39 protein-coding genes and 7 pseudogenes (2 of these 46 cut by a window edge) are annotated in these 57,671 nt (G+C 64.1%); 23 read left to right on the top strand and 23 right to left on the bottom strand.

What is annotated here, in order from left to right:
- The 4 genes and pseudogenes from ACZ5KU_RS29200 to betI all read right to left on the bottom strand — a co-directional run.
- A pseudogene (locus tag ACZ5KU_RS29200) lies at positions 1-1,378 on the bottom strand (TldD/PmbA family protein); it reaches 64 nt to the left of the window's first position.
- A gap of 245 nt (positions 1,379-1,623) precedes the next feature.
- Positions 1,624-3,327: a choline dehydrogenase gene (betA, locus tag ACZ5KU_RS29195; protein ID WP_054060908.1), complete on the bottom strand. Its 1,704-nt coding sequence runs from the start codon at positions 3,325-3,327 to the stop codon at positions 1,624-1,626.
- Positions 3,328-3,503: 176 nt separating this feature from the next.
- Entirely contained in the window at positions 3,504-4,973 is a 1,470-nt protein-coding gene (gene betB, locus ACZ5KU_RS29190; protein ID WP_054060907.1) for a betaine-aldehyde dehydrogenase, read from the bottom strand.
- Positions 4,974-5,080: 107 nt separating this feature from the next.
- Positions 5,081-5,674, bottom strand: coding sequence for a transcriptional regulator BetI (betI, locus tag ACZ5KU_RS29185; protein WP_054060906.1), 594 nt, complete (start codon positions 5,672-5,674; stop codon positions 5,081-5,083).
- Between the two features lie 477 nt (positions 5,675-6,151).
- Between betI and ACZ5KU_RS29180 the strand changes: the two genes are divergently transcribed.
- Positions 6,152-8,104, top strand: a complete 1,953-nt coding sequence (locus ACZ5KU_RS29180; protein ID WP_239688118.1) for a BCCT family transporter — start codon at positions 6,152-6,154, stop codon at positions 8,102-8,104.
- A gap of 347 nt (positions 8,105-8,451) precedes the next feature.
- On the opposite strand, the gene choV is transcribed toward ACZ5KU_RS29180, so the two are convergent.
- The 3 genes and pseudogenes from choV to ACZ5KU_RS29165 form a co-directional block, all read right to left on the bottom strand.
- Positions 8,452-9,630, bottom strand: coding sequence for a choline ABC transporter ATP-binding protein (gene choV / locus ACZ5KU_RS29175; RefSeq protein WP_054060904.1), 1,179 nt, complete (start codon positions 9,628-9,630; stop codon positions 8,452-8,454).
- A 25-nt stretch (positions 9,631-9,655) separates the two neighbouring features.
- A pseudogene (gene choW, locus ACZ5KU_RS29170) lies at positions 9,656-10,471 on the bottom strand (choline ABC transporter permease subunit); the annotation flags it as partial.
- Between the two features lie 69 nt (positions 10,472-10,540).
- Positions 10,541-11,488: a choline ABC transporter substrate-binding protein gene (locus ACZ5KU_RS29165; RefSeq protein WP_054060903.1), complete on the bottom strand. Its 948-nt coding sequence runs from the start codon at positions 11,486-11,488 to the stop codon at positions 10,541-10,543.
- A 441-nt stretch (positions 11,489-11,929) separates the two neighbouring features.
- Here ACZ5KU_RS29165 and ACZ5KU_RS29160 point away from each other — a divergent pair, with 441 nt between their 5' ends.
- Positions 11,930-13,306 (top strand): L-serine ammonia-lyase, encoded by a 1,377-nt coding sequence (locus ACZ5KU_RS29160; RefSeq protein ID WP_054063508.1) that lies wholly within the window; start codon positions 11,930-11,932, stop codon positions 13,304-13,306.
- A gap of 552 nt (positions 13,307-13,858) precedes the next feature.
- Positions 13,859-14,962, top strand: coding sequence for a choline metabolism transcriptional regulator GbdR (gene gbdR / locus ACZ5KU_RS29155; RefSeq protein ID WP_017902435.1), 1,104 nt, complete (start codon positions 13,859-13,861; stop codon positions 14,960-14,962).
- Between the two features lie 216 nt (positions 14,963-15,178).
- On the opposite strand, the gene ACZ5KU_RS29150 is transcribed toward gbdR, so the two are convergent.
- From ACZ5KU_RS29150 to ACZ5KU_RS29125, 6 genes and pseudogenes are all read right to left on the bottom strand, one after another.
- The gene (locus tag ACZ5KU_RS29150; protein ID WP_054060901.1) at positions 15,179-15,442 is read right to left on the bottom strand and encodes a hypothetical protein; all 264 of its coding nucleotides are present in this window, start codon (positions 15,440-15,442) and stop codon (positions 15,179-15,181) included.
- 381 nt (positions 15,443-15,823) lie between these two features.
- Complete coding sequence (locus ACZ5KU_RS29145; protein WP_054063507.1) at positions 15,824-16,987, bottom strand: gamma-butyrobetaine dioxygenase; 1,164 nt, start codon at positions 16,985-16,987, stop codon at positions 15,824-15,826.
- A 24-nt stretch (positions 16,988-17,011) separates the two neighbouring features.
- Complete coding sequence (locus tag ACZ5KU_RS29140; protein WP_054063506.1) at positions 17,012-17,488, bottom strand: thioesterase family protein; 477 nt, start codon at positions 17,486-17,488, stop codon at positions 17,012-17,014.
- A 96-nt stretch (positions 17,489-17,584) separates the two neighbouring features.
- Positions 17,585-18,550, bottom strand: a complete 966-nt coding sequence (locus ACZ5KU_RS29135) for an L-carnitine dehydrogenase (RefSeq protein ID WP_054064607.1) — start codon at positions 18,548-18,550, stop codon at positions 17,585-17,587.
- 97 nt (positions 18,551-18,647) lie between these two features.
- Positions 18,648-19,534, bottom strand: a pseudogene (gene cdhC / locus ACZ5KU_RS29130) (3-dehydrocarnitine:acetyl-CoA trimethylamine transferase CdhC).
- Positions 19,535-19,605: 71 nt separating this feature from the next.
- On the bottom strand, positions 19,606-20,550 hold the full coding sequence (locus ACZ5KU_RS29125; RefSeq protein WP_054058515.1) for a choline ABC transporter substrate-binding protein: 945 nt from the start codon (positions 20,548-20,550) through the stop codon (positions 19,606-19,608).
- Positions 20,551-20,744: 194 nt separating this feature from the next.
- Between ACZ5KU_RS29125 and ACZ5KU_RS29120 the strand changes: the two genes are divergently transcribed.
- Positions 20,745-21,689: a GlxA family transcriptional regulator gene (locus ACZ5KU_RS29120; protein WP_054058514.1), complete on the top strand. Its 945-nt coding sequence runs from the start codon at positions 20,745-20,747 to the stop codon at positions 21,687-21,689.
- Positions 21,690-21,728: 39 nt separating this feature from the next.
- Here the strand turns inward: ACZ5KU_RS29120 and ACZ5KU_RS29115 are convergent, their stop codons facing one another.
- The 3 genes from ACZ5KU_RS29115 to ACZ5KU_RS29105 form a co-directional block, all read right to left on the bottom strand.
- Positions 21,729-22,145: a DUF3010 family protein gene (locus tag ACZ5KU_RS29115; RefSeq protein ID WP_054058513.1), complete on the bottom strand. Its 417-nt coding sequence runs from the start codon at positions 22,143-22,145 to the stop codon at positions 21,729-21,731.
- 41 nt (positions 22,146-22,186) lie between these two features.
- On the bottom strand, positions 22,187-22,963 hold the full coding sequence (locus tag ACZ5KU_RS29110; protein WP_464736598.1) for a bestrophin-like domain: 777 nt from the start codon (positions 22,961-22,963) through the stop codon (positions 22,187-22,189).
- A gap of 157 nt (positions 22,964-23,120) precedes the next feature.
- Positions 23,121-23,522 (bottom strand): lysozyme inhibitor LprI family protein, encoded by a 402-nt coding sequence (locus ACZ5KU_RS29105; RefSeq protein WP_054058071.1) that lies wholly within the window; start codon positions 23,520-23,522, stop codon positions 23,121-23,123.
- Positions 23,523-23,767: 245 nt separating this feature from the next.
- Here ACZ5KU_RS29105 and ACZ5KU_RS29100 point away from each other — a divergent pair, with 245 nt between their 5' ends.
- The 6 genes from ACZ5KU_RS29100 to etfB all read left to right on the top strand — a co-directional run bounded on the left by ACZ5KU_RS29100 (position 23,768) and on the right by etfB (position 31,650).
- Entirely contained in the window at positions 23,768-24,745 is a 978-nt protein-coding gene (locus tag ACZ5KU_RS29100) for a dipeptidase (RefSeq protein WP_017903678.1), read from the top strand.
- A gap of 97 nt (positions 24,746-24,842) precedes the next feature.
- Positions 24,843-25,373, top strand: coding sequence for a DUF5943 domain-containing protein (locus ACZ5KU_RS29095; protein ID WP_003228980.1), 531 nt, complete (start codon positions 24,843-24,845; stop codon positions 25,371-25,373).
- 15 nt (positions 25,374-25,388) lie between these two features.
- Positions 25,389-27,449 (top strand): dimethylglycine demethylation protein DgcA, encoded by a 2,061-nt coding sequence (gene dgcA / locus ACZ5KU_RS29090; RefSeq protein ID WP_464736597.1) that lies wholly within the window; start codon positions 25,389-25,391, stop codon positions 27,447-27,449.
- A gap of 251 nt (positions 27,450-27,700) precedes the next feature.
- The gene (gene dgcB, locus ACZ5KU_RS29085) at positions 27,701-29,644 is read left to right on the top strand and encodes a dimethylglycine demethylation protein DgcB (RefSeq protein WP_464736596.1); all 1,944 of its coding nucleotides are present in this window, start codon (positions 27,701-27,703) and stop codon (positions 29,642-29,644) included.
- Positions 29,644-30,864, top strand: a complete 1,221-nt coding sequence (gene etfA / locus ACZ5KU_RS29080) for an electron transfer flavoprotein subunit alpha (RefSeq protein ID WP_273825822.1) — start codon at positions 29,644-29,646, stop codon at positions 30,862-30,864. Before dgcB ends, etfA begins: the two co-directional genes overlap by 1 nt.
- Before the next feature lie 15 nt (positions 30,865-30,879).
- Positions 30,880-31,650, top strand: coding sequence for an electron transfer flavoprotein subunit beta (etfB, locus tag ACZ5KU_RS29075; protein ID WP_464736595.1), 771 nt, complete (start codon positions 30,880-30,882; stop codon positions 31,648-31,650).
- Positions 31,651-31,726: 76 nt separating this feature from the next.
- On the opposite strand, the gene ACZ5KU_RS29070 is transcribed toward etfB, so the two are convergent.
- Complete coding sequence (locus ACZ5KU_RS29070) at positions 31,727-32,209, bottom strand: lytic transglycosylase domain-containing protein (protein WP_464737441.1); 483 nt, start codon at positions 32,207-32,209, stop codon at positions 31,727-31,729.
- 1,320 nt (positions 32,210-33,529) lie between these two features.
- Between ACZ5KU_RS29070 and ACZ5KU_RS29065 the strand changes: the two genes are divergently transcribed.
- The 3 genes and pseudogenes from ACZ5KU_RS29065 (at position 33,530) to ACZ5KU_RS29055 (ending at position 40,259) form a co-directional block, all read left to right on the top strand.
- A complete protein-coding gene (locus tag ACZ5KU_RS29065; protein ID WP_054064612.1) occupies positions 33,530-36,982 on the top strand; it encodes an alpha/beta fold hydrolase in 3,453 nt (1,150 codons plus the stop codon).
- A gap of 152 nt (positions 36,983-37,134) precedes the next feature.
- Positions 37,135-39,005, top strand: a pseudogene (locus tag ACZ5KU_RS29060) (c-type cytochrome).
- A gap of 10 nt (positions 39,006-39,015) precedes the next feature.
- Positions 39,016-40,259 (top strand): annotated as a pseudogene (locus tag ACZ5KU_RS29055) (metallophosphoesterase family protein).
- Positions 40,260-40,549: 290 nt separating this feature from the next.
- On the opposite strand, the gene gbcA reads toward ACZ5KU_RS29055, so the two are convergent.
- A complete protein-coding gene (gene gbcA / locus ACZ5KU_RS29050; RefSeq protein ID WP_054064613.1) occupies positions 40,550-41,845 on the bottom strand; it encodes a glycine-betaine demethylase subunit GbcA in 1,296 nt (431 codons plus the stop codon).
- 310 nt (positions 41,846-42,155) lie between these two features.
- Here gbcA and gbcB point away from each other — a divergent pair, with 310 nt between their 5' ends.
- Positions 42,156-43,256: a glycine-betaine demethylase subunit GbcB gene (gene gbcB / locus ACZ5KU_RS29045; protein WP_054058080.1), complete on the top strand. Its 1,101-nt coding sequence runs from the start codon at positions 42,156-42,158 to the stop codon at positions 43,254-43,256.
- 123 nt (positions 43,257-43,379) lie between these two features.
- Here the strand turns inward: gbcB and ACZ5KU_RS29040 are convergent.
- Both ACZ5KU_RS29040 and ACZ5KU_RS29035 read right to left on the bottom strand, forming a co-directional pair.
- Positions 43,380-43,979, bottom strand: a pseudogene (locus ACZ5KU_RS29040) (methyl-accepting chemotaxis protein); the annotation flags it as partial.
- A gap of 303 nt (positions 43,980-44,282) precedes the next feature.
- A pseudogene (locus ACZ5KU_RS29035) lies at positions 44,283-44,939 on the bottom strand (MCP four helix bundle domain-containing protein); the annotation flags it as partial.
- A gap of 347 nt (positions 44,940-45,286) precedes the next feature.
- On the opposite strand from ACZ5KU_RS29035, the gene ACZ5KU_RS29030 reads away from it, so the two are divergent.
- Positions 45,287-45,517, top strand: coding sequence for a hypothetical protein (locus ACZ5KU_RS29030; protein WP_054058082.1), 231 nt, complete (start codon positions 45,287-45,289; stop codon positions 45,515-45,517).
- Positions 45,514-45,816 (top strand): cell division protein ZapA, encoded by a 303-nt coding sequence (locus ACZ5KU_RS29025; protein WP_054058083.1) that lies wholly within the window; start codon positions 45,514-45,516, stop codon positions 45,814-45,816. The genes ACZ5KU_RS29030 and ACZ5KU_RS29025 overlap by 4 nt, the downstream gene beginning before the upstream one ends.
- Positions 45,817-45,919: 103 nt before the next feature.
- Here the strand turns inward: ACZ5KU_RS29025 and ACZ5KU_RS29020 are convergent, their stop codons facing one another.
- Complete coding sequence (locus ACZ5KU_RS29020) at positions 45,920-46,960, bottom strand: threonine aldolase family protein (RefSeq protein ID WP_054064614.1); 1,041 nt, start codon at positions 46,958-46,960, stop codon at positions 45,920-45,922.
- Positions 46,961-47,405: 445 nt separating this feature from the next.
- Between ACZ5KU_RS29020 and ACZ5KU_RS29015 the strand changes: the two genes are divergently transcribed.
- The 7 genes from ACZ5KU_RS29015 to fdhA all read left to right on the top strand — a co-directional run bounded on the left by ACZ5KU_RS29015 (position 47,406) and on the right by fdhA (position 56,452).
- Positions 47,406-48,659, top strand: coding sequence for a serine hydroxymethyltransferase (locus ACZ5KU_RS29015; RefSeq protein ID WP_054058085.1), 1,254 nt, complete (start codon positions 47,406-47,408; stop codon positions 48,657-48,659).
- A gap of 23 nt (positions 48,660-48,682) precedes the next feature.
- Entirely contained in the window at positions 48,683-49,933 is a 1,251-nt protein-coding gene (locus tag ACZ5KU_RS29010; RefSeq protein ID WP_054058086.1) for a sarcosine oxidase subunit beta, read from the top strand.
- Between the two features lie 14 nt (positions 49,934-49,947).
- The gene (locus ACZ5KU_RS29005; protein ID WP_054058087.1) at positions 49,948-50,280 is read left to right on the top strand and encodes a sarcosine oxidase subunit delta; all 333 of its coding nucleotides are present in this window, start codon (positions 49,948-49,950) and stop codon (positions 50,278-50,280) included.
- Positions 50,277-53,294, top strand: coding sequence for a sarcosine oxidase subunit alpha (locus tag ACZ5KU_RS29000; RefSeq protein WP_054064616.1), 3,018 nt, complete (start codon positions 50,277-50,279; stop codon positions 53,292-53,294). Before ACZ5KU_RS29005 ends, ACZ5KU_RS29000 begins: the two co-directional genes overlap by 4 nt.
- Before the next feature lie 63 nt (positions 53,295-53,357).
- Positions 53,358-53,990 (top strand): sarcosine oxidase subunit gamma, encoded by a 633-nt coding sequence (locus ACZ5KU_RS28995; RefSeq protein ID WP_054064617.1) that lies wholly within the window; start codon positions 53,358-53,360, stop codon positions 53,988-53,990.
- Between the two features lie 246 nt (positions 53,991-54,236).
- Positions 54,237-55,094, top strand: a complete 858-nt coding sequence (gene purU / locus ACZ5KU_RS28990; RefSeq protein ID WP_017903087.1) for a formyltetrahydrofolate deformylase — start codon at positions 54,237-54,239, stop codon at positions 55,092-55,094.
- A gap of 158 nt (positions 55,095-55,252) precedes the next feature.
- Positions 55,253-56,452, top strand: a complete 1,200-nt coding sequence (gene fdhA, locus ACZ5KU_RS28985) for a formaldehyde dehydrogenase, glutathione-independent (RefSeq protein ID WP_054064618.1) — start codon at positions 55,253-55,255, stop codon at positions 56,450-56,452.
- A 57-nt stretch (positions 56,453-56,509) separates the two neighbouring features.
- Here the strand turns inward: fdhA and ACZ5KU_RS28980 are convergent, their stop codons facing one another.
- Together ACZ5KU_RS28980 and ACZ5KU_RS28975 are read right to left on the bottom strand one after the other, a co-directional pair.
- Positions 56,510-56,929, bottom strand: coding sequence for a DUF3757 domain-containing protein (locus ACZ5KU_RS28980; protein WP_054058619.1), 420 nt, complete (start codon positions 56,927-56,929; stop codon positions 56,510-56,512).
- A gap of 324 nt (positions 56,930-57,253) precedes the next feature.
- On the bottom strand, positions 57,254-57,671 hold the 3' portion of the coding sequence (locus ACZ5KU_RS28975; RefSeq protein WP_464736594.1) for a hypothetical protein. 161 nt of this gene lie beyond the right edge of the window; only the last 418 of its 579 coding nucleotides appear in the window; the start codon falls outside the window, past its right edge — the gene reads right to left on this strand; it ends in the stop codon at positions 57,254-57,256.

Raw genomic sequence — 57,671 nt, 5'->3', positions numbered from 1 at the left:
CGGATCACCTGGTTGGGCTCGCCCTTGCCGCAGTTCGGCGTACCGAGGACCTTGAAGGTGCCGGCATCGCCGACCGCGCTGAGGTTGCGCCAGAACTGTGCGGAAATCCCCGGTAGTTGGGGTTCTTGACCACGCCCTTGAGTTCACCGTTCTCGATCAACTGGCCCCATTCGCAGCCGAACTGGAACTTGTTGCGGGCATCGTCGATGGACCACGAACGGTTGGTCGACATCAGGATGCCGTGCTCGATACCGCCGACCAGTTGCTCGAACGAGCGGTCGCCCGGCTCGATGTTGAGGTTCGCCATGCGATCGATCGGTGGCCGGTTCCAGCTGCAGGCGCGGCTGTTGGCGACGCCATCGAGGTTGGCGCGGAACTGCGACAGTGCGCCACCCAGCGGCCGCAGCAGCAGGCCTTCGCGGATCAGGAACTGCTTGCGGGCGGCGCTGCCGTCGTCGTCATGGGCATAGCTGGCCAACTGCTCGGGAATCTCCGGGTCGAAGGTCACGTTGAGCAGGCTGGAACCGTATTGCAGGTGGCCGAAGTCGCTGGCCCGGACGAAGCTGGTGCCGGCGTAGTTGCGCTCGTCGCCGAGGATGCGGTCCAGTTCCAGCGGGTGGCCGATGGACTCGTGGATCTGCAGGATCATCTGGTCCGGGGTCAGCAGCAGGTCACGCGGGCCGGATGGCGTGTTGGGGGCCAGCAGCAGTTGCAGGGCCTGGTCGGCGACCCGTGCGCCGGCGCCGATCAGCCCCGAACGGCCGAGCACCTCGGCGCCACCCTGCTGGCCGAAGTTCTCGCGGCCGAGGGTGCGGGTCTGGCTGTCCATGCCGTCGAAGGCGGTGACGCTCAGACCCGGAAAGACGAAACGCTGGGCCTGGCGCAGTTCGGCGCCGGCGCTGTTGAGGTAGATCTGCTCGACGTGGTTCACGCCGAGGCTGACTTCCCAGTTCACCAGGCGCTCGTCCCGGGGCACGGCCGCGGACTCGGCGGCGAGCAGGTCGTAGCAGTCGCTCAGCGACGGGAACGCCTGGTCGAGCTGCGGCGAACGGTAGTCGCCACGCTCGCTGGATACGGCCTGCTGGCGCAGGTCGAGCAGGGCACGGGCGCCGATCAGCCGCGCCTGGTCCTCGGCCCGTTGCAGCGCGGCCTGCAGGCCCTGGCGGGAGAGATCGTTGGTGGCGGCATAAGCTTCGACACCATTGACCCGTACGGTCAGCATCGCGCCTTCGTCACGGCTCAGGCTGGGGGGCTCCGGAACGTTCTTGCGCACCGACAGGTATTGGCCGGTCTGGCGCACGTAGCGCAGCGAAAAGAATTCGGCCCCGGTGCGCAAGGCGGCGAAGTGCTGCTTGAGCTGGGGGTGGAAATCGAACATGAGGACACCTCCCTGGAAATGTCGGTGAGGGGCGCTTGGCGCCAGTACCGTCATAGTGCGGCGTCAGGCGCGCGCAATCCAGTCGGAGAAACAAAATGTCGGGGAGAGATCTGATGGCAGAGGGCATGATGGTTCCCACGCTCTGGCGTGGGAACCCAGCCCGTGACGCTCTGCGTCACAAGAGCGGATGCCGGGCGTCCAGGGAGGCATTCCCACGCAGAGCGTGGGAATGATCAAGGCGCCACTTACTTCGCGGGATGGCTCACTTCACGCAGCGGCTTGCCACGCACCGGTGCCTCGCCCGCGACGTAATAGGGAGCCGTGCTGCGCGGCAGTGGCTGGCGGCCACGGATCTTGTCGGCGATTTTTTCGGCGATCATGATCGTCGGCGCGTTCAGGTTGCCGGTGGTGATGATCGGCATGATCGACGCGTCGACCACCCGCAGGCCCTGCATGCCATGCACGCGGCCCTGGCCGTCGACCACCGCCATTTCGTCGGTGCCCATCTTGCACGAGCAGGACGGGTGGAACGCGGTCTCGGCGTGTTCGCGGATGAACTTGTCGAGTTCCTCGTCGGTCTGCACCTCGATCCCCGGGCTCAGCTCGCGGCCACGGTAGGCGTCCAGTGCCGGCTGCGCCATGATCTCGCGCGTCAGGCGGATGCCGTCGCGGAATTCCTGCCAGTCCTGCTCGGTGGCCATGTAGTTGAACAGGATGCTCGGGTGCTGGCGCGGGTCCTTGGACTTGAGCTGCACGCGGCCACGGCTCGGCGAACGCATCGAGCCCATGTGCGCCTGGAAGCCGTGTTCCTTCACGCCGTTGCTGCCGTTGTAGTTGATGGCGACCGGCAGGAAGTGGTACTGGATGTTCGGCCATTCGAATTCCGGACGGGTGCGAATGAAACCGCCGGCCTCGAACTGGTTGCTGGCGCCGATGCCGGTGCCATTGAACAGCCACTCGGCACCGATGGCCGGCTGGTTCCACCACAGCAGCGAGGGGTACAGCGACACCGGCTGCGTGCAGGCGTACTGCAGGTACAGCTCGAGGTGGTCCTGCAGGTTCTCGCCGACGCCCGGCAGGTCATGCACCACCGGGATGTCCAGGCTTTCGAGCAGCTTGCGCGGGCCGACGCCGGAACGCTGCAGCAGTTGGGGCGAGGCGATCGCGCCGCTGCAGACAATGACTTCCTTGCGCGCACGGGCTTCGACGCGCTCTTCGGCCGAACCCACCAGGTAACGCACACCGATGGCACGCTTGCCTTCGAACAGCACCTTGTCGGTCAGGGCGTGGGTGACGATGGTCAGGGTCGAACGCTTCTTGGCGATATCCAGGTAGCCGCGGGCGGTGCTGGAGCGACGGCCGTTCGGCGTCACGGTACGGTCCATCGGACCGAAGCCTTCCTGCTGGTAGCCGTTGAGGTCTTCAGTGCGCGGGTAGCCGGCCTGCACGCCGGCCTCGACCATGGCGTGGAACAGCGGATTGTTGCCGGCCTTGGGCGTGGTCACCCGCACCGGGCCTTCGCCGCCGTGGTAGTCGTTGGGGCCGATGTCACGGGTTTCCGCCTTGCGGAAATACGGCAGGCAGTCCAGGTAGCTCCAGTCTTCCAGGCCTGGCAGCTTGGCCCAGCCGTCGTAGTCCATGGCGTTGCCGCGGATGTAGCACATGCCGTTGATCAGCGAGGAACCGCCCAGACCCTTGCCGCGGCCACATTCCATGCGGCGGCCGTCCATGTGCGGCTCCGGGTCGGTCTCGTAGGCCCAGTTGTAGCGCCGGCCCTGCAGCGGGAAGGCCAGGGCGGCGGGCATCTGGGTGCGGAAGTCGAAGCGGTAGTCGGGGCCGCCGGCTTCGAGCAGCAGCACGGTGACGCCTGCGTCTTCGGTCAGGCGGGTGGCCAGGGTGTTACCGGCCGAGCCGGCACCGACGATGATGTAATCGTATTCTTGGGACATGAAATGCACTCCCTCTCTTGAAGTGGGTCGGGGCAGGCCATGGCGAGTGCGTTGCACTCGTTCGCGGGCGAGCCACGCTCCTGCAGGGGGCGTACACATGACAGGAGTACGCCGGGACCCTGTAGGAGCGGGGCTTGCCCGCGAAAACGGCCTCGCGGGCAATACAGGGCTCGGGGTCAGAACACCGAGACGTAGTCGCCCAGTTCGACCTGTACCGATTTGATGCGAGTGAAGTTGTTCAGCGAGCTGATACCGTTCTCACGGCCGACACCCGACTGCTTGTAGCCGCCGACCGGCATCTTCGCGTCGGACTCGCCCCAGGCGTTGATCCAGCAGATGCCGGCTTCGAGCTGGTGGATCACGCGGTGGGCGCGGTTCAGGTCACGGGTTACCAGGCCGGCGGCCAGGCCGAAGTCGGTGTCGTTGGCGCGACGGATCACTTCTTCCTCGGTCTCGTAGGTGAGGATGCTCATCACCGGGCCGAAGATTTCCTCACGGACGATGGTCATGTCGTCGGTGCAGTCGGTGAACACGGTCGGTGCGACATAGGCGCCGTTGGCGAATTCGCCACCCAGGCGCTCGCCGCCGCACAGCAGGCGGGCACCTTCTTCCTTGCCCTTGGCGATGTAGCCCAGCACGCTTTCCATGTGGGCGAAGCTGACCAGCGGACCGAAGTTGGTGTTCTCGTCTTCCGGGTTGCCGACGCGGATGCGCGCCACGCGCTCGACGATCTTGGCTTCGAAGGCGGCTTTCAGGTGGCTCGGCACGAATACGCGGGTGCCGTTGGTGCAGACCTGGCCGGAGCTGTAGAAGTTGGCCATCATCGCGGTGTCGGCGGCGCGATCCAGGTCGGCGTCGTCGAAGATGATCAGTGGCGACTTGCCGCCCAGTTCCATGGTCACGTCCTTGAGCGACGAGCTCGAGGCGCTGGCCATGACCTTCTTGCCGGTGTCGGTGCCGCCGGTGAAGGAGACCTTCTCGATGCGCGGGTGCTCGGTCAGCCAAGTGCCGACTTCACGGCCGCTGCCGGTCAGGACGTTGAACACGCCAGCCGGCAGGCCGGCCTCGGTGTAGATCTCGGCCAGCTTCAGGGTGGTCAGCGAAGTGACTTCGCTCGGCTTGAAGATCATCGCGTTGCCGGCGGCCAGGGCCGGGGCGGATTTCCACAGGGCGATCTGGATCGGGTAGTTCCACGCGCCGATACCGGCGACCACGCCCAGCGGCTCGCGGCGGGTGTAGACGAACGAGGTGGTGCGCAGCGGAATCTGCTCGCCTTCGATCGCCGGCACCAGGCCCGCGTAGTATTCGAGCACGTCGGCACCGGTGACGATGTCGACATAGCGGGTTTCGGAGTAGGCCTTGCCGGTGTCGAGGGTTTCCAGCACGGCCAGTTCGTCGTTGCGCTCACGGAGGATTTCCACGGCGCGACGCAGGATGCGCGAACGCTCCATGGCGGTCATGGCGGCCCAGATCTTCTGGCCCTTCTCGGCGCTGACCACGGCGCGTTCGACGTCGTCCTTGGTCGCACGCTGCACTTTGGCGAGAACTTCACCGTTAGCCGGGTTGATGGCATCGAACGTGGCATCGCTGCCCGCGTCGGTGTAGCCGCCGTCAATGTAGAGTTTTTGCAGTTCGAAACGGGCCATAGTGTCCTCGCAAGTGCATGAGTGGTTGACGTTGACCGTCGTGCGCGCCACAAGATCGTGACAACGCCGGGCGACAGCCGTTCAGGGGCCGAGCGGTTCTCTGTGCTCTAGCGCTCCTGCTTCGCCAGTTGCAAATCCATGTATTCGTAAGCGATCCGTTGCGCCTGCGCGGTGTCGAAAGCGTCTCCCGACAACGCGCCGCGCAACCACAAACCGTCGATCAACGCTGCCAGCCCCCTTGCCGCGCTGCGTGCCGTGGCAACCGGCAGGACGCGGCGGAACTGGTAACACAGGTTGGAGTACAGGCGCAGATCGTTGATCCGCTGCAACCTGTGCAACGACGGGTGGTGCATGCTGGCGGCCCAGAAGGCCAGCCAGGTTTTCATTGCAGGGCCGTTGACCTGGCTGGCGTCGAAGTTGCCTTCGATGATCACCTGCAGATGCGCCCGCGGGCTGCCATCTGCCAGCGCCTGGCGGCGCGTGGCGACACTCTCGCTCAGGACATTCATCAGGTACTGCATCGTGGCAGCGATCAGGCCGTTCTTGTCCTGAAAGTAATGACTGATGATGCCATTCGAGACACCGGCCAGACGGGCAATCAGCGCAATGCTGGCGTCCCCCATTCCGACCTGATCGACCGCCAGCAGGGTGGCTTCGATCAATTGCTGGCGGCGTATGGGTTGCATACCGACCTTGGGCATCGTGCAGCTCTCCTTAGGCCCTCCGGCAGACGTGTCACGGCTACCGGCATGGGGCCAGTCTATTTTGTTTTGATTGAACGTTCAATCAACAAAGAATAAGATCTGCGACAAATCGTCGCTGCCTACAGGTCTTTCCTACGTGCGGTTGACGGAAAAACGACCTCCGAAAAAACGCCGAACCTGCGGGGTAGACACTCTGCGCAGGCCAGGACGGACATTGCGAACAGGCACGAAAGGCACCCGGCAGCACGGTAACGTCTTGCATAAGGTCCTGGCGCACCGGTTCAGGCGCAATCCACGCAAGTTCGAATTTTTTCGGGGTGTCTTTATATCACCCGCCGGTCGGCTGCCACCAAACCGATTGGCCGGGTGCCGTGTTGCCTTGTGTCTTTCTCTCGCACTGCCTGGAGCATCTGTGCAATGAGTTCTGCCTCTCTTATAAAAACTCCCGCCGAAAAGGTGCGGGTCAACGGTTGGGTGTTCTACACCTCGACCGCGTTGATACTGCTGCTGACCGCCATCCTGATCATCGCCCCGCAAGAGGCCGGCAAAATGCTCGGCGTCGCCCAGGCCTGGCTGTCGCGCAGCTTCGGCTGGTACTACATGCTGGTGATCGCCGCCTACCTGGTGTTCGTCATCGGGCTGGCGTTCTCCTCCTACGGCAAGCTGAAACTGGGCTCCAGACAGGACACCCCGGACTTCAGCTACGGCGCCTGGGCAGGCATGCTGTTCTCCTCGGGGATCGGTATCTCGCTGCTGTACTTCGGTGCTTCCGAGCCGCTGGACCACTTCTTCAACCCGCCCGAGGGCACGCCCGGCAGCAACGAGGTCGCACGCCAGGCGCTGCAACTGACGTTCCTGCACTGGGGCCTGCACGGCTGGGCGATCTATGCCCTGGTCGGCCTGGCGGTGGCGTACTTCGCCTACCGGCACAACCAGCCGCTGGCCCTGCGTTCGGCGCTGTACCCGCTGGCGGGCGAGCGCTGGGTCAAGGGCGCGGCCGGGCACGCGGTGGACGGCTTCGGCATGTTCGTCACCCTGCTGGGGCTGGTGACCAACCTGGGCATCGGCGCGATGCAGGTGTCTTCCGGCCTGGAAAACCTCTTCGGCATGCAGCACAGCAACACCAACCTGCTGATCGTGATCATCGTCATGAGCACCGTGGCGACCATCGCCGCCGTGTCGGGTGTGGAAAACGGCATTCGCCGCCTGTCCAACCTGAACATCGTGCTGTTCAGCGGCCTGCTGATCTTCGTGCTGCTGTTCGGCCCGACCCTGCATCTGCTCAACGGCTTCGTGCAGAACATCGGTGACTACCTCAACGGCGTGGTGCTCAAGACCTTCGACCTCTACGTCTACGAAAACAACGCCGAGAAGTCCGACCGCTGGCTGGGCCTGTGGACCCTGTTCTACTGGGCCTGGTGGATCTCCTGGGCACCCTTCGTCGGCATGTTCATCGCGCGTATTTCCCGTGGTCGTACCGTGCGTGAACTGGTGGCGGGCGTGCTGCTGATCCCGCTGGGCTTCACCCTGGCCTGGCTGTCGATCTTCGGCAACTCGGCGCTGGATCTGGTGATGAACCACGGCGCTGCGGAACTGGGCAAGACCGCCCTGGAACAGCCATCGATGGCGATCTACCAGTTGCTGGACTTCTACCCGGCGGCCAAGGTGGTGATCGGTGTGTCGATCTTCGTCGGTTTCGTGCTGTTCCTGACCCCGGCGGACTCCGGTGCGGTGATGATGGCCAACCTGTCGTGCAAGGGCGGCCAGGTCGACGAGGACGCGCCGCACTGGCTGCGGATCTTCTGGTCGGTGGTGATCACCCTGGTGACCGTCGGGCTGTTGTTCGCCGGCAACTTCGAAGCCATGCAGACCATGGTGGTGCTGGCCGGCCTGCCGTTCTCGGTGGTGCTGGTGTTCTTCATGTTCGGCCTGCACAAGGCGATGCGCCAGGACGTGCAGATCGAAGACGAGCAGGCCGAGCTGGCGGCCCGCGGCCGTCGCGGTTTCAGCGAGCGCCTGAGTCAGCTGGACCTGCAGCCGACCCAGGCGATCGTCCAGCGCTACATGGACAAGCAGGTTACACCGGCCCTGGAAGAGGCGGCGGCGCAACTGCGTAACCTGGGCCTGACGGTGCAGACGCAACTGGGCAAGTCCAAGAGCCTGATCGGCCTGCGGGTGGAAATGGAGGAGGGCAATCCCTTCGTCTATGAAGTGAGCCTGGACGGCTACCTGGCGGCACCGAGCGAATCGGCCCAGGCCGAGGGCGGTGAGAGCGAAGTGCGGACCCGTTACTACCGCGCCGAGGTGTACCTGCACAACGGCAGCCAGGAATACGACCTGATGGGCTTCACCCAGGAGCAGATCACCCGTGATGTGCTCGATCAGTTTGAAAGCCATCGGCAGCTCCTGGGCCGGGTCTACAGCTGAAGGTTGGTTGGGCGGTACAGTCGTTGCACCGCCCAACACCGCTCATCATCGGCAGATCACGGCCCTCAGGCCTGATGCCCACGCGCCCCACGGCCTGGCGCCCAACATCTCTGGGCCTGGTACCAGCCCCTCCCTGCCTGACACCAGCCCCCTCTGCCTGGTACCACGTACTGCAGGAGCCGGGCTTGCCCGCGAATGGGTCCTTGAGTCCTGCGTTGCCCTGAAGGTCGCTTTCGCGGGCAAGCCCGGCTACAGTACGTGGGGATTACAGCAGTACGGTGTGGGATCATTTGGGTGCTTCACAAACAGGAACGCCGCGAGAGTCTCGCGGCGTTCCTGCATCTGGCTTAGCCCAGGTTCTTGCCCAGCAACGCGTGATACAGCTCGCTGTCGCCAAGAATCCCCACCACCCTGTTGTTGTCGTGCAGCACCAGCTTGTTGCCGGTCTGGTAACGGATCTGCAGGGCATCGCGCATGCCGATGTTGGAGTCCACCAGGGTCGGGCTGCGACCCAGGGTTTCCACTGCCTGGCCCTGGACCCAGCTCTGCAGGTTCAGGCTGGAACCGTTCTGGCGGGCGCCCTTGACCGTGTTGCCTTCGGCCAGGTCGATCCACGAGTCGCCGCCCGGATCGATGCACACCGAGCCGTTGACGCGCTTGCAGTTGTCCAGGCTGCGCATGAGGCTTCGGCCGCAGAGTACGTTGAGCGGGTTGGTATGGGCGACGAAGGTGCGCACATAGTCGTCCGCCGGATTGAGCACGATGTCCTCGGGCTTGCTGTATTGGATGATCCGGCCGTCCTTCATGATCGCGATACGGCTACCGAGCTTCAGCGCTTCGTCGAGGTCGTGGCTGACGAACACGATGGTTTTCGCCAGCTTGTTCTGCAGGGTCAGCAGTTCGTCCTGCAGGCCCTGGCGAATCAGCGGGTCGAGGGCCGAGAACGGTTCGTCCATCAACAGGATATCGGCGTCCATCGCCAGCGCGCGGGCCAGGCCGACCCGCTGCTGCATGCCGCCGGAGAGTTCATCGGGCTTCTTGTTGCGCCATTGCGCCAGGCCCACCAGTTCGAGCTTCTCGTCCACCAGCTTGCGTCGTTCCTTTTCCGGACGACCCTGCATCTCCAGGCCGAAGCTGATGTTTTCGCGCACCGTCAGCCAGGGCATCAGGGCGAATTTCTGGAACACCATGGCGATGCGCTTGGTGCGCATCATCTTCAGTTCGGCGGGCGTGCAGGAGGCGATATCGATCTGCCGACCTTCATGCTCGACGAACAGTTGGCCGCGGCTGACGGTGTTCAGACCGTTGATGCAGCGCAGCAGGCTGGATTTGCCGGAACCGGAGAGGCCCATCAGCACACAGATCTCGCCCTTCTCGATTTCCAGGCTGGCATTCTCGACGCCGACGATCTGACCGGTCTTCTTGAGGATTTCTTCCCGCTTGAGGCCCTTGTCCAGCAACGCGAGCGCCTCGCGCGGGTTCTTGGAGAAGATAACGTCTACCTTGTCGAAGCGAATGATGCTCATGCGTCCCCTTGACCTGTGCGTCGGGTTGTTTGCAGATACGGTCGAGCATGATTGCCAGCAATACGATCGCCAGGCCGGCTTCGAAGCCCAGGGCGATATCAGCGGTGTTCAGTGCGTTGACCACGGGTTTGCCCAGACCATCGGCACCTACCAGCGCGGCGATCACCACCATCGACAGCGACAGCATGATGCACTGGGTGATGCCGGCGGCGATGCTCGGCATGGCATGGGGCAGTTCAATTCGGGCGAGCAACTGGCGGCGCGAGCAGCCGAAGGCCTTGCCGGCGTCCATCAGTTCCTGCGGTACGTCCTGGATGCCCAGGTAGGTGAGGCGGATCGGCGCGGCGATCGCGAACACCACGGTGGAAATCAGCCCGGGAACCACGCCCAGGCCGAACAGGGTCAGGGTAGGGATCAGGTACACGAAGGTCGGTACCGTCTGCATCAGATCCAGGACCGGACGCATCAAAGTATAGAACACCGGCTTGTGTGCGGCGACGATGCCCAGCGGCACACCGATGACCACGCAGACCAGGGTGGCGAACATCACCTGGGCGAGGGTTTCCATGGTTTCCTGCCAGTACCCCAGGTTGAGGATCAGCAGAAAGGAAGCAACGACGAAGGCGGTCAGGCCCCATTTGCGCTGGATCAGGTGGGCGATCAGCGCGATCAGCGCGATCAGTGCCAGTGGGTTGAACCAGGCCAGCGCGAACGTGACGCCATGGATCATCGTTTCCAGTGTCGAAGCGATCGCATCGAAATAGTTGGCACCGTGTTTGGTCAACCATTCCACGAAGGCGGCGATGTACTGGCCCAGGGGGATTTTCTGTTCAGTCAGCATGGTATCGAACGTCCACATGCAGGGAAATAAATGCCGGTCCGGGCGGGCGACCCCGCCCGGTGTCGGCGGTTATTGCGCGAGCTTGGCTTTCACGGCTTCCAGGCCGGGTTTTCCGTCAATGGTGGTCACGCCAGCCAGCCAGGTATCGAGTACCTGTGGGTTCTTCTGCAGCCAGGCCTTGGCCGCAGCTTCGGGTTTCATCTTGTCGTCGAGGATGTTGCCCATCAGCGAGCTTTCCATGTCGACGGTGAACTCCAGGTTCTTCAGCAACTGGCCGACGTTGCTGCATTCCTGTACGTAGCCCTTGCGGGTGTTGGTCAGGACGGTGGCGGCACCGAAGTCCGGACCGAAATAGTCGTCGCCGCCAGTCAGGTACTGGATCTTGAAGCGCTTGTTCATCGGATGCGGCGCCCAGCCGAGGAAGACCACGGCGGTGTCGCGCTTCTGCGCGCGATCGACCTGCGAGAGCATGCCGGCCTCGCTGGACTCGACCACCTTGAAGCCGGCGTCCTTCAGGCCGAAGGCGTTCTTGTCGATCATGCTCTGGATCAGGCGGTTGCCGTCGTTGCCCGGCTCGATGCCGTAGATCTTGCCGTCCAGTTCCTTCTTGAACTTGGCGATGTCGGCGAAGTCGTGCAGGCCCTTGTCATACAGGGCCTGGGGCACGGCGAGGGTGTACTTGGCGCCCTTGAGGTTGGTGCGCACGGTGTCGACGGTGCCGGCGTCGCGGTAGGCCTTGATGTCGTTTTCCATGGTCGGCATCCAGTTGCCGAGGAACACGTCCATGTTCTTGCCGTCGGCCAGGGACTTGTAGGTCACCGGCACCGAGATCATGGTGGTCTTGGTCTTGTAGCCGAGGGCTTCGAGCACGACGCTGGTGGTGGCGGTGGTGGCGGTGATGTCGGTCCAACCGACATCCGAGAAGTTCACGGTGCTGCATTGTGCCGGTTCTGCGGCCTGGGCCAGCAGGGGGAGACTCAGCATGGCGGCCAACAACAACGAGGGGGAACCTTTCATCGGGGTAGACTCCTATCAGTTTTTTTCTTGGCAGTGTCCAAAGGGACGATTGCGCTTAATTGTTCTGTTGCGGTTGGAGGCGTCGAGGACAGCTCTACCCCCGGTGCCTTGCAATCGAGTCGGGATTGATCATGTACCAGCCTGAAAATGTCGCCTACGGGGTGCGTCGTATCCAGTACAGGGGGGGTCGCATCCAGTGTCGATGAGGTCGCTTACAGACTTTTCGTCGAATTTTTCCGTCTCCTGGACGCAAAAAAACCGCGAAAAAAGCCTGTCGGCGGCGTCTGGCGTTGATGGACAAGATTGCGTCGGTACGAGACGACGAGCACCGATCCAAAAGGCTGATGATGTTTTCATCCCGGCGGATCGCGACTTCAGCGTAGCAGCCCCGCCACCGGGCGCCTGGCCGCCCGGCTCCCGTATCCAGAGGACTTCGCAGTCATGGCAATCAGTGTGTTTGACCTGTTCAAGATCGGCATCGGGCCTTCCAGTTCCCACACCGTGGGGCCCATGCGGGCGGCGGCGTTGTTCGTGCAGGCATTGCGCGGGCGCGACCTGCTGGAGCAGGTCCGGCGGGTCGAGGTGCAGCTCTATGGTTCGCTGTCGGCCACCGGCATCGGTCACGGCAGCGACACTGCGGTGATCATGGGACTGATGGGCGAATGGCCGGACGCGATCGATCCGTCGCAGATCGGCTTGCGCATCGCCACCTTGCGTGAAACCGACACGCTGCTGCTCGACAACCGCCTGCCGGTACCTTTTATCTGGTCGCGGGACATGCGCCTGCTCGACGAGAACCTGCCGTTCCACCCCAACGCCATGACCCTGGTGGTTTTCGGCGAGGATGGCGAGCTGCACCGCGACACCTACTATTCGGTCGGCGGCGGTTTCGTCGTCGACGAGGCGCAGGCCTCCAGCGGCGTGGCGGACATGGACAGCACCGTGCTGCCCTATGACTTCTCCAGTGCGGTGGAACTGCTCGAACTGTGTCGCAAGCACAACCTGCGCGTGGCCGAACTGATGATGGCCAACGAGCGGGTCTGGCGCTCGGAAGACGAGATCCGCAGCGGCCTGATGAAACTCTGGCGGGCGATGCAGGAGTGCGTCGAGCACGGCCTGCAGCACGAGGGCATCCTGCCGGGCGGGCTGAACGTGCGGCGGCGGGCGGCCAAGCTGCACCGCAGCCTGCAGGAGTTGAACAAGCCGAACGTGATCGGCTCGACCCTGAGTGCGATGGAGTGGGTCAACCTGTTCGCCCTGGCCGTCAACGAAGAGAACGCCGCCGGCGGGCGCATGGTCACGGCGCCGACCAACGGCGCGGCGGGGATCATCCCGGCGGTGTTGCACTACTTCATGAAATTCAGCGAGGCGGTGACCGACGCCAATGTCGTCGACTTCTTCCTGGGGGCGGCGGCGGTCGGCATCCTGTGCAAGAAGAATGCTTCGATCTCCGGTGCCGAAGTCGGCTGCCAGGGCGAGGTCGGTTCGGCCTGCGCGATGGCGGCGGCGGGTCTGGCCGAGGTGCTCGGCGCGACCCCGGAGCAATTGTGCAACGCCGCGGAGATCGGCCTGGAGCACAACCTCGGGCTGACGTGCGATCCGGTCGGCGGCCTGGTGCAGGTGCCCTGTATCGAGCGCAACGCGATTGCCGCGGTGAAGGCGATCAACGCCGCGCAGATGGCCCTGCGTGGCGACGGCCAGCATTTCATTTCCCTCGACCGGGTGATCCGCACCATGCGTGATACCGGGGCCGACATGCATGACAAGTACAAGGAGACTTCGCGCGGCGGGTTGGCGGTCAGTGCGGTGGAGTGCTGATCCTTTGGCGCTGTGCCGGTTCGCGGATGAATCCGGCTCCCACAGGTTTGTGGCGTTCATAATGTCTGTGCTCGCCGCCCTCTTGTGGGAGCCGGATTCATCCGCGAAAGCGCCAGTCGACTCTCCAAAGACTGAAACTGTGCACTAATCGCCCACTCCTCGCCGCCCGCGCCACCTTTTGGCGCGTCGCAAACAGATAACTGGGCCGTTGCCGCCCGCCTTGTCGGCAACGCTTCTCAGATACCCTCCAGCGTGCTTGCGGTGACACTCGCGCGCAGCGCTCACTTCGCCCGAAACACAAGTGCTACCGATCTGCTCAAATCCCCGGGGCACGCCGTCTACGCCAGTTTCCCAGGCCATAACCCGTACGTGCGGCAAGGGCTCTACAGACAGGCCGCCATGTCGTTTTCAGGAGTTATTGAATACGCATTCAAGTTTCGGCATGGCAATTGCTCTGTCATCACAAAGCGCCTTTTCCCACAGGGAACAAGAGCCATACAACAAGAGCCTCCGCCTGAGGCCATAACCCGCTTTGTGTGAGGAGATATCGCGATGACGTCGTTCAACTCCGGGGCTCAGCCTCAGAACCGTGCGCCTCAGTCCATCGGCTTCCTGCTGCTGGACAATTTCACGCTCATTTCCCTGGCCTCCGCGGTCGAGCCGCTACGCATGGCCAACCAGTTGTCCGGTCGCGAGCTGTATCGCTGGACTACCCTGAGCGTCGACGGTGGGCAGGTCTGGGCCAGCGACGGCTTGCAGATCACGCCTGACGCGGCCATGCACAAAGCCCCGGCGATGGACACCGTGATCGTCTGCGGCGGCATCGGCATCCAGCGCACGGTGACCCGCGAACACGTCTCCTGGCTGCAGGGCCAGGCGCGCCAGTCCCGCCGCCTGGGTGCGGTGTGCACCGGCAGCTGGGCGCTGGCCTGTGCCGGCCTGCTCGACGGCTTCGATTGCAGCGTGCACTGGGAATGTCTGGCGGCGATGCAGGAGGCCTTCCCGCGGGTGGCCATGAGCACCCGTCTGTTCACCCTTGACCGCAATCGCTTCACCAGCTCCGGTGGCACCGCGCCACTGGACATGATGCTGCACCTGATCAGCCGTGATCACGGTCGCGAACTGTCGGCGGCGATTTCCGAGATGTTCGTCTACGAGCGCATCCGCAACGAGCAGGACCACCAGCGCGTGCCACTCAAGCACATGCTCGGCACCAACCAGCCGAAGCTGCAGGAAATCGTCGCGCTGATGGAAGCCAACCTGGAGGAGCCGATCGACCTCGACGAGCTGGCGGTCTACGTCTCCGTGTCGCGTCGACAACTGGAGCGGCTGTTCCAGAAATACCTGCACTGCTCGCCGTCGCGCTACTACCTCAAGCTGCGGCTGATCCGTGCGCGGCAGTTGCTCAAGCAGACGCCGATGTCGATCATCGAGGTGGCTTCGGTCTGCGGCTTCGTTTCCACGCCGCACTTCTCCAAGTGCTACCGCGAGTACTTCGGCATTCCGCCACGCGATGAGCGCGTCGGCTCCAACACCGCCCAGCAGGTGGCGATGATGCCGATTCCGCAGGCCATGGTCCTGGCGCCGCTGTCCGGGCCGATGTCGGCCCTGAGCCAGGCCCGCAACGAGTCGACCTTCGCCAGTGTGCGTCTCTAGTGGCCTGTGTGGCTAATTCGCACACTCAAGTCCAGGGCCAGGGGTTTGAGTATTCGAATTAACCGTACAGGCCACTAGGCGCGTGATAAGGGACGCTTGCTGAAAGACACCACGCCCCCGGTTTTCCCGAAACCGGGGGCGCTGTCGTCTGGGGCCGCCGTTCCTGCCTGCGCCCACCGACGGTGGGCGGCCATTGCTCTGGGCAACGGCTGGGGATCAGGCGCGTTTTTGCTGCTGGTATTCGGCCAGGGCCGGCAGCAACTGCTTGTCGATGGCCTGGCGCACGGCCGGCAGGATCGTCGCGCTGCTGGTGTACATTTCCTTGACCATCTTGCGTAGCGCGTAGGCGCGGGCATCGTCCAGGCCGCGTACCGCATGTTCGCATGCCTGTTCGGCGGTGGCGCCGGTGGGTACTTGCAGGCCGAGGGACTTGAGCTGGCCCAACAGGTCTTCCTGGTCAATCAGATCTGCGTACATCATGGCGCTTTTCCTATTCAGGGCTGTTCGTGACTCGATTCTGGTAGGGCATGGGAGTGTCGGCAAGGACAGATTGTCGCGATGTCATAGATGCCTATGAACATGTCGTTTTCGGCAAAGTCGGGGCCCGGGTGAAGGCGCAAACTGATTTCCAGCTAGGCCAGTCGACGGTTTGGTCACCTTCTCGACGCCACTGCTGAAGACACTCTCTCACCCCGATCCTGTCACGGCTTGATCGGGGTTTTTTTTGCCTGTCCTGTCATTACGCCGCGTTATCGTTCTTCGCGGGCAAGCCCAGCTCCTACAAGGCCTGTGTCGTACATGAATGCTGTGCACGACACCGCCCCGTAGGAGCCGGGCTTGCCCGCGAATGCGCCAGGCCGGTCAGCGCTGCAGCACCAGGATGCGCGACAGCAGTTCATCCCGGTCGATGTAGCAGCCCTGGAAATGCCGCGCCCCGCTGGCCGGGTCGAAGGCATGGCGTGCGTGCAGCGTGCGGCGGTTGTCGAAGCACCACAGCTCGCCCGGGTTGAGCCGGCGCTGTACCTGGAAGCGTGCTTCGCGGGTCATGGCGATAAAGCGCCGATAGGCCCGGTACAACACCGGCATTTGCGCCATCGGCGCATCGAACGGCCCGCGCAGGAAGTTCGCCATGCGCACCTCGCTGACCTGGCCGAGACCGTCCAGCGCGATCACCGGTGCCAGGCAGCGATAGTCGCTGTGACGGTCCTTGTTGCGAAACTCCACGGGTATCTCGCTCAGTGCCTGGAACGCCGCCGGATCTTCGCGGCGCAACGCTTCGGCAATGGCGAAACCGTCGACGAAGAGGCTCTCGCCGCCCTTGGCCTCGTTGACCAGGCAATGCAGGAACTGCAGCCCCGGTTGCAGCTCGCGGGTCGGCAGGTCGGTGTGCAGCGGCAGGTTGAAGGCGGTGTAGGCGTTGCTGTCGGCATCGGCCTTGGACTGCACGTTGAACAGCACGCCGAAGTTGGTCTGGCGGATGAACGCGATCAGTTTCGCCACCTCCGCCAGCGAGCCGGGTTCGGTGGGCACGCCACGGACCTGGGTCAGGCCGATGTCGCGCAGCGCCAGCAGCCATTGCAGCAGTGCCTGCGGGTCGGCCTTGAGTTCGGCGTAGTCGAATACCGGCAGTTCCAGGCTGCTGTCCCACAGGCGGCTTTTCGGCTTGCCGGCCTGGCGCTCGGCACGTGAGGCGTCATCGTAGGCGTGGGCCCGCAGCCAGCCCGGATCGAAGCGGCTGGCATGGCCGTCCTGCCAGTCGATACACAGGCAGCCGGTGTCGTCGATGCGCGCTGCGGCGGGGGCCAGATCCTCGGGCACGTCGACGATCTCCAGCACCTGCTCGCGGGTCACCGTGTACACGCACTGCGGGCACGGGCAGTTGTCCCGCAGCCATGGGTGATGGAAGGGGCTGACCCGGCCATCGGCCCAGCTCACCCGGACCTGGTCCGCCAGCGTTTGCACGGCGGTCAGGGCACTGATCAGCGGATAACGGCGGTAGTCGGCAAAAGCGGCGGCGGTGTTCACGGCGAGCTCCTTTTCGTTGTGTGGTTATCTCTTGCCAGGCAGTGCGATCACCCGGCCGATGTACTCGGGCATTGGCAGTTCGCTCTGTTCTTCGAGCAGGGCTTGCAGGCGTTCCAGCACGGCTTCGCTGAACGGCGCCGAGCGCGGGCCGGCGAGGTCGACGTGGAGCAGCATCTGTTCGTTGCCGGCCAGTTCCTTGTCGCCGCCCACCAGGTGCAGGCTGTGGTAGAGGTGCAGGCGCTTGGCGTCGTGGGCGATGATCCGGGTGTGCACCTCGACCTGGGCGCCGAGTTTCACCTCGTGCAGGTAGTTCAGGTGCAGTTCCAGGGTGAACAGCGAACTGCCGGTGGCTTCGCGGTTGTCGCTGTCCAGGCCCAGGCGGTCCATCAGGGCATCGGTGGCGTAGCTGAAGATCAGCAGGTAGAAGGCGTCACGCAGGTGGCCGTTGTAGTCGACCCAGTCGGGAATGACGGTGGTGGTGTAGGTGGTGAGGTGGGGCATGTGCAGGCTCCCGAATGTGAATGGATCGCAGTGGGTGTCGTCAGGGCGGGCGCTTTCGCGGGCTCGCCCGCGAAAGCGCCCCCGGCCCCGCTGAACTTACTCGCTGAAGCTCATGCCATGTTTGGCCTTGGTGCTCTTTACCGCATCCAGCACCGCCAGCAGGCAGTCATCGCGATAGCGCTCCAGCGCCGAAATGCTGTGGCGGCCCAACTGCTCGCTGGTGCCCTCGACCACGTCGTCGATCAGCTTGTCGGTCAGTTCCGGCGCCGGCAGGTAGGTCCACGGCAGTTGCAGGGCAGGGCCGAACTGGGCCATGAAGTGGCGCATGCCGGCATCGCCACCGGCCAGGGTGTAGGTCAGGAAGGTGCCCATGAACGACCAGCGCAGCCCGGCGCCGAAGCGGATCGCGTCGTCGATTTCGCCGGTGCTGGCAACGCCGTCGTTGACCAGGTGCAGCGCCTCGCGCCACAGCGCTTCGAGCAGGCGGTCGGCGATGAACCCTGGGACTTCCTTGCGCACGTGCAGCGGGCGCATGCCGAGGGATTCATAGACCTTGATCGCCGCCTGCACGGCTTGCGGCGCGGTCTGCCTGCCGCCGACCACTTCCACCAGCGGCAGCAGGTACACCGGGTTGAACGGGTGGCCGACCACGCAGCGTTCCGGGTGGGTGGCGCCTTCGTAGAACTCGCTGGGCAGCAGACCCGAGGTGCTGGAGCCGATCAGCGCGTTGGGCTTGGCCGCGGCGCTGATCTTGGCGTGCAGCTCGAGTTTCAATTCCAGGCGTTCCGGGGCGCTTTCCTGGATGAAGTCGGCGTCTTTCACGCATTCCTCGATGGTGGCGACGAAGCGCAGGCGGTCCTGGGAGGCACCGGGCGCCAGGCCCTGTTTCTCCAGGGCGCCCCAGGCGTTGGCGATGCGCTTGCGCAGGGCCGCCTCGGCGCCGGGCGCCGGGTCCCAGGCGATCACGTCGAGGCCGTGGGCGAGGGCACGGGCGACCCAACCGCTGCCGATGACACCGCTGCCGAGGGCAGCGAAGGTTTTGATCTCAGTGATAAAGCTCATGACGAATTCCTGCATGGTCGGAGGTGGGTAATGCGGTCCCTTGTAGGAGCGTCGGCCGGCCACTCCTACAGGATTTTTGGTGTTCTTTCGGGGCGGCTCAGCCGCGCTTGGCCAACCCCATCTTCGCGCGGCCCTCGGCCGGGGTCAGGACGCGGGCGCCCAGGCGGCTGAGGATTTCCGTGGCCCGCTCGACCAGTTGGCCGTTGGTCGCCAGCACGCCCTTGTCCAGCCACAGGTTGTCTTCCAGGCCGACCCGCACGTTGCCGCCCAGCAGCACTGCCTGCGCGGCCATCGGCATCTGCATGCGGCCGATGCCGAAGCCGGCCCAGACCACGTCCGGCGGCAGGTTGTCGACCATGGCCTTCATGGTGGTGGTGTCGGCCGGTGCGCCCCATGGGATGCCCAGGCACAGTTGGAACAGCGGGTTGTCCAGCAGGCCTTCCTTCATCATCTGCTTGGCGAACCACAGGTGGCCGGTATCGAAGATCTCCAGCTCGGCCTTCACCCCAGTTCCTGGATACGCTTGGCGCCGGCGCGCAGTTGCGCCGGGGTGGAGACGTAGATGGTGTCGCCGTCGCCGAAGTTGAGGGTGCCGCAGTCCAGGGTGCAGATTTCCGGCAGCAGGGCCTCGACATGCGCCAGGCGGGTCAGCGGGCCGACCAGGTCGGTATTCGGGCCGAACGCCATGGGGTTCTCGCCGGCGCCGATTTCCAGGTCGCCGCCCATGCCGGCGGTGAGGTTGACGATGATGTCGACGTCCGCCTCGCGGATGCGCTCCATCACTTCGCGGTACAGCGCCACGTCGCGGCTGAACTTGCCGGTTTCGGGGTTGCGGACGTGGCAGTGCACCACCGTGGCGCCGGCCTTGGCCGCCTCGACGGCCGCTGCGGCGATCTGCTTGGGCGTGACCGGCACGTGTGGGCTCTTGGCGGTGGTGTCGCCAGCACCGGTGAGTGCGCAGGTGATGATGACGTCGTGGTTCATGGTGCGGGTTCCTTACAGGCGTGGTGGTTCACACCGCAGCCGACAGGGCTGCGGGGATGATGGGCATCGGGTTACTGGCTGGTCAGCTGCAGGTTCCCGGCGGCCGGGCGGCCATCGAAAGTGGTCACCCCCTGCAGCCAGCGGGCCTGGTCCTGCGGGTGGTCCTTGAGCCACTGGCGGGCCGATTCGAGGGCGTCCTTGTGGTCGAGCAGCGGTTGCATCATCCGGCTCTCGTCCTCGGCGCTGAAGGTCAGGTTGGTCAGCAGCCGGTTGATGTTCGGGCACTGCTCGGCGTAGGTCGGCGAGGTCACGGTCCACACCGTCGCCATGCCTTCGTTCGGGCCCAGGGCATCCTCGCTGCCGGTGAGGTAGGTCATCTGCACGTTGACGTTCATCGGGTGCGGCGCCCAGCCGAAGAACACCACGGCCTCCTTGCGCCGCACGGCGCGGTCGACGGCGGCGAGCATGCCGGCCTCGCTGGACTCCACCAGCTGGAACTTGCCGAGGCCGAACTGGTTCTTGGCGATCATTGCCTTGATCTGGGTATTGGCGCCCGAACCGGGTTCGATGCCGTAGATCTTGCCGCCCAGCTCCTTCTCGAATTTGGCGATGTCGGCGAAGGTCTTCAGGCCCTTGTCGGCCAGGTAGGTGGGCACCGCCAGGGTCGCGCGGGCGTCCTTGAGGCTCGGCTCGGCCAGCACCTTGACCTGCCTGGCGTCGACGAACGGGGTGATGGTCTGGGTCATCAGCGGGTTCCAGTAGCCGAGGAACAGGTCCAGGCGCTGGTCGCGGATGCCGGCGAAGATGATCTGCTGGGAGGCGCTGGTCTGCTTGACCTGGTAGCCGAGGCCTTCGAGCAGCACCTGGCTCATGGCGCTGGTGGCGATCACGTCGGTCCAGTTGACCACGCCGAGGCGGACGTTCTGACAGGAGGCCTGGTCGGCGGCCATCACGCTGGCGTTCAGGAGCGCGGCGCCGGTGAGTGCGAGTGCACAGCGGCTGATCAGTCGTTTCATGCGGGTATCCTCGGCAGGTCGTTATTGTCGGTTCCGGCGTCTGATGCGCCGGTGATGCTCAAGTTACGCAGCCTGGGTGATCTGAAAACGCCCTACGGCGACCGACTCTTGCACTGCGGCGACCAGCGCTATTGCTCCTGCCTGCGAACTGGCGTATCACAGCGACAACGCTACCCGTCTTGCGAGTGCGCTCCATGTCCCAGGATCTCTATTTCTTGTTGATGCCAGGTTTTTCGGCGATGGGCTTCATCTCGGCGATCGAACCGCTGCGCGTGGCCAATCGCTTTCGCGGCGAGCTGTATCGCTGGCACGTGCTGAGCGCGGATGGCGGCGCGGTGCTGGCGAGCAACGGCATGTCGGTCAACGCCGACGCGGCACTGGAACCCCTGAAGAAAGGAGCGACCCTGCTGGTGGTCGCCGGCTTCGAGCCGCTGAAATTCGTCACCCCGGCCCTGGAACACTGGTTGCGCCGCCTGGACGGCGAGGGTGTCACCCTCGGCGGCATCGACACCGGCAGCGTGGTGCTGGCCGAGGCCGGCCTGCTTGAGGGCCATCGGGTGACGTTGCACTGGGAGGCACTGGAGGCGTTCAAGGAGTCCTATCCACAGTTGGAAGTGACCCAGGAACTGTTCGAGATCGACCGTCGGCGGATCACCTGTGCCGGCGGTACGGCGTCGATCGACATGATGCTCGACCTGATCGGCCAGGCCCATGGCCCGGAACTGGCGATCCAGGTGTCGGAGCAGTTCGTGCTCGGGCGCATTCGCCCGCGCAAGGACCACCAGCGCATGCAGATCGCCACGCGCTACGGCATCAGCAACAAGAAGCTGGTGCAGGTGGTCGGCGAGATGGAGCAGCACATGGAGCCGCCCCTGAGCACGCTGGAGCTGGCGCAGTCGATCAAGGTGACACGACGCCAGCTGGAGCGGCTGTTCCGCCTCCACCTCAAGGACACCCCGAGCAACTTCTACCTGGGCCTGCGCCTGGAAAAGGCCCGGCAGTTGTTGCGCCAGACCGACATGAGCGTGCTGGAGGTGAGCATCGCCAGTGGCTTCGAGTCGCCGTCGTACTTCACCCGCAGCTACCGGGCCCGGTTTGCCCAGTGCCCGCGCGAGGACCGGCGGGCGCTCAAGGTCTAGCGGCGTGCTGTGGAGCCGGCGGTGCGCCGGTGCCCGGCGCTACTTCTTCAGCAGCGCCGCACAGGCCGCCTTGTAGGCTTCGTGCTGGTACTTGTTCAGCGTGCCCGGCAGATCGAAACCGTGCTTCTTGTGCTGGGCATTGAGTGTCTGCGGCGACAGCAGCGTCACTTCGCAGTGGTCCAGCAGTTGCACGATGCCCTCGATCTTGAAGGTGGTCGGCCCGCCGGCGAACTCGCCTTTCTTGCTGCGTTTCCTGATGGCGATGCGAGTGATGCCATTGGCCTCGACGAACGCCCGCAACTGGCTGGCGAAGGCCCTGACGTTGGCAGCTTCGTCATCATCGTCCAGGGCGATCTTCCTGACGCGGGTGGCAACATGTTCGGGGCTCGTACCCTGCAGGGTGGCGAGGGCGAAGATGGCTTCGCTGCCCTTGATTTCGATACCGCAGATAGTCATTTGAATCCTTAGTAGCCCGTTTGGGGCCTTCCAGGGGGAGGTCAATGCATGCTTCTACGCAAATCCAGCATGATCTTGTCGAAGTCGTCGACCCGGATGATACCCAACCGCGGGAACTCGAAGTCGAGAATCACGTAGAGCACGCAGACCATCACCAGCGCATAGCCGAAGATATGCAACCAGTTGTGCCGGGCGCTGCCGGCCATGCCGTAGCCGATGAACAGGGCGCTGACCTGGGTCAGCGCGATCAGCATCAGGTAGATGATCAGTGGCGGGTGGGTTTCCAGGGCCACGCTGCGGGTGGTGGTGATGTCGATCATCGCGTTCAGCGCCTGCAACAGGCTGACGCCCAGGGTCGGCGTCGGCATCTGTTGCAGGCCGGCGATCGCCTGCTGCCAGATCTCCTGTTGCAAGGCACTGGCCCGGGCATTCTCGCGGCTGGCCAGGTCGATATCGGTGAGGTCCCGATAGTAGGCGATGCGCGCATCCACATAGTCGCGAAAGGCCTGGCGCAGGGCCGGCTGGCTGGCCGGCGGCAGCAGGTCCAGGCGCAGCCAGGCGGTGCCCATGGCATTGGTTTCCTCGACGATCAGCGTGCGCCGGGTGTCCATGCGCGTGGCTGCACCGGAGAAGGTGAAGGCGATCAGCAACGCCAGCAGGCCGAACACCGCGCCCTCGATGGCGCCGACGCCGGTGCGTGCGCCGTCGGGGTCGGCGGCCAGGTGGCGGGCACCGACGCGCCGGCCGACCTCGATGAACAGCACGATGGCAACGAAAATGAGCAGGGCATACAGCGGAATGGCTGAGAGTGAGCGCATACGAAAATCCTCTGATTATCGTGGTCGACTCGCCTGTACAGCCGGTTCAGGGCTTGAGTGGTTGCCTTTCAGTTAAGTTTCGTCGTGGGGCTTGTCAAGGCGCCGGCCGCAAACGGCCAGCCCGGGCCGGGCACCGACCTGTCGATGCCCATGCGCGTCATTCCTGCAGCAGCGATTCGAGAAACTCCGAGCGTTCGTCGCTCTTGCTCGCCAGGCAGTCGTTCAGGTCGATGTTGTACTGCTTGCTGCCGACCTTGGCCGGCAGCGGCGCAATGGCGCAGTCGGCGTCGCGCGACTGGGTCCAGAGCTGCTGGGCCTTTTGCAGCCTGGCGGTGATGTCGGTCTGCTCGGCCTTCTTGCTGGCGTATTGCGACGTCACCCGATCCAGCAGCGCCTGGAAGTTGTCCTTGAGCAACTGATCGGCGGTGTTCTTGTTGTAGGTGGCGCATTCCAGGGTCTGCTGGTCGTCCGCAACCGCATCGCACGGCGAGTTGTCGGTGTCTTCAGCCGCATGCACACCCACGCTGACAAGGGCCAAGGCCAGGAAAATCGATTTCATTACGGCGTCCTGAAGCTGATGGGAGAACGGTAAACGGCAATTCTGTCTCATGCCGAATGCAAAGAATAGTCGTACAACGATAAGTGCTGGAGCCTACTGTCTTGACGCCCTTTGTCGCGGATTGACGCTTTCGGCAATTCCCCTGTCGTTTTTGCACCCGGCTCCGACAGGCCCTGGGCATATGCTGGGTCCAAAGCGCCGGCAGACGATTCGGCGCATGAATTGCCAATAAAGGGGACAGCCTGATGAGCCCAGCCGAGTTACACGCCGACAGCATCGTTATCGACGGGCTGATCATTGCCAAATGGAACCGCGAACTGTTCGAGGACATGCGCAAGGGCGGGCTGACCGCCGCCAACTGCACCGTGTCGGTCTGGGAGGGCTTCCAGGCTACCGTCAACAGCATCGCCGCCAGCCAGAAGCTGATCCGCGAGAACAGCGACCTGGTGATGCCGGTACGGACCACCGCCGACATCCGCAAGGCCAAGGAACTGGGCAAGACCGGCATCCTCTTCGGCTTCCAGAACGCCCATGCGTTCGAAGACCAGATCGGCTACGTGGAGATCTTCAAGCAACTGGGCGTGGGCATCGTGCAGATGTGCTACAACACCCAGAACCTGGTCGGCACCGGCTGCTACGAGCGTGACGGCGGCCTGTCGGGCTTCGGTCGCGAGATCGTCGCCGAGATGAACCGTGTCGGCATCATGTGTGACCTGTCCCACGTCGGTTCCAAGACCAGCGAGGAAGTCATCCTCGAATCGAAGAAGCCGGTGACCTACTCCCACTGCCTGCCTTCGGGCCTGAAAGAGCACCCGCGCAACAAGTCCGATGCGGAACTGAAGTTCATCGCCGACCACGGCGGCTTCGTCGGTGTGACCATGTTCGCGCCGTTCCTGGCCAAGGGCATCGACTCGACCATCGACGACTACGCCGAAGCGATCGAGTACGTGATGAACATCGTCGGCGAAGACGCCATCGGCATCGGTACCGACTTCACCCAGGGCCATGGCCAGGACTTCTTCGAATACCTGACCCACGACAAGGGCTACGCCCGCCGCCTGACCAGCTTCGGCAAGATCATCAACCCGCTGGGCATCCGTACCGTGGGCGAGTTCCCCAACCTCACCGAGACCCTGCTCAAGCGCGGTCACAGCGAGCGCGTGGTGCGCAAGATCATGGGCGAGAACTGGGTCAACGTCCTCAAGGAGGTCTGGGGCGAATAACCCCCGACGACGTCCTTTTTTTGCTGATTTCCCCTGCGCGCCGGTCGCGCAGGGCGTACGCGGCCAGCCGCAAACAATGAATTCTGGAGTGTTTCCCATGGCTAAAATCGCCCCGCAACTGCCCATTGAAGTCGACAGCGAGACCGGTGTCTGGACCTCTGACGCATTGCCGATGCTCTACGTGCCACGCCATTTCTTCGTCAACAACCACATGGGTATCGAAGAAGTGCTGGGCGCCGAAGCCTATGCCGAAATTCTCTACAAGGCCGGCTACAAGTCCGCCTGGCACTGGTGCGAAAAGGAAGCCGAATGCCACGGCCTGGAAGGCGTCGCGGTATTCGAACACTACATGAAGCGCCTGTCGCAGCGCGGCTGGGGCCTGTTCAAGATCCAGGACATCGACCTCGACAAGGGCACCGCCAGCGTCAAGCTCGAGCACTCGGCGTTCGTCTACGTCTACGGCAAGGTCGGGCGCAAGGTCGACTACATGTTCACCGGCTGGTTCGCCGGCGCCATGGACCAGATCCTGGCCGCCCGTGGCAGCAAGATCCGCACCGTGGCCGAGCAGGTCTATGGCGGTTCCGAAGAGGGCCACGATGATGGCCTGTTCACCGTCAAGCCGCTGTAAGTCGAGGATCGCATCATGGCTTTCGAAGCAATGTTCCAGCCGATCCAGATCGGCAAGCTGACCATCCGCAACCGCGTGCTCAGTACCGCCCACGCCGAGGTGTATGCCACCGACGGCGGAATGACCACCGACCGCTATGTGAAGTACTACGAGGAAAAGGCCAAGGGCGGCATCGGCCTGGCGATCTGCGGCGGATCGTCGGTGGTCGCCATCGACAGCCCGCAGCAGTGGTGGAGCTCGGTGAACCTGTCCACCGACCGCATCATCCCGCACTTCCAGAACCTGGCCGACGCCATGCACAAGCATGGCGCCAAGATCATGATCCAGATTACCCACATGGGTCGTCGCTCGCGTTGGGACGGCTACCACTGGCCGACCCTGATGTCGCCCTCGGGCGTACGGGAGCCGGTGCACCGCGCCACCTGCAAGACCATCGAGCCGGAAGAGATCTGGCGGGTGATCGGCAACTATGCGCAGGCGGCCCGCCGTGCGAAGGAAGGCGGCCTGGACGGCGTCGAACTGTCCGCCGTGCACCAGCACATGATCGACCAGTTCTGGAGCCCGCGGGTCAACAAGCGGACCGACGAATGGGGCGGCAGCTTCGAGGGCCGGATGAAGTTCGGCCTGGAAGTGCTCAAGGCCGTGCGCAAGGAAGTCGGTGACGATTTCTGCGTCGGCATGCGTATCTGCGGTGACGAGTTCCACCCGGACGGCCTGTCCCACGAGGACATGAAGCAGATCGCCAAGTACTACGACGACACCGGCATGCTCGATTTCATCGGCGTGGTCGGCTCGGGTTGCGACACCCACAACACCCTGGCCAACGTCATCCCGAACATGAGCTTCCCGCCGGAGCCGTTCCTGCACCTGGCTGCCGGTATCAAGGAAGTGGTCAAGGTTCCGGTGCTGCACGCGCAGAACATCAAGGACCCGAACCAGGCCACCCGTATCCTCGAAGGCGGCTACGTGGACATGGTCGGCATGACCCGCGCGCACATCGCCGACCCGCACCTGATCGTCAAGATCAAGATGGGCCAGGTCGACCAGATCAAGCAGTGCGTCGGTGCCAACTATTGCATCGACCGCCAGTACCAGGGCCTGGATGTCCTGTGCATCCAGAACGCCGCCACCTCCCGTGAATACATGGGCGTGCCGCACATCATCGAGAAATCCACCGGGCCCAAGCGCAAGGTGGTGATCGTCGGTGCCGGCCCGGCCGGCATGGAAGCCGCCCGCGTGGCGGCCGAACGAGGCCACGACGTGACCCTGTTCGAGAAGAAGGACAGCATCGGTGGCCAGATCACCACGGCGGCCAAGGCGCCGCAGCGTGACCAGATCGCCGGTATCACCCGCTGGTTCCAGCTGGAACTGGCCCGGCTGAAGGTCGACCTGCGCCTGGGTACCGCCGCCGACATCGCGACCATCCTCGACCTGCGTCCGGACATCGTCGTGCTGGCCGTCGGCGGGCATCCGAACCTGGAGCAGAACGAACACTGGGGTGCCGCCGAAGGGCTGGTGGTCAGCAGTTGGGACGTGCTCGACGGCAAGGTCGCGCCGGGCAAGAACGTGCTGGTCTACGACACCATCTGCGAATTCACCGGCATGTCGGTGGCCGACTTCCTCGCCGACAAGGGCAGCCAGGTCGAGATCGTCACCGATGACATCAAGCCGGGCGTGGCGATCGGCGGTACGTCGTTCCCGACCTACTACCGCAGCATGTACCCCAAGGAAGTGATCATGACCGGCGACATGATGCTGGAAAAGGTCTACCGCGAGGGCGACAAGCTGGTGGCGGTGCTGGAGAACGAATACACCGGTGCCAAGGAGGAACGGGTGGTCGACCAGGTGGTAGTGGAGAACGGCGTCCGTCCGGACGAAGCGCTCTACTACGGGCTCAAGGACGGTTCGCGCAACAAGGGCCAGATCGACGTCGAGGCGCTCTTCGCGATCCAGCCGCAGCCTTGCCTGAGCCAGTCCGGCGACGGCTACCTGCTGTTCCGTATCGGCGACTGCGTGGCCCAGCGCAACACGCATGCGGCGATCTATGACGCGCTGCGTCTGTGCAAGGATTTTTGACGGCATCACACCATCACCTGTGGTGCGGGGCGGGCTTGATACCGAAAACGCCGCGTAACCTGTAGTAGCAGGGCTTGCCCGCGAATGCGTCCTTGAGGTCGCCAAAAGCTTCGCGGGCAAGCCCTGCTCCTACAGGGATGGTGTTCGGTCCTGACTTAATGGCACCGGGCCCTCCTCGCCACCAGTAGGTGCATGGCTTCACTGGCATGCAATTAACCCTTGCAAGGCCTTAGGTCTTTGGGAGCTTCACCATGTTGAACACCCTTCTTCCCATCCTGCTGTTCGCCGCCCTGGGCCTCGCCGTCCTCGGCGCGCTGCGGCGGGTCGCCATGTGGCGCCGCGGCCGACCGTCGAAGGTCGATCTGATCGGCGGCCTGTTCGCCATGCCCAAGCGCTACATGGTCGATCTGCACCATGTGGTAGCGCGGGACAAATACATCGCCAATACCCACGTCGCGACCGCCGGTGGCGCGGTGGCGTCGATCGTCCTGGCGCTGCTGGTGCACGGTTTCGGCCTGCACAACCGCATTCTCGGCTACGCCTTGCTGCTGATGTCGGCGGTGATGTTCGTCGGGGCGATCTTCGTCTACCGGCGCCGGCGCAACCCGCCGTCGCGGCTGTCGAAAGGCCCGTGGATGCGCCTGCCGAAAAGCCTGCTGGCGTTTTCGGGCTCGTTCTTCCTGGTCACCCTGCCGGTGGCCGGCATCCTGCCGGAAGACTTCGGCGGCTGGGTGCTGGCGCTGATCCTCGGTGTCGGTGTGCTGTGGGGCGTGTCGGAGCTGTTCTTCGGCATGACCTGGGGCGGGCCGATGAAGCACGCTTTCGCCGGTGCCCTGCACCTGGCCTGGCACCGCCGCGCCGAACGCTTCGGCGGCGGCCGCTCCACCGGCCTCAAGCCGCTGGACCTGAATGATCCACAGGCGCCCCTGGGTGTGGAAAAGCCCAAGGACTTCACCTGGAACCAACTGCTGGGCTTCGATGCCTGCGTGCAGTGCGGTAAATGTGAGGCCGCCTGCCCGGCGTTCGCCGCCGGCCAGCCGCTGAACCCGAAAAAACTGATTCAGGACATGGTGGTCGGCCTCGCCGGCGGCACCGATGCCCAGTTCGCCGGCAGCCCGTATCCGGGCAAGCCGATCGGTGAACATGCGGGCAACCCGCACCAGCCGATCGTCAACGGCCTGGTGGATGCCGAGACCCTGTGGTCCTGCACCACCTGCCGTGCCTGTGTCGAGGAGTGCCCGATGATGATCGAGCACGTCGATGCAATCGTCGACATGCGCCGGCACCTGACCCTGGAAAAGGGCGCGACGCCGAACAAGGGCGCCGAGGTCCTGGAAAACCTGATCGCCACCGACAACCCTGGCGGTTTCGCCCCCGGCGGTCGCCTGAACTGGGCGGCCGACCTGAACCTCGCCGTGCTCGGCGAGAAGAAGAGCACCGACGTGCTGTTCTGGGTCGGCGACGGTGCCTTCGACATGCGCAACCAGCGCACCCTGCGTGCCTTCGTCAAGGTGCTGAAGGCGGCCAAGGTCGACTTCGCGGTCCTCGGTCTGGAAGAGCGCGACAGCGGCGACGTGGCCCGTCGCCTGGGCGACGAGGCGACCTTCCAGCTGCTCGCCAAGCGCAATATCCAGACCCTGGCCCAGTACAGCTTCAAGCGCATCGTCACCTGCGACCCGCACAGCTTCCACGTGCTGAAGAACGAGTACGGTGCCTTTGGCGGCAACTACCTGGTGCAGCACCACAGCACCTACATGGCCGAGCTGATCGGGGCCGGTGCCCTGAACATCGGCCAGCACAAGGGCAACAGCGTGACCTATCACGACCCGTGCTACCTGGGCCGCTACAACGGCGAATACGAGGCGCCGCGCGAGGTGCTGCGGGCCCTCGGGATCGAGGTCAGGGAGATGCAGCGTTCCGGTTTCCGTTCCCGCTGCTGCGGCGGCGGTGGCGGTGCGCCGATCACCGACATTCCGGGCAAGCAGCGGATTCCCGACATGCGCATGGAAGATATCCGCGAGACCGGCGCCGAGCTGGTGGCCGTGGGGTGCCCACAATGCACGGCGATGCTCGAAGGGGTGGTCGAACCGCGCCCGATGATCAAGGACCTGGCCGAGCTGGTGGCCGATGCCCTGCTCGAAGAGGCACAGCCGAGCAAGCCGGCGCCCAAGCGTGAACCCGCGGAGGTGCACTGATGAGCGATATTATCCGTCGCGACCCGCGCGCCGAGCGCATCGCCCGCAACCGCCTGCATCCGCTGCATGCGGCGATGCAGCCGGTGCAACACAGCTGGATGGGCCCCAACGGGGTCATCCGCAAGAACCCCCATGGCGTCGGTTTCATCGGCCCCAACGGCATCAAGCGCATCGACCGCAGTGGCGCCCAGCAGGGCGGCACCACCAAGCGTTCGGCCAGCGTCGAGGTGCAACTGCCGCTGCACCAGGTGGCCCAGCCGGCGTTCCACATCTGCGTGGTGCCGGACATGGTCGGCGGCCGCCTGAGCAGCCACGACCGCGACCTGCTCGGCCTGGCCCATCAATTGGCCGGCAAGGACGGTGCGGTGTTGGCCGTGGTCTTCGGCGAACACAAGGAAAGCACCTTCGCGACCGCCGGTGTCGATCGCCTGCTGGTGCTCGAGGGTGACGAGTTCAACGGTTATTCACCGGAGCAACGGGTCCAGGGCCTGCGGGCTGTGGATAACCAGTTCGATCCTCGCCACTGGCTGCTGCCGGACAGCCGCAGCGGTGGTGGCGAACTGGGCCGGCGTTTCGCCGCCAGTCTGGGCGAACGCCCGGCCACACGGGTCTGGCAGGTCAAGGACGGCGAGTGCATCGGCCGCGCCGGTGCCGGCCTGCAGGACCTGGCACGACCGCTGGCCCGGGTGATCCTGGCCGCGGCCGAGTGTGCCGAACCGGTCAGCGAAACCCGTCACGAAGCCTTGCCCGTGGAGTTGTCCACAGGCATCGCCCGCAGCCTGTCGCGCATCGAGGATCTCGGCGCAGTGGCCGTGGACCCGGCGGCGATTCCCATGGCCGAGGCCGAGTTCATTTTCTCCGGCGGCAACGGCGTCCAGGACTGGCCGCTGTTCCACGAGACGGCGGCGGCGCTGGGCGCCACCGAAGGCGCTTCGCGGGTGGCGGTGGACGATGGTTTCATGACCCGCGATCGCCAGGTCGGGGCCAGTGGTACCTGGGTGACCGCGCGGGTCTATGTCGCCGTGGGCATTTCCGGGGCAATCCAGCACCTGCAGGGCATCGGTGCCTGCGACAAGGTGGTGGCTATCAACCTCGATCCGGGCTGCGACATGATCAAGCGCGCCGACCTGTCGGTGATCGGCGACAGCAACGAGATCTGCCGCGCGCTGATCGCCGCGGTGACGGCATATCGCAATGGCGCCAAGCGCGATGCGGCCTAAGGTGGGGGTAAGTTCATGAACACGAATGTCATCAGCCTGGTATCGATTGGCGCCCACCCGACCTCCGGCCGCGCCCGTCGCGCCGAGCAGGATGCCCGGGCGGTGGAGTTGGGCCTGCAACTGGCTGGGGATAACTTGCAGGTGGTGCATGCCGGCGATGTCGCCGAGCCGGCCCTGCGTGCCTACCTGGGCATGGGCCTGTCGGAGATGCGCGTGCTCGAGCAGCCGGCCGGCGCCGATGCGCTGCCGATACTGACCGATTACTTGCGCGACGTCGGTGCCCAGCTGGTGCTCACCGGCAGCCAGGCGGAAACCGGCGAGGGCTCGGGGATGTTGCCGTTCCTGCTGGCGGAAAACCTCGGTTGGCCGCTGGTAGTGGGTTTGGCCGAGGTCGAGTCGATCACGGCTGGCGTGGCCCAGGTACTGCAGGCCTTGCCCCGCGGTCAGCGGCGGCGGCTGAAGGTGCGTTTGCCGTTTCTCGCCACGGTGGATAACGCCGCGCCCAAGCCACGGCAGAGCGCCTATGGCCCGGCGCAGCGCGGGGTGCTGCAGGCCGAGGAAGTGGAGGTGCTGGAGGACGAGTTGTTCACCAGTGCCCAGCTGCAGCCGGCCAAGCCACGGCCCAAGCGGTTGAAGGTGATCAAGGCGAAGAGCGGTGCCGACCGGATGAAGGCAGCCACGGCCAAGGCCAGTGGCGGCGGCGGGCAGGTGCTCAAGGGCGTCAGTGCCGAAGCGGGAGCCGAGGCGATCCTCAAGTTGCTGATCGAGGAAGGCGTAGTGCGCTGACCGCACTCGAGGTCGGCCGCCTGCAGCCGCAGGTGGCGCAACTGGCCATGGCTGAGGACCCGCGCATCGGACTGTCTCATGGCCGGGTTCCGCTGCGCAGGGCGCCGGCCCGACGCCGCTCCAGCAGCTTGGCGTAGTACGCCCACACCTGTTGCGCATACCATTCGCGGCGGGCATCGCGTTCGCTGGCGGTGCCGGCGTTGTAGGCGCCCACCGCCTGCCAGCCGTAGCCCAGTCGCTGGACGAAGCGGGCGAGAATCCAGGCGCCGGCCATCACGCTGGTACAGGGCTCTTCCTGCAGGTTGCGCTCGGCGATGCCGAAGGCGGCGAGGGCCGGCAGGTGGCGGCTGTTGATCTGCATCAGGCCGATGTCCCGGCTGCCATCCCGGTTGTCGTGGCGCGCCCGGGGATTTAGCCCCGACTCGACCTGGGCGATGGCGTAGAGCAGCAGCGGATCGATGCGATAGCGCTCACCGGCGTCCTGGAAGCAGTTGGCCAGGCCACTGCTCACGTTGAACAGGGCCGCCAGGGCGAGCAGAGCGGCGAGTGGCGGGTGCATGCTCAGGCCCTGCGCACGGCTTCGGACGCCATACACGAGGTCCCCACCGGCCCTGCGATCGCGGCCCAGCGCAGAGGTCACCGTCGCCAGGGTTGCCAGCAGCTCGATCAGGGTCAAACCGGCGCCGGGCAGGCGACAGGGCGCTACGGAAAATAGCGCAAGCGGCCACATGGGGATCGCACCATGCCGGATATCCTCGAGTCAATGCATCAAGCCAAGACACCTTTACTGCAAGAACAAGGCGCGCTGTGCCAAGGAGTGTAGCTCAAGGTCCGGTAGCGCCATTCAGACCTCCTTGCAGGAAGATTTGCACAAGTGTCCACAGAGGCTGTTGGCCGATCTGTGGATAACGTGTTCGCGCATCGCTGCAGCCAGCTGAAATCAACGTCTTCAGCCGCTCGTACGAAAAATGACCAGCATAACCAGCGGTTTTCCTTGGCTTTTTCATGTGGATAAGGGGCGCTGGGGGTTGGCGTGAACTTGGGTTTTTTCAACAAAGTCTGTTGGCGCTTTTGTGGATAAGTTGTTCGCTATCTGATGTAGCCCTTGTTTTACAAGGCGTTCACGGGCTTGTTCAAAAAATGATCGATATGGCGATTTTCTTCGGCCCAGACCGCTGGACGCTTTGTTTTTCGTGGTTTTCAGCGGTTTTCCACAATCGCTTGACGCTCTTCGTGAGTTGCGCACAAAGTCTGTTGGCCTTTCTGTGGATAAGATGTTTGCGATCGGCTACAGCCACCGGAATATGAGGCTTACAGGGGTTTGGTCAAAAAACGATCAATGCTCCGTGAAGTCGCCCTTTCCGGATAAGTCACGGATTTCATTCACATTCACCCGCGAGCGGGGCGATGGAAATCGGCAGTTTCCCACATTTGCTGTGGGTCGCTCTGTGGATAAGTTGTTCGCCAAGCGCCGCAGGCCTCGGTTTTCATAGCATTCAACGCTATAGATCAAATTTCATACAGTTCTAAGGGGGTTCGTTGACACCCCTCCGGTGAAAGTCTTCACTAATGGCACAAGGACACAGCCTTACTCGTATCCATTCCAGGTTCAGGGAGAACGCTCGATGGGTCGCCAATCTCACTCCCGCCCGTCGCCGCTCTCCGCCAGCAGCGCCGCGGCCCGCACCAGCGCCCTGATTCCCCGACGTATCCATCGCCACGCGATCAATCAGCGCGCGCGCCTATAGCGTCGCCCCGGCCTGCCGTCATCAGCCGTTCACACGCCGAGCCCGTGTGCGCGTTTGTTCGTTGCATCACCGTCTGTCCCGGTTGCGACCACCGCAGAGTGGCCCGGCCCGGACCCTGAGAGGAAACGACCATGACCCGGATTTCCACACCCATCAGTGCCATCAAGGAGCGTTACGACGTCATTGTGATCGGCTCCGGCTACGGCGGCGGCATCGCCGCGTCGCGCCTGTCCCGCGCCGGCCAGCGCGTGTGCCTGCTTGAGCGGGGGCGGGAAATCCGCCCGGGCGAGTACCCCAACACCATGATCGCGGCGACCGAGGAATTGCAGGTACATGACCCGGACGGGCATATCGGTTCGCGCACCGGGCTGTACGACCTGCATGTCAACGCCCAGCAGAACGTGGTGGTCGGCTGTGGCCTGGGCGGCACGTCGCTGATCAACGCCAACGTGTCCCTGGAACCGGAGCCGGGGGTCTTCGAGGATCCGCGCTGGCCCCAGGCGGTGCGCGAGCACCGCGACACGCTGCTCGCCAAAGGCTATGAGCTGGCGCGCGAGATGCTCAAGCCCAACCCCTATCCGGCCTCCGCCCCGTCCCTGGACAAGCTGGAAGCCAATCGCAAGTCGGCGGACTATCTGCAGGAGAAAACGCATTTCTATACGCCGCCGATCAACGTGACCTTCGACCCGTTGCCCGGCAACCTCAACCACGTCGGTGTCGAGCAACTGCCGTGCAACCACTGTGGCGACTGCGTCTCGGGCTGTAACAACAAGGCCAAGAACACCACCCTGATGAATTACCTGCCGGACGCCTGGAACCATGGCGCGGAGATTTTCTGCCAGGCCGAGGTACGTCACCTGGAGCGCGACGGCGATGGCTGGATCGTGCACTTCCAGTACCTGGACAGCGGTCGCGAGAAATTCTCTGCACCGACCCTGTTCGTCAAGGCCGATATCGTCGTGCTGTCCGCCGGCACCCTGGGCTCCACGGAGATCCTGCTGCGTTCGCGCAACAAGGGCCTGTCGTTGTCCAACCAGCTCGGCGAGAACATGAGCGGCAACGGCGACATCCTCGGGTTCGGCCACAACTGCGGGCAGACCATCAACGGCATCGGCTTCGGCAGCCATTCGGCCAAGGACCTGCAGCCGGTCGGCCCCTGCATCACCTCGATCATCGACATGCGCAACGAGGGCGACTGGCGCAGCCACATGGTGATCGAGGAAGGCTCGATCCCGGGGGCGCTGGGGCGGCCGATGGTGCCGGCGATGGCCGGTTTCGCCGAGCTGATCGGCGAGGCGACCGAGAAGGGTGTCAGCGCCGAACTGCACTACAAGGCCCGCGAGGCCGAGAGTTTCCTGCGTGGCCCGTACCATGGCGCGCTGCACAACATGCAGACCTACCTGATCATGAGCCATGACGACGGCAAGGGGCGCATGGTGCTCGATGACAAGGACCAGTTGCGCATCGACTGGCCGGGTGTCGGCGAGCAGGAGAACTTCAAGCTGGGCAACGAACGCCTGCACCAGTCGACCAAGGCCCTGGGCGGGGTCTGGGTGCCGAACCCGATCTGGACCAAGCTGCTGCGGCACAGCATCGTCTCGGTGCACCCCCTGGGCGGTTGCGTGATGGGCGAGGATGCCGGGCAGGGGGTGGTCAACCACAAGGGCCAGGTGTTCAGCGGCGTCAGTGGCAGCGAGGTGTACCCGGGGTTGTACGTGGCCGACGGCGCGGTGATCCCGACCTCCCTGGCGGTCAATCCGCTGTTGACCATTTCCGCGGTCAGCGAACGCAACATGAGCCTGCTGGCGGCCGACCGCGGCTGGGTCATCGACTACAGCCTGCCCTCGGCTCCGCGCAAGCCGGTGGCGCCGCCGACCCTCGGTGTGCAGTTCACCGAGACCATGAAGGGCTACTTCTCCAGGGATTTCACCCAGCCCCAGGGCACCGACCTCAAGGTTTACGAAGCGGCGGCGAAACGCGGCGAGGCGCAGAACTCGCCCATCGAGTTCACCCTGACCATCACCGCGAACGACCTCGACCGGATGATCAGGGAGCCCCAGCACGCCGCCACCCTGGTCGGTACCCTCGATGCTCCGGCGCTGTCACCGTACCCGCTGACCGCCAGCAACGGTGTGTTCAACCTGTTCGAGCAATATGAGCAGCAGGTCGGCGTACGGCACATGAACTACGACATGAAGCTGACCGCCGAGGACGGCCGCGACTACTACTTCAGTGCCTTCAAGACCGTCCCCGAGGACCATGGCCTGCTCAATATCTGGCCGGACACCAGCACCCTCTACGTCACCCTCTACCAGGGCCCGGACAAGACCGGCGCGGTGATCGGCTCCGGGGTCATGCACATCAAGCCGGCTGACTTCGCCAAGCAGATGACCACCATGAAGGTGCTCAACGCGCGTAACGAGCGCGAACGCATCGAGGCCCTGGCGCGCTTCGGCAAGTTCTTCGCCGGGATTCTCTGGGAAAGCTACGGCGGGGTCTTCGCCGGCGATATCTACTTCAACCCGGATGCGCCACCGCGGCACAAGCGGCCGCTGGATGCGCCGGTGCCCACGGTGCATTTCTTCGAGACCGAGGATCGCGTGCAACTGCGCCTGACCCGCTACCAGGCCGGCAGCAAGGGCCCGGTGATGCTGGTGCACGGCCTCGGCGTGGGTTCGAACATCTTCTCCACCGACACCATCCAGACCAACCTGCTGGAGTACCTGTGCAAGCACGACTATGACGTCTGGCTGCTGGACTTTCGCGTCAGCATCCTGCTGCCGGCGAGCAAGCAGGAATGCAACGGCGACCAGATCGCCCAGTACGACTTCAAGGCCGCCATCGCGCAGATCCGCCAGGCCACCGGCGCGGCGGACGTGCAGTGCGTGGTGCACTGCTACGGCGCCACGACGTTCTTCATGGCGCTGCTGGCGGGGCTGGAACATGTACGTTCGGTGGTCTGCTCGCAGATCGCTGCCGACACGGTGGTGGCCACGGCCACCGGGATCAAGGCCGGCCTGCATCTGCCGGGGGTACTGGATACGGTGGGCATCAAGTCGCTGACCGCCTATGCCGACAGCAAGGAAAGCTGGTTCAACAAGCTCTACGACAAGGCCCTCAACGTCTATGCGCGGATCGAGGCCCAGGGCTACTGCACCAACCCGGTCTGTCACCGGATCACCTTCATGTATGCCTCGCTGTACCGGCACGACACCCTCAACGAGACCCTGCACGACAACCTGCATGAGCTGTTCGGCGAGTCGAACATCGAGACCTTCGAGCACCTGGCGCTGATCTGTCGCAAGGGCCACCTGGTGGACTTCAAGGGCCACGACGTCTACATGCCGCATTTCGACCGCCTGGATCTGCCGATCTGCTTCATCAGCGGTGCGGACAACCAGTGCTACCTGCCGCAAAGCACCGAGAAGACCTACGAGCGGCTGGTGCAGATGCATGGTCCGGAGCTGTACAGCCGGCATGTGGTGCCCGGTTACGGCCATATCGACTGCATCTTCGGCAAGAACGCGGTGGTCGATGTGTATCCGCTGATCCTGGCGCACCTGGAGAAGACCGCGCTGGGCTGATCTGCCCGTTCTGAATATGCCATCGAACCTGTAGGAGCAGGGCTTGCCCGCGAAATGGCCCTTGAGATCGTTAAAAGCTTCGCGGGCAAGCCCGGCTCCTACAGGGGGGCAGCGGTGGCCCGATAGGCATGGATTTGCAGATAGAGGGTGACATGGATAACTACATCCGCTGGTATCAACGCTTCATCTGGCTCGGCATCGTGATGAACATGGTGTTCGCACTGCCGGCCCTTTTCGCTCCGGCGCTGCTGACCTCGGTGGTCGGCCTGCCACCGGTGCTGTCGGACCCCTGGCTGGAAAACGCCGGCATGCTGCTGGTGGGCATCAGCCTGTTCTACATGCCTTCGGGTTTCAACGCCCGGCGCTTTCCGATCAACTCCTGGCTCTGCGTACTGAGCCGGCTGATCGCCGTGGCGTTCTGGATCTACCTGATCCAGACCAGCACCACGCCGTCGGTGTTCGTGCCGATGCTCTATGGCGACCTGAGCATGTTCCTGCTGCTGGGCATCACCCTTTACCTGGGCAGCCCGCCGGCCACCCGGCCCTGGGCCCTGCTGGTCGATGGCTGGCATGCCTGGTGCCACGGCTGGGCGGTGCGCTGGCAACGCCACAGCTTCCGGGTCGGCCTGCTGGTCACCCTGCTGGTGCTGGGCTTCATTGGCTACCAGACCTGGTACAACATGCTGCGGGTGGTGCCCGAGGAGAAGTTCGCCGCCGACGAGGACCATTTCAAGTACGCCGCTATTGGCCTGGGGATCGAGGCACGGATTCCCTACTACCTGTTCTCCGTGCTGCCACAGATGTGCCCGGAGAAAATGCCCAGGCCGGGTGGGGTTGGGAGTCGTTCGGCTTTCTCTACGAGAACGGCCGCGACCTGCCGATCGGCATGGCCAAGCGGCAGATCGGCTACCCGACCGTGGAGCCCAACTGCGCCCTGTGCCACACCGGTTCCTATCGCGCCGCGGCCGACGACGTCGCCCGGCCACTGGCCACGGCACCGGCCAATACCCTGCAACTGCAGGCCTTCCAGTGGTTCGCCTACGACTGCGCCAGCGATCCGAAATTCACCGCCGACGCGGTGATGGTGGCGATCAACGCCAAGTTCCAGTTGGGCTTCTTCGAGAAGCTGTACAACCGCTATCTGATCATCCCGATGGCCAAGAGCGCGCTGCTCAAGCAGAAGCAGGGCTATGCCTGGCAGAAACTGCGGCCGGCCCAGGGGCCTGGGCGTACCGACACGTTCAACCCGACCAAGATGGTGGTGTTCGGCTTCCCGGACGACTCGACCATCGGCACCGTCGACCTGCCGCAGATCTGGAACCAGAAACCGCGCGAGTCGCTGTACCTGCATTGGGACGGCAATAACAACAATATCCACGAACGCAACTACGCGGCGGCCATGGCCGTGGGCGCGACGCCGCAGTCGGTGCTGCCGGAGAGTTTCAACCGGGTCACCAACTGGCTGCTCGGCACCCGGCCGCCGGCCTGGCCGTTCGCCCTGGATCAGGCGCGGGTCGCCCAGGGCAAGCCGCTGTGGGCCAGCAACTGTGCCGGTTGCCATGAGTTCGGCAAGGCCGACACCGGCCAGGTCACCGTTCCCATCGACACCCTGGGCACCGACCCGCATCGCCTGAACTCCTTCACCACCGGCCTGGTGCAGGCGTTCCACGGCTTCAAGAAGCCGCCGTTCGACTTCGGCGCCTACCGCAAGACCCAGAGCTACAGCAACACCCCCACCGATGGCATCTGGATGCGTGCGCCGTACCTGCACAACGGCTCGGTACCGAGCCTGTGGGACCTGCTGCAGACCCCGGACAAGCGTCCGGTGACCTTCAGCACCGGCTCGGATGTGTACGACCCGGTCAAGGTCGGCTTCGTCACCAGCGGGCCGCAGGTACAGGCACCGACCTACTTCAAGTACGACACCCGCCTGGAAGGCAACCACAACGGTGGTCACCTGTATGGCACCCAACTGACCGACGCCGAGAAATGGGCGCTGATCGAGTTCATGAAAACCTTGTAGGGAGAGCGCCATGAACCTGCACCATCTGGAACATGAGCTGGCGAAGATCCAGATCCGGCTCAGCGGTTTGAAGGCCCGGCTGGAGTTGTCGTGGAAGAAACTGATCAGCGATATCGAGCCGGAGGAATTCCAGGCGATCCAGCAACTGCTGCAACGCGGGCATGACCAGGCCCATTACGTGCTGGCGCACGGCGACCTGCCGAGCGACGAGCCGGCGGTACCCTGGGAACTGGCCCATGGCCTGTCGATCCTGCACCTGGGCCATGCCCAGGCGCTGCCGACCTCGGAGGCGGAGTTGCCGACCCGGGTACTCAAGGACGGCACGCTGCTCGGTTGTCGCAAGTGGGAACTGCTGGACCTGCTGTGGAGCGAGGCGCTGATCAAGTGGATCGAGAACCTGCGCCATCACGCCACGTTCGCCACCACGCCGATGGTGATGATGATCGACAACGAGGTCAGCCTGGCGATTGCCGGCGACTGGGGCACGGGGCCGTTCGACAGCCATGCGCCGGCGGTCAGCGTGGCCAACCAGATGAGTCGGGTCCAGGCCGATTTCACCATTCACCTGGGCGACGTCTACTACGCCGGTACCGGCTCCGAGGAGGATGTCGACATGGCCGGCTGGCCGATGGGCAAGCACGGCGCCTTCACGCTCAACTCCAACCACGAAATGTACAGCGGTGCCCACGGCTATTTCGCCGAGCTCAATGCGCGCTTCCCGGTGCAGCAGGGCACCAGCTATTTCGCCCTGTACAACGATGACTGGCTGATCGTCGGGCTGGATTCGGCCTATGCCTCCAAGCCGCTGAACCTGTACATGGACGGCACCCTGAACCCGCAGCAGATCGACTGGATGAAGACCTTGCCCAAGCGCGACCGGTTGCTGGTGCTCAGTCACCACCAGGGCTTCGATATCACCGGGCACAACCCGAACGGCCTGTACAAACAGGTTTGCGATGCCCTGGGGCGGGTGCCGGACTACTGGTATTGGGGCCACCTGCACAACGGCATCGTCTATGCCGAATTGAACGGGTTGAAGGCGCGTTGCGCCGGGCACGGGCCATCCCCTATGGCGTGACCAGCGAGCTGGATGGCAACAAGCGGGTGTTGTTCTCCGAGACGCGCAATGCCGGTGACCCGGATTATCCGGAGCGGGTGCTCAATGGGTTTGCGCGGGTGCGGCTGAGTGGCGCGAACATCATCGAGGAGTTCATCGGCGAGGATGGTTCGGTGCGCTGGACGTCGAACGGGTAGGGTTTGGCAGGAGCGGGGGTTATTGATCGTTCCCACGCTCTGCGTGGGAGCGCCGCCCGTGACGCTCTGCGTCACAAGAGCGGACGCCGAGCGTCCAGAGAGGCATTCCCACGCAGAGCGTGGGAACGATCATCACTAGGGCCAGCAAGTCCTGTGGTGTTGTCGTGGGCGGGGTAGGCCGGTCTGGCGCTTTCGCGGGCAAGCCCGGCTCCTACAGTCTGGTGTCGTACACCAATGAGGTGAACGATGGAGTACTGTAGGAGCCGGGCTTGCCCGCGAAGCTTTTGCCCTTAGCCGTTAACCGGCACGCCCTTGAGGTATGGTGCAGGCTCTGCCCCCAGGTTGCTCAGCATGCGCTCGCTGTACCAGTCGATGAAGTTGACCACGCCGAACTCGTAGGTCTTCGAGTACGGGCCGGGCTGGTAGGCCACGGAGTTGATGCCGCGCTGGTTTTCCTCGGCCAGGCGACGGTCCTGGTCGTTGGTGGCATCCCAGACCTGACGCATGCGCGCCACGTCATAGTCGACACCCTCGACCGCGTCCTTGTGCACCAGCCACTTGGTGGTGACCATGGTTTCCTGGGCGCTGATCGGCCACACGGTGAACACGATGATGTGGTCGCCCATGCAGTGGTTCCACGAGTGCGGCAGGTGCAGGATGCGCATCGAGCCCAGGTCCGGGTTCTTGATCCGGCCCATCAGTTTCTTGCAGCCCTGCTGGCCGTCCATGGTCATCGATACGGTGCCCTTGAGCAGCGGCATGCGCACGATACGGTTGCGCAGGCCGAAGCTGGCGTGGGCATAGGGGATCTTCTCGGCTTCCCAGGCGGCGGCGGAGGCGGCCACGTGGTCCTTGAACGCCTGGTCGGCACGCGGGTCGGTGACGTCGTCCCATTCCAGCAGGGTTTTCAGCAGTTCCGGGTGGGAGCCGTTGCAGTGGTAGCACTCACGGTTGTTTTCGATCACCAGCTTCCAGTTGGCCTTTTCCATCAAGGTGGTCTGCACCGCCACCTTGGTGTTCTCCATGTCGTAGGGTTCCATGTAGTGGCTCAGGGTGCTGAGGAACTCGTCGATCGGTGGCGGGTTCTCGGCCAGGCTGATGAAGATGTAGCCGCCGGCGGTCTTCACGTTGACCGGCTTGAGGCCGTACTGCTTCATGTCGAAGTCGGCACCCATCTCGGTGCCGGCGAACAGCAGGCGGCCATCGAGTTCGTAGGTCCACTGGTGGTAGGGGCAGACCAGCTTGGCGACCTTGCCCTTTTCGCCGGTGCACAGGCGCGAGCCGCGGTGCCGGCAGACGTTGTGGAAGGCGTGGACCACGCCGTCGGCGCCGCGGATGACGATGATCGGGTTCTTGCCGATCTGCAGCGTCAGGTAGTTGCCCTTGGTCGGGATCTCGCTGGTCATGCCGGCGATCAGCCATTCCTTGTGGAAGATCTCCTGCATGTCGATTTCGAACAGGCGGTCATCCGAATAGAACGGTTGTGGCAGGGAGAAGGTCCGCTCACGTTCCTGCAGCATCTGTGCGGTGGCCTTGCGTGCGGGCTCCAGTGGGTCGCCCAGGCTCAGGGTGGTGGTGTTGTCCATCGTTCAGGTCCTCATGGCCATGCGGTGTGGCCGACGAATATTGGCTAAGTGGTCGATGCAGCAGGTTCGGACCACACGGTTGCGACGCAAGACAGAAATACAGCGGATCATTTGCGACGGAGTGTGGGGCTGGCAGCGACCAGGACCTTATCCATGGGCGACACGGCCGAATCCGTTCCCGACGCGCAAGCACCCGTCGTTAGGGGCTGGTCGCGATAAGCATGCCAATGTCGCGAATAGGTAAACGGGGCGCTTGGGCCTTGCGCAGAATCGCCACCATAAGAGCTGACAGTCAGCGGTGGAGAACAACATGTCGAACAACTTCCTGAATCCGGTAACGACCCAGACCTGGGCCAATGGTCGGCATATCGTGCGCTGTGTGAAGGTCATCCAGGAAACCTGGGATGTGCGCACCTTCTGCTTCATGGCCGATCAGCCGATCATGTTCTTTTTCAAGCCGGGGCAGTTCGTCACCCTGGAACTGGAAATCGAGGGGCAGCAGATCATGCGCTCCTACACCATTTCCAGTTCGCCGTCAGTGCCCTACAGCTTCTCGGTGACCATCAAGCGGGTGCCGGGCGGCAAGGTGTCCAACTGGTTGCACGACACCCTGCACGAGGGCCAGGAGCTGGCGGTGCACGGTCCGGTGGGCCTGTTCAACGCCATCGACTTCCCCAGCCCCAAGGTGCTGTACCTCAGCGGTGGCGTCGGCATCACGCCGGTGATGTCCATGGCCCGCTGGTTCTACGATACCAACGGCAACGTCGACATGGTGTTCATCCATAGCGCCCGGTCGCCCAAGGACATCATCTATCACCGCGAGCTGGAACACATGGCGTCGCGGATCGACAACTTCAGCCTGCACCTGATCTGTGAAAAACACGGCCTGGGCGAGCCGTGGGCCGGCTATCGCGGCTACCTGAACCACAAGATGCTGGAACTGATGGCGCCGGACTTCCTCGAGCGCGAAGTGTTCTGCTGCGGCCCGACACCGTACATGAACGCGGTGAAGCGTCTGCTGGAGGCGGCGGGCTTCGACATGAGCCGCTACCACGAGGAATCCTTTGGCGCGACGCCACCGGAAGCCCGGGCCGATGCGGTGGAGCAGGCCGAACAGGCCGCCGACGCACCGCCGGTGGATGCGGCCGACCTGCACCAGGTGGAGTTCACCGCCACCGGCAAGAGCATTCGCGTGGCACCGGGCGAAACCGTGCACGCGGCGGCGGCCAAGCTGGGCCTGATGATTCCCAAGGCCTGCGGCATGGGCATCTGCGGGACCTGCAAGGTGCTCAAGCTGGGCGGCGAGGTGGACATGGAGCACAACGGCGGGATCACCGACGAGGACGTGGCCGAGGGCTACATCCTGTCGTGCTGCAGCGTGCCGAAGGGCGATGTGCGGATCGAGTACTGATTGAGGGCGGTGTGAGTCTCTTCGCGGGCAAGCCACGCTCCTACAGGGTTGCGTCGTTCATTGCATTTTTGAACGACTCGATCCTGTAGGAGCGAGGCTTGCCCGCGAAGGGCGCCCCACGGTTTACAGGCTGAACCGCGCCACCAACCCGTTGAGATCCACCGCCAGGCGCGCCAGCTCGTTGCTCGCCGCGCTGGTCTGGCCGGCACCGGTGGCCGACTGTACCGACAGGTCGCGGATGTTCACCAGGTTGTGATCCACCTCGCGGGCCACCTGGGCCTGCTCCTCGGCCGCGCTGGCGATCACCAGGTTGCGTTCGTTGATCTCGACGATCGCGCTGTTGATGGTGTCCAGCGCCAGGCCTGCGCCCTTGGCAATGTTCAGGGTCGATTCGGCGCGCTCGGTGCTGTTGCGCATCGAGTCCACCGCCTGTTCGGTACCGCCCTGGATGCTGCCGATCATCCGTTCGATCTCGCTGGTCGACTGCTGGGTGCGGTGGGCCAGTGCGCGTACTTCATCGGCGACCACGGCAAAACCACGCCCGGCTTCCCCGGCGCGGGCCGCCTCGATCGCGGCGTTCAGCGCGAGCAGGTTGGTCTGGTCGGCCAGGCCGCGGATCACGTCCAGCACCTTGCCGATATCCCGGGACTCGTCGGCGAGGTTGCCGATCAGCGTCGCGGTGCTCTGCACGTCGCTGCTCATGCGTTCGATGGCGCTGACGGTTTCCTGTACCAGGTCGCGACCGTCGCTGGCCGAGGCGGTGGCGTTTTTCGAGGCTTCGGAAGTGCTCACGGCATTGCGCGCGACTTCTTCCACCGCGCTGGTCATCTCGTTGACCGCGGTGGCCGCCTGTTCGATTTCATTGTTCTGCTGCTGCAGCCCGCGGGCGCTTTCGTCGGTGACGCTGTTCAGCTCCTCGGCGGCGGAGGCCAGCTGGGTCGCCGAGCCGGAGATGCGCTGCAGGGTGTCGCGCAGTTTCTGCTGCATCTTGAGCATGGCCTGCAGCAGGCGGCCGGCCTCGTCGGTGCCGTCGACCACGATCGGATGGGTCAGGTCGCCCTCGGCGATATGCTCGGCGGCGTTCAGGGCCTGGGCGATCGGCTGGGTGATGCTGCGGGTCAGCAGCCAGGCGAACAGGCAGGTCAGGGTGGTGGCGAGCAGCAGCAGGATCACCACCAGGTTGAAGGCCGCGTCGTATTGTTCGCGCGCCTGCTGGTTGTTGTCGTTGGTCTGCTGGTTGAGGATCTCCAGCAGGCGGTTGAGTACGGCGTTGATCTGCTCGGAGTTGGTGAGCAATTCGCTGTTGAGCAGGGCGGTCAGCTCGGCCATCTGATTGTTGCGCGACAGGTTCTTCATGCGCTCTTCGATCTGCCGGTACTGCCCGAGCAGTTGCCCGTACTGCTCGTAGGCCGCCCGCTCTTCGGGGCTGACGATCAGTTTTTCGTAAACCGCACGGGCACTGTCGATCTGCTGGTTGCGCTGGGCGAACAGCTCCAGGGTCTTGGCCTGGATATCCGGCTCGCGGTTGGTCAGCAGGCGATAGGAGAGCACCCGCAGGCGCAGGGTCAGTTGGGTGAACTCGTCCAGGGTCTTGATACTGGGCACGCTGTTGCTGGTGAGTTGCTCGGCGGCTGCACGGATCTTGCTCATCTGGATCAGCGAACACACGCCCAGAATCAGCATGAGTGTGCCAATGATGGCAAAACCGAGGAACGCTCTCGGAGCGATGTTCATTGTGCGTAGGGACATGATGTTTCCTGAGAGAAGCGCGTTCCGTGCGGCCTTTTGGATGAAGCTCTACCTGACTTATCGGTCCTGCGACTAAAGTCTAAAGGGCGCTGCGCGGATTTGTCGCAGTCAAGGCTTTGCGACGGAAGGTTTGGAACATGTTCCGCCAATCGCAGTCCCTATGGGGCGAAGAGAAGTCCCGTGCCAGTAAAATCAAGGCTTTGCGAGCGTTTTTCCCTGGCAAACCGGGGGGCTTTTCTTTATCGTACGCGCCCTTTGAAACTGCCCGAGAGATCAAGAAAATGCTGGAGACTTCCCTCAACCAACTGGAGCAACTGGTCAGCGAGCTGGTGCAGCAGAAGCAGGAGCTGTTGGCCGCCAATGCTCAACTCAATACCGAACTGGCCCGGGCCAAGGATGAAAACGAAAGCCTGCAGTTGAGCCTGATGGAGCAGGAAGAGAAACAGGGCGCCACCGCCGCCCGTATCCAGGCGCTGGTCGAGCGTGTCAGCGCAGGTCCCGTGAGCGCATGAGAGCCAGCAACGACGGCGTGACCGTCATCTCGATCCTCGGCGAGGACTACTCGATCAAGGCCCCCGCGGGGCATGAGCAGACGCTGCTGGAAGCGACCCAGATGCTCAAGACCGCCCTGGTCGATACCAAGAAGAAGTTTCCCACGTTGATCGGTGAGCAACTGCTGGTGCTCACCGCGCTGAACCTGTGCTCCCAGCGGATCGAGGAACAGCGTGAACACCGTGAGGTGCTCGATCGTTGCCAGGAGCAGGTCAGTGCCACGGTGGACGTGATTTCCAGGACGATCGGGCAGAACTGAGTCACTGTGTGGCTCGCTGCGCCGCGGCGGGTCGCGCGCGGCAGCGTCCGTTGCGCTATTGGCGCTCCCGTCTTGCACGGGAGCGCCACGTTCAAGCGGTTGTTCAGGCGGACATGACCTCGCGGATATCCGCCGCCAGCTCCCTTACCCGCGCTTCCTCGGTGTCCCACGAGCACATGAAGCGCGCGCCGCCCTTGCCGATGAAGGTGTAGAAGCGCCAGCCCCGGGCGGTCAGTGCGACGATCGCCGGTTCCGACAGTTGCAGGAACACGCCGTTGGCCTCCACCGGGAACATCAGTTCCACGCCGGGAATGTCCTTGACCAGGCTGCTCAGCAATTGCGCGCAATGGTTGGCGTGGCGGGCGTGCTTGAGCCAGGCGTCGTTTTCCAGCAGGCCGACCCAGGGCGCGGAGAGGAAGCGCATCTTCGACGCCAGTTGCCCGGCCTGCTTGCAGCGGTAGTCGAAGTCCTCCGCCAGGTCGTGGTTGAAGAACAGGATCGCCTCGCCCACGGCCATGCCGTTTTTCGTCCCGCCGAAGCACAGCACGTCGACGCCAGCCTTCCAGGTCAGCTCGGCCGGCGTGCAGCCGAGGAAGGCGCAGGCGTTGGAGAAGCGTGCGCCGTCCATGTGCAGGTGCAGGCCCAGTTCCTTGCAGGTGGTGCTGATGGCGCGGACTTCGTCCGGGGTGTAGACGCTGCCGACCTCGGTGGCCTGGGTCAGGGTCACCACCCGGGGTTTGGGGTAGTGGATGTCCTGGCGCTTGAGGGCGATTTCGCGGATGGAATCGGGAGTCAGCTTGCCGCTTTCGGTGCGCGCGATGAGCAGCTTGGAACCGTTGGAGAAGAACTCCGGTGCGCCGCATTCGTCGGTCTCGACGTGGGCGGTCTCCGAGCAGATCACGCTATGGTAACTCTGGCACAGCGACGACAGGGCGAGGGAGTTGGCGGCGGTGCCGTTGAAGGCGAAGAACACCTCGCAGTCGGTGTCGAACAACTTGCGGAAACCGTCGGCGGCGCGCTGGGTCCACTCGTCGTCGCCATAGGCGCGCTGGTGGCCATGGTTGGCCTGTTCCATGGCGGTCCAGGCTTCGGGGCAGATACCGGAATAGTTGTCGCTGGCGAATTGTTGGCTCTTGTCGGTCATGGCCCGGTCCTTATGGTCGTTTACGACCTGCACTGTAACCAGAATCGACGTCAGCGCACAGGCACAGTTTCCGTAGGAAAAAACCATTCAATCAAAAGCCTGGAGCGGCCATTGTGGAAGCCGCCCTGTCCCTGTGGAAGTCGGATTTATCCGCGAAGCGTTTAGCGATCTCCAGGACCGGTTCGCGGATAAATCCGGCCCCTGCGGGGGTTGAGGTTTCCCACAGGGGTATAGGTTCCTGCAGGGACCGGGTGGCACCCGTGGTTTGCGGGGGCCGGCCCTCCTTTATTCGATCGCGCCACGATCATGTCGTAAACGCACCCTTGCAAGGCGTGCGTAGGCATTTGACGCGTCTGCGCCGGTCATACCATCGCTATCAAAGGGCACCACCGAATAGCTGTGCCCCACCAAAAAGAAATGGCGCACTGCCGCTGGGAGAGACGCGATGTTCAGCAAGCAAGACCAGATCCAGGGTTACGATGACGCACTGTTGGCCGCCATGAATGCCGAAGAGCAGCGCCAGGAAGATCACATCGAACTGATCGCGTCGGAAAACTACACCAGCAAGCGTGTGATGCAGGCCCAGGGCAGTGGCCTCACCAACAAGTACGCCGAAGGCTACCCGGGCAAGCGCTACTACGGTGGCTGCGAGCACGTGGACAAGGTCGAGGCCCTGGCCATCGAACGCGCCAAGCAACTGTTCGGTGCCGACTACGCCAACGTCCAGCCGCACTCCGGCTCCTCGGCCAACGGTGCCGTGTACCTGGCGCTGCTGCAGGCCGGCGATACCATCCTGGGCATGAGCCTGGCCCACGGCGGTCACCTGACCCACGGCGCCAAGGTGTCGTCCTCGGGCAAGCTCTACAACGCCGTTCAGTACGGAATCGACACCAATACCGGCCTGATCGACTACGATGAAGTCGAGCGCCTGGCGGTCGAGCACAAGCCGAAGATGATCGTCGCCGGTTTCTCCGCCTACTCGAAAACCCTCGATTTCCCACGTTTCCGCGCCATTGCCGACAAGGTCGGTGCGCTGCTGTTCGTCGACATGGCCCACGTCGCCGGCCTGGTCGCCGCCGGCCTGTACCCCAACCCGATCCCCTTCGCCGACGTGGTCACCACCACCACCCACAAGACCCTGCGTGGTCCGCGTGGCGGCCTGATCCTGGCCAAGGCCAACGAAGAGATCGAGAAAAAACTCAACGCCGCGGTATTCCCTGGCGCCCAGGGCGGCCCGCTGATGCACGTGATCGCCGCCAAGGCCGTGTGCTTCAAGGAAGCGCTGGAGCCTGGCTTCAAGGCCTACCAGCAGCAGGTGATCGACAACGCCCAGGCCATGGCCGGCGTGTTTGTAAAACGTGGCTACGATGTAGTGTCCGGCGGCACCGATAACCACCTGTTCCTGGTCAGCCTGATTCGCCAGGGCCTGACCGGCAAGGACGCCGATGCCGCCCTGGGCCGTGCCCACATCACCGTGAACAAGAACGCCGTGCCGAACGACCCGCAGTCGCCGTTCGTCACCTCCGGCCTGCGTATCGGCACCCCGGCGGTCACCACCCGTGGTTTCAAGGTGGCCCAGTGCGTCGAGCTGGCTGGCTGGATCTGCGACATCCTCGACAACCTCGGCGATGCCGACGTCGAGGCGAATGTCGCCAAGCATGTGGCGGCCCTGTGCGCGGACTTCCCGGTTTATCGCTGAGAGCGGTTTTGGAGTAAATGACTATGCAACGCTATTCGGGCTTCGGCCTCTTCAAGCATTCTCTCAGCCACCATGAGAACTGGCAGCGCATGTGGCGCACGCCAACCCCGAAAAAGGTCTACGACGTGGTCATCGTCGGCGGTGGCGGCCACGGCCTGGCCACGGCCTACTACCTGGCCAAGGAACACGGCATCACCAACGTCGCGGTGGTCGAGAAAGGCTGGCTGGGCGGCGGCAACACCGCCCGCAACACCACCATCGTGCGTTCCAACTACCTGTGGGACGAGTCGGCGCACCTGTACGAACACGCGATGAAACTGTGGGAAGGCCTGTCCCAGGACCTGAACTACAACGTGATGTTCTCCCAGCGTGGCGTCTACAACCTCTGCCACACCCTGCAGGACATCCGTGACTCCGAGCGTCGGGTCAGCGCCAACCGCCTCAACGGCGTCGATGGCGAGCTGCTCAACGCCCAGCAGGTGGCGGACGAGATTCCGTACCTGGACTGCTCGAAGAACACCCGCTACCCGATCATGGGCGCCACCGTCCAGCGTCGCGGCGGCGTGGCCCGCCACGATGCCGTGGCCTGGGGCTTCGCCCGCGGTGCCGACGCCCTGGGCGTCGACCTGATCCAGCAGACCGAAGTGATCGGCTTCCGCAAGGAAAACGGCGTGTGCATCGGCGTGGAAACCAACAAGGGCTTCATCGGCGCCAAGCGCGTCGGCGTGGTCACCGCCGGTAACTCCGGGCACATGGCGAAACTGGCCGGCTTCCGCCTGCCGCTCGAGTCCCATCCGCTGCAGGCGCTGGTGTCCGAGCCGATCAAGCCGATCATCGACAGCGTGATCATGTCCAACGCCGTGCACGGCTACATCAGCCAGTCCGACAAGGGCGACCTGGTGATCGGTGCCGGTATCGACGGCTACAACGGCTACGGCCAGCGTGGTTCGTACCCGGTGATCGAGCACACCATCCAGGCCATCGTCGAGATGTTCCCGATCCTGTCGCGGGTGCGCATGAACCGCCAGTGGGGCGGCATCGTCGACACCACCCCGGACGCCTGCCCGATCATCTCGAAGACGCCGGTACCGAACATGTTCTTCAACTGCGGCTGGGGCACCGGCGGCTTCAAGGCCACCCCGGGTTCGGGCAACGTCTTCGCCGCGAGCCTGGCCAAGGGTGAAATGCACCCGCTGGCCGCACCTTTCTCCATCGACCGTTTCCACAACGGTGCGTTGATCGACGAACACGGCGCTGCAGCGGTCGCCCACTAACAGGAGAAACTCCCATGTTGCATATCTTCTGTCCTCATTGCGGCGAACTGCGCTCCGAAGAGGAATTCCACGCTTCCGGCCAGGCGCACATCCCGCGTCCGCTGGACCCCAACAACTGCACCGACGAGCAGTGGGGCGACTACATGTTCTTCCGCGACAACCCGCGCGGCCTGCACCACGAACTCTGGGACCACGTCGCCGGTTGCCGCCAGTATTTCAACGTGACCCGTGACACGGTCACCTACGAAATCCTGGAAACCTACAAGATCGGCGAGAAGCCCCAATTCACCGCTGCCAAGGCGGAAAGTTCGAAAGCGCCCGGCGTGGCTGTGGGAGAAAAGGTATGAGCCAGGTCAATCGCCTGTCCAACGGTGGTCGTATCGACCGCAACAAAGTCTTGAGCTTCACCTTCAATGGCGAGACCTACAAGGGCTATGAAGGTGACACCCTGGCCGCCGCGCTGCTGGCCAACGGCGTCGACATCGTCGGCCGCAGCTTCAAGTACTCCCGGCCGCGGGGCATCTTCGCCGCCGGTGCCGAAGAGCCGAACGCGGTGCTGCAGATCGGCGCCACCGAGGCCACACAGATCCCCAACGTGCGGGCCACGCAGCAGGCGCTGTACCAGGGCCTGGTCGCCACCAGCACCAACGGCTGGCCGAGCGTCAACAACGACGTGATGGGCATTCTTGGCAAGGTCGGCGGCAAGCTGATGCCGCCAGGCTTCTACTACAAGACCTTCATGTACCCGCAGTCGTTCTGGATGACCTACGAGAAGTACATCCGCAAGGCGGCCGGCCTGGGCCGTTCGCCGACCGAGAACGACCCTGACACCTACGACAACATGAACCAGCACTGCGACGTGCTGATCGTCGGTGCCGGGCCTGCGGGCCTGGCCGCCGCGCTGGCCGCTGCCCGCAGCGGTGCGCGGGTGATCCTCGCCGACGAACAGGAAGAGTTCGGCGGCAGCCTGCTCGACTCCCGCGAAAGCCTCGATGGCAAGCCGGCGGCCGAGTGGGTCGCCAGCGTCATCGCCGAACTGAAGGCGCTGCCGGACGTACTGCTGCTGCCACGGGCGACCGTCAACGGCTATCACGACCACAACTTCCTGACCATCCACGAACGCCTCACCGACCACCTCGGTGACCGCGCGCCGATCGGCCAGGTTCGCCAGCGTATCCACCGGGTCCGTGCCAAGCGCGTGGTTCTGGCCACCGGCGCTCACGAGCGTCCGCTGGTCTACGGCAACAACGACGTGCCGGGCAACATGCTCGCCGGCGCCGTTTCGGTGTACGTCCGCCGCTACGGTGTGGCACCGGGCAAGAAACTGGTGCTGAGCACCAACAACGACCACGCCTACCGCGTTGCGCTGGACTGGCTTGATGCCAGCCTGCAGGTGGTGGCGATCGCCGACGCCCGCAGCAACCCACGTGGTGCACTGGTGGAAGAGGCGCGTGCCAAGGGCATTCGCATCCTCACCGGCAGCGCCGTGATCGAGGCCCGTGGCAGCAAGCGCGTCACTGCGGCCCGCGTCGCCGCGATCGACGTGCGTGCCCACAAGGTGACCAGCCCCGGCGAATGGCTGGACTGCGACCTGATCGCCAGCTCCGGCGGCTACAGCCCGGTGGTGCACCTGGCTTCGCACCTGGGCGGCAAGCCGGTCTGGCGCGAAGACATCCTCGGCTTCGTCGCCGGTGAAGCACCGCAGAAACGCGTGTGCGTCGGTGGCCTGAACGGCGTCTACAGCCTGGCCGATACCCTCGCCGACGGTTTCGAAGGTGGCGTGCGCGCCGCCAGCGAAGCCGGCTTCAAGGCGGTCGAAGGCGTACTGCCCAAAGCCCTGTCCCGTCAGGAAGAACCGACCCTGGCGCTGTTCCAGGTGCCTCATGAAAAAGGCACCGCGCGGGCACCGAAGCAGTTCGTCGACCTGCAGAACGACGTCACCGCCGCCGCCATCGAGCTGGCGACCCGCGAGGGCTTCGAGTCGGTCGAACACGTCAAGCGCTACACCGCGCTGGGCTTCGGTACCGACCAGGGCAAGCTGGGCAACGTCAACGGCCTGGCGATCGCCGCCCGTTCGCTGAACGTGACCATCCCGCAGATGGGCACCACCATGTTCCGCCCGAACTACACGCCGATCACCTTCGGTGCGGTGGCCGGTCGTCACTGCGGGCATATCTTCGAGCCGGTGCGCTACACCGCCTTGCACGCCTGGCACGTGAAACAGGGAGCCAAGTTCGAGGACGTCGGCCAGTGGAAGCGTCCCTGGTACTTCCCGCGCGCCGGCGAAGACATGCACGCCGCGATCAAGCGTGAGTGCAAGGCCGTGCGCGACAGCGTCGGCCTGCTCGACGCCTCGACCCTGGGCAAGATCGACATCCAGGGCCCGGATGCCCGTGAGTTCCTCAACCGCGTGTACACCAACGCCTGGACCAAGCTCGACGTGGGCAAGGCCCGTTATGGCCTGATGTGCAAGGAAGACGGCATGGTCTTCGACGACGGCGTGACCGCCTGCCTGGCCGACAACCACTTCCTGATGACCACCACCACCGGCGGCGCGGCGCGCGTCCTGCAGTGGCTGGAGCTGTACCACCAGACCGAATGGCCGGACATGAAGGTGTACTTCACCTCCGTGACCGACCACTGGGCGACCCTGACCCTGTCCGGCCCCAACAGCCGCAAGCTGCTCAGCGAAGTCACCGACATCGACCTGGACAAGGATGCGTTCCCGTTCATGACCTGGAAGGAAGGCCTGGTCGGTGGCGTACCGGCGCGGGTATTCCGGATTTCGTTTACCGGTGAGCTGTCCTACGAGGTCAACATCCAGGCCGACTACGCCATGGGCGTGCTGGAGCAGATCGTCGAGGCGGGCAAGCAGTACAACCTGACCCCGTACGGCACCGAAACCATGCACGTGCTGCGGGCCGAGAAGGGCTTCATCATCGTCGGCCAGGACACCGACGCCTCGATGACCCCGGACGACCTCAACATGGGCTGGTGCGTCGGCCGCACCAAGCCGTTCTCCTGGATCGGCTGGCGCGGGATGAACCGCGAGGACTGCGTGCGTGAAGACCGCAAGCAACTGGTCGGCCTCAAGCCGATCGATCCGACCCAGTGGCTGCCGGAAGGTGCGCAACTGGTGTTCGATCCGAAGCAGTCGATCCCGATGAAGATGGTCGGTCACGTGACCTCCAGCTACGCCCACAACTCCCTTGGCTATTCGTTCGCCATGGCGGTGGTGAAGGGCGGTCTCAAGCGCATGGGTGAGCGGGTGTTCGCACCGCTGGCCGATGGCACCGTGATCGAGGCGGAGATCGTGTCGTCGGTGTTCTTCGATCCGAAGGGCGATCGCCAGAACATCTAAGTCGATGGTTCCCACGTTCCTCGTGGGAACCATCAGAGACAGAATTCAATACAGGTGTTTCACATGAGCACAGCCAACGTTTACCAGCAACGCCCGACTTCCGGGGCCAAGGCCGAGTCGTCGTTGCACCATGCCGATCTCGCCAGCCTGGTGGGCAAGGGCCGCAAGAACGCCGGCGTGACCGTGCGGGAAAAGAAACTGCTCGGCCACCTGACCCTCCGTGGCGACGGCCATGACCCGGCGTTCGCCGCCGGCGTGAAGAAGGCCCTGGGGCTGGACCTGCCCGTGGCCCTGACCGTCGTCGCCAAGGGCGAGACCAGCCTGCAATGGCTCGGCCCGGACGAGTGGCTGCTGGTGGTTCCCACCGGTGAGGAATACGCCACCGAGAAGGCCCTGCGCGAGGCGCTGGGCGACCTGCATATCGCCATCGTCAACGTCAGTGGCGGCCAGCAACTGCTGGAGCTGAGCGGCCCGAACGTGCGCCAGGTGCTGATGAAGTCCACCAGCTACGACGTGCACCCGAACAACTTCCCGGTAGGCAAGGCCGTCGGCACGGTGTTCGCCAAGTCGCAGCTGATCATCCGCCATACCGCCGAAGACACCTGGGAACTGGTGATCCGTCGCAGCTTCTCGGACTACTGGTGGCTGTGGCTGCAGGATGCGGCGGCCGAGTATGGCCTGAACGTCCAGGCCTGATCCTGCTCGCGATGGCATCACCGCGGGGTACCTGATGCACCGCGTTGCCTGGATCCCTGTAGGAGCGTGGCTTGTCGGGGCGCCGAACCGCCGCGAATGCGTCCTCAAGGGCGCTAAAAGCTTCGCGGGCAAGCCTCGCTCCTACAGGATTTGGTGTGTACACAAGGGCGAGGATTGCCCGCAGGCCGATCATGATACGGCTGATCGATCACCTGGCGCTTGCCCCACAAAAACAGGAGTCACCCAATGAGCCGCGCCCCCGATACATGGATTCTGACTGCCGACTGCCCCAGCGTGCTCGGCACGGTGGATGCGGTGACCCGCTTCCTGTTCGAGCAGGGCTGTTACGTGACCGAACACCATTCGTTCGATGACCGCCTCTCGGGGCGTTTCTTCATCCGGGTGGAGTTCCGCCAGTCCGAAGGTTTCGACGAGCAGGCGTTCCGCGCCGGCCTGGCCGAGCGTGGCAAGGCCTTCGGCATGACCTTCGAACTGACCGCGCCGAACTACCGGCCGAAAGTGGTGATCATGGTCTCCAAGGCCGATCACTGCCTCAATGACCTGCTCTACCGCCAGCGGATCGGCCAACTGTCGATGGACGTGGTCGCGGTGGTGTCCAACCATCCCGACCTCAAGCCCCTGGCCGACTGGCACCAGATTCCCTACTACCATTTCCCCCTCGACCCCAACGACAAACCGGCCCAGGAGCGGCAGGTGTGGCAGGTGATCGAGGAGTCCGGCGCCGAGCTGGTGATTCTCGCCCGCTACATGCAGGTGCTGTCGCCGGAGCTGTGCCGCAAGCTCGATGGTCGCGCCATCAACATCCACCACTCGTTGCTGCCCGGCTTCAAGGGTGCCAAGCCCTATCACCAGGCCTACAACAAGGGCGTCAAGCTGGTGGGGGCGACCGCGCACTACATCAACAACGACCTGGACGAAGGCCCGATCATCGCCCAGGGCGTGGAGGTGGTGGATCACAGCCACTATCCCGAGGACCTGATCGCCAAGGGCCGGGATATCGAGGGCCTGACCCTGGCGCGGGCGGTGGGCTATCACATCGAGCGGCGGGTGTTCCTCAATGCCAACCGGACGGTGGTCCTCTGAGTTCCCAGGGCGCTTTCGAGCGCCCGCTCGCGGATTCATCCGCGAAAGCGATCCAAATAACAACGCAGTAGAAAAAGACACACGCACAACCCCGAGCAATCAACGCTTTGCCGCGTGGCAATGCGTCAGCTACATAAAAACAACAGCGAGGTGAAAGCATGTCTGGCAATCGTGGAGTGGTATACCTTGGCGCTGGCAAGGTAGAAGTACAGAAGATCGACTATCCGAAAATGCAGGACCCCCGTGGCAAGAAGATCGAGCACGGCGTGATCCTGCGTGTGGTGTCCACCAATATCTGCGGCTCCGACCAGCACATGGTCCGCGGCCGTACCACCGCCCAGGTCGGCCTGGTGCTGGGCCACGAGATCACCGGTGAAGTGGTCGAGAAGGGCAGCGACGTCGAGAACCTGAAGATCGGCGACCTGGTCTCCGTGCCGTTCAACGTCGCCTGCGGTCGCTGCCGTTCCTGCAAGGAAATGCACACCGGCGTCTGCCTGACCGTCAACCCGGCGCGTGCCGGCGGTGCCTACGGCTACGTCGACATGGGCGACTGGACCGGCGGCCAGGCCGAGTACGTGCTGGTGCCATACGCCGATTTCAACCTGTTGAAACTGCCGGATCGCGACAAGGCCATGGAGAAGATCCGTGACCTGACCTGCCTGTCCGATATCCTGCCAACCGGTTTCCACGGCGCTGTCACCGCGGGCGTCGGCCCGGGCAGCACCGTGTATGTCGCCGGTGCCGGCCCGGTCGGCCTGGCGGCTGCCGCCTCGGCGCGCCTGCTGGGGGCTGCCGTGGTCATCGTCGGTGACCTGAACCCGGCCCGCCTGGCACACGCCAAGGCCCAGGGCTTCGAGATCGCCGACCTGTCCCTGGACACGCCGCTGCACGAGCAGATCGCCGCGCTGCTGGGCGAGCCGGAAGTGGACTGCGCCGTCGACGCGGTGGGCTTCGAAGCCCGTGGCCACGGCCATGAAGGGGCCAAGCACGAGGCGCCGGCCACCGTGCTCAACTCGCTGATGCAGGTCACCCGCGTGGCCGGCAAGATCGGTATCCCCGGCCTGTACGTGACCGAAGACCCGGGTGCGGTGGACGCCGCCGCCAAGATCGGTGCGCTGAGCATCCGCTTCGGCCTGGGTTGGGCCAAGTCCCACAGCTTCCACACCGGCCAGACCCCGGTGATGAAGTACAACCGCCAACTGATGCAGGCGATCATGTGGGACCGCATCAACATCGCCGAAGTGGTGGGCGTGCAGGTGATCAGCCTGGACGACGCGCCGAAGGGTTATGGCGAGTTCGATGCCGGCGTGCCGAAGAAATTCGTGATTGATCCGCATAAGTTGTTCAGTGCGGCGTAAGGTGCAATCACGATAGAAAAAGGGCGACCACGGTCGCCCTTTTCTGTGTTTCGCCGTTCACTGCGTGGTGATCAGCGCGCTGTATGAGAATCCACAACGGCTGGTTTCCCCGCTTTTGCAGAAGCCATCCTTCCAGTCGGTGTCCGGGGAGGGTTTCCAGTCCTGGACGGCCTTGAGCGTCAGGCGGATTCCCGCGTCACCGTCCCCTTCGTAGTCACAGATCACCGCCTGGGTGCTGGCCTTGTAGCTGGCGCTGACGAACGCGACCTTGTACTCAATCCCGGTTTCCGGGTTTTCACCGGTCCATTGACTGCCCCCCGGGCCCTTGGCGTCGTAGGTGTAGCCTTCGCTGCCCGGGTGCTGGTTGATGTCGCCTGCCCGTGGGCAGGTTGCGGTCAGCACCGGGGTTTCGGCCCAGGCCTGGCCTGCCAGTGCCAGGGTGAGTACTGCCAGACTGGTTGCAAGTCGGTTTTGCATGAGTCGGTACTCCCTTCCGTTGTCTTGGGCCTTCATGTTGAGTGGCCGGGGAGGGGGCGGCTACTGTCAGAAATGACAGTTCTCAAGGTCGTTTCGAAATAACCGGGAGGGTGGATCGACGGCGGGGCTATTAGCGGGCGTCAGGCTGGGTGAATGGCGGGTCAGGGGTGTTGGGCCATTCGCGGGCAAGCCCGGCTCCTACAGGGAGCGGGCCTTCGCACAGCACCGGCACACCAACAAACCGTAGGAGCCGGGCTTGCCCGCGAAAGGGCCAGTGGTCTCACCCGTCATCGTCCGGAGGTGACCGCAGACTCAAGCTTCCCTTCAGGGTTGGACTGACTTCGCCGCACTCACCCGCTGACAGAACTCCGGATAGAAACCCCAGCCACTCGGATCGCGACAATAGTCGCTGGCCTGGGCCAGCGCCTCGGTGCCGAACTTCAGTTCCCGGGGCATGCTGGCGAAGTTAATGTAGCCGCCCTGCTGGGTCTTGATCGCGTCGAAGCCGTCCATCTGGTAGACCAGCTCGACGTCATCGGCGGCGACGATCCGCGCCTTGATCGTCACCTGGGCATACTGCTTGCCACCCGGCGCATTGTTCACCGCCGCCAGGCCCTGGCCGACCGTGCGCAGCAGGCGTGGAACCCAGGCTTCTTCGCTGTCGGCGACCTTCTCGGGCTGATAGCGGATAGTCAGCGTCTGCTGCTCGTGGCTGACGTCGGTCAGTGCGGGGTCGATGCGC

This window comes from Pseudomonas sp. Tof1, assembly GCF_055390395.1.
The sequence above is the reverse complement of the archived record's forward strand: the minus strand, read 5'-3'. Positions and strand labels throughout refer to the sequence as shown.

Excerpts from the sequence above, each read along its gene's own strand:
- ACZ5KU_RS28980 (WP_054058619.1), bottom strand. The coding sequence starts at position 56,929 with ATGCAAAACCGACTTGCAACCAGTCTGGCAGTACTCACCCTGGCACTG.
- ACZ5KU_RS29030 (WP_054058082.1), top strand. The coding sequence starts at position 45,287 with ATGCTGGAGACTTCCCTCAACCAACTGGAGCAACTGGTCAGCGAGCTG.
- ACZ5KU_RS29125 (WP_054058515.1), bottom strand. The coding sequence starts at position 20,550 with ATGAAACGACTGATCAGCCGCTGTGCACTCGCACTCACCGGCGCCGCG.
- betI (WP_054060906.1), bottom strand. The coding sequence starts at position 5,674 with ATGCCCAAGGTCGGTATGCAACCCATACGCCGCCAGCAATTGATCGAA.
- ACZ5KU_RS29005 (WP_054058087.1), top strand. The coding sequence starts at position 49,948 with ATGTTGCATATCTTCTGTCCTCATTGCGGCGAACTGCGCTCCGAAGAG.
- purU (WP_017903087.1), top strand. The coding sequence starts at position 54,237 with ATGAGCCGCGCCCCCGATACATGGATTCTGACTGCCGACTGCCCCAGC.
- ACZ5KU_RS29165 (WP_054060903.1), bottom strand. The coding sequence starts at position 11,488 with ATGAAAGGTTCCCCCTCGTTGTTGTTGGCCGCCATGCTGAGTCTCCCC.
- ACZ5KU_RS29140 (WP_054063506.1), bottom strand. The coding sequence starts at position 17,488 with ATGCCCCACCTCACCACCTACACCACCACCGTCATTCCCGACTGGGTC.
- ACZ5KU_RS29110 (WP_464736598.1), bottom strand. The coding sequence starts at position 22,963 with ATGCGCTCACTCTCAGCCATTCCGCTGTATGCCCTGCTCATTTTCGTT.
- fdhA (WP_054064618.1), top strand. The coding sequence starts at position 55,253 with ATGTCTGGCAATCGTGGAGTGGTATACCTTGGCGCTGGCAAGGTAGAA.
- gbcB (WP_054058080.1), top strand. The coding sequence starts at position 42,156 with ATGTCGAACAACTTCCTGAATCCGGTAACGACCCAGACCTGGGCCAAT.
- ACZ5KU_RS29120 (WP_054058514.1), top strand. The coding sequence starts at position 20,745 with ATGTCCCAGGATCTCTATTTCTTGTTGATGCCAGGTTTTTCGGCGATG.
- ACZ5KU_RS29020 (WP_054064614.1), bottom strand. The coding sequence starts at position 46,960 with ATGACCGACAAGAGCCAACAATTCGCCAGCGACAACTATTCCGGTATC.
- gbdR (WP_017902435.1), top strand. The coding sequence starts at position 13,859 with ATGACGTCGTTCAACTCCGGGGCTCAGCCTCAGAACCGTGCGCCTCAG.
- ACZ5KU_RS29025 (WP_054058083.1), top strand. The coding sequence starts at position 45,514 with ATGAGAGCCAGCAACGACGGCGTGACCGTCATCTCGATCCTCGGCGAG.
- dgcA (WP_464736597.1), top strand. The coding sequence starts at position 25,389 with ATGGCTTTCGAAGCAATGTTCCAGCCGATCCAGATCGGCAAGCTGACC.
- ACZ5KU_RS29105 (WP_054058071.1), bottom strand. The coding sequence starts at position 23,522 with ATGAAATCGATTTTCCTGGCCTTGGCCCTTGTCAGCGTGGGTGTGCAT.
- ACZ5KU_RS28995 (WP_054064617.1), top strand. The coding sequence starts at position 53,358 with ATGAGCACAGCCAACGTTTACCAGCAACGCCCGACTTCCGGGGCCAAG.
- ACZ5KU_RS29015 (WP_054058085.1), top strand. The coding sequence starts at position 47,406 with ATGTTCAGCAAGCAAGACCAGATCCAGGGTTACGATGACGCACTGTTG.
- ACZ5KU_RS29010 (WP_054058086.1), top strand. The coding sequence starts at position 48,683 with ATGCAACGCTATTCGGGCTTCGGCCTCTTCAAGCATTCTCTCAGCCAC.
- ACZ5KU_RS29095 (WP_003228980.1), top strand. The coding sequence starts at position 24,843 with ATGGCTAAAATCGCCCCGCAACTGCCCATTGAAGTCGACAGCGAGACC.
- ACZ5KU_RS29150 (WP_054060901.1), bottom strand. The coding sequence starts at position 15,442 with ATGATGTACGCAGATCTGATTGACCAGGAAGACCTGTTGGGCCAGCTC.
- gbcA (WP_054064613.1), bottom strand. The coding sequence starts at position 41,845 with ATGGACAACACCACCACCCTGAGCCTGGGCGACCCACTGGAGCCCGCA.
- ACZ5KU_RS29000 (WP_054064616.1), top strand. The coding sequence starts at position 50,277 with ATGAGCCAGGTCAATCGCCTGTCCAACGGTGGTCGTATCGACCGCAAC.
- ACZ5KU_RS29070 (WP_464737441.1), bottom strand. The coding sequence starts at position 32,209 with ATGCACCCGCCACTCGCCGCTCTGCTCGCCCTGGCGGCCCTGTTCAAC.
- ACZ5KU_RS29065 (WP_054064612.1), top strand. The coding sequence starts at position 33,530 with ATGACCCGGATTTCCACACCCATCAGTGCCATCAAGGAGCGTTACGAC.
- etfB (WP_464736595.1), top strand. The coding sequence starts at position 30,880 with ATGAACACGAATGTCATCAGCCTGGTATCGATTGGCGCCCACCCGACC.
- etfA (WP_273825822.1), top strand. The coding sequence starts at position 29,644 with ATGAGCGATATTATCCGTCGCGACCCGCGCGCCGAGCGCATCGCCCGC.
- ACZ5KU_RS29135 (WP_054064607.1), bottom strand. The coding sequence starts at position 18,550 with ATGAGCTTTATCACTGAGATCAAAACCTTCGCTGCCCTCGGCAGCGGT.
- ACZ5KU_RS29115 (WP_054058513.1), bottom strand. The coding sequence starts at position 22,145 with ATGACTATCTGCGGTATCGAAATCAAGGGCAGCGAAGCCATCTTCGCC.
- dgcB (WP_464736596.1), top strand. The coding sequence starts at position 27,701 with ATGTTGAACACCCTTCTTCCCATCCTGCTGTTCGCCGCCCTGGGCCTC.
- choV (WP_054060904.1), bottom strand. The coding sequence starts at position 9,630 with ATGAGCATCATTCGCTTCGACAAGGTAGACGTTATCTTCTCCAAGAAC.
- ACZ5KU_RS29100 (WP_017903678.1), top strand. The coding sequence starts at position 23,768 with ATGAGCCCAGCCGAGTTACACGCCGACAGCATCGTTATCGACGGGCTG.
- betA (WP_054060908.1), bottom strand. The coding sequence starts at position 3,327 with ATGTCCCAAGAATACGATTACATCATCGTCGGTGCCGGCTCGGCCGGT.
- betB (WP_054060907.1), bottom strand. The coding sequence starts at position 4,973 with ATGGCCCGTTTCGAACTGCAAAAACTCTACATTGACGGCGGCTACACC.
- ACZ5KU_RS29160 (WP_054063508.1), top strand. The coding sequence starts at position 11,930 with ATGGCAATCAGTGTGTTTGACCTGTTCAAGATCGGCATCGGGCCTTCC.